Origin of the sequence: Streptomyces sp. NPDC047315, from assembly GCF_040643215.1 — a bacterium.
Lineage (GTDB): Bacteria > Actinomycetota > Actinomycetes > Streptomycetales > Streptomycetaceae > Streptomyces.
Genome location: NZ_JBEYTZ010000011.1, coordinates 1 through 57,671, shown reverse-complemented (window position 1 = coordinate 57,671; position 57,671 = coordinate 1). Strand labels below are relative to the sequence as shown.

Here is a 57,671-nt window from a genome sequence, read left to right as displayed (position 1 = left end):
GCGGCGGGCCGGTGTGGCAGGGGTCTCCTTCGACTTCGGCCTGCTCACCGAGCGTGACGAGGAGGCGATCGGTGAGTCCGTCGAGAGCGGTGTTCGACTCTTCGCGGGAGTCGTGCCGTCCACTGACACCGCATTGTCAGACCCGGCAGGTAGCGTCATGGGTGTCAGAACGTTGTGGCGCAGGTTGGGGCTGAATCCGGGGATTCTGAGCGAGTCCGTGGTCATCACCCCGACCTGTGGTCTGGCGGGCGCCTCTCCGGCGTACGCACGGGCCGCGCTCGCCCACTGCGTTCGGGCCGCGAGATCACTCGCAGAACACCCTGAGTGACGGGGTGACGGGGCAATGCCGGGGAATCGGGAGGACGAGACGGTGACTGGCGAAGAGCGGACGGAAGAGCCCTCACGGGACGTGCAGGACGAGCGGGACGTGCAGAACGGTACGGACGGCACCGACGGTACGGACCTGTCGGCGGTGCAGGGCGACGCCGACCTGCCGGCACGGGCGCGCGAGGAGCACGCCCAACTCGCCGAGCAGATCGACGAGCACCGCTTCCGGTACTACGTGAAGGACCAGCCGGTCATCAGCGACGGCGAGTTCGACACGCTGATGCGCTCCCTGGAGGCCCTGGAGGAGCGGTATCCGGCGCTGCGCACGCCCGATTCCCCGACCCAGAAGGTCGCCGGCCACTACGAGACCGAGCTGACCAAGGTCGAGCACCGCCAGCGCATGCTCTCCCTGGACAACGCCTTCGACGAGGAGGAGCTGGCCGCCTGGGCGGAGCGGGTCGCCCGCGACGTCGGTACCGCGGACTTCCACTTCCTGTGCGAGCTGAAGATCGACGGCCTCGCGGTGAACCTGACGTACGAGAAGGGCAAGCTCGTGCGGGCCGCGACCCGGGGCGACGGCCGCGTGGGCGAGGAGATCACGCCCAACATCCGCACGATCGCCGACATCCCCGACCGGCTGTCGGGCGACCGGATCCCCGAACTCGTCGAGATCCGCGGTGAGGTCTTCTTCCCGATGGACGCCTTCGAGGAGCTGAACGCGCGCCGGGTCGCCGCGGGAGAGCAGCCGTACGCCAATCCGCGCAACTCCGCCTCCGGGTCCCTGCGCCAGAAGGACCCCAAGGTCACGGCGACGCTGCCGCTGCACATGGTGGTGCACGGCATCGGAGCCCGCGACGGCTTCGACATCGACTGCCTGTCGCACGCCTACGAACTGCTGCACGAGTGGGGCCTGCCCACCTCCCGGCACTTCAAGGTGGTCGACTCCCTGGACGGCGTCCGGGAGTTCATCGCGTACTACGGCAAGAACCGCCACTCCATGGAGCACGAGATCGACGGGGTGGTCGTCAAGCTCGACGAGATCCCGCTCCAGGGGCGGTTGGGCTCCACCTCGCGGGCCCCGCGGTGGGCGATCGCCTGGAAGTACCCCCCGGAGGAGGTCAACACCAAGCTGGTCAACATCCGGGTGGGCGTCGGCCGCACCGGTCGCGTCACCCCGTACGCGCAGGTGGAGCCGGTGAAGGTGGCCGGCTCCGAGGTCGAGTTCGCCACCTTGCACAACCAGGACGTGGTCAAGGCCAAGGGCGTCCTCATCGGGGACACGGTCGTGCTGCGCAAGGCCGGTGACGTCATCCCGGAGATCCTGGGGCCGGTGGCCGACCTGCGCGACGGCAGCGAGCGGGAGTTCGTGATGCCGGCCGACTGCCCGGAGTGCGGGACGCCGCTGCGGCCCATGAAGGAGGGCGACGTCGACCTGCGCTGCCCCAACGCCCGTTCCTGCCCCGCCCAGTTGCGGGAGCGGCTGTTCTACCTCGCCGGCCGCCGGGCCTTCGACATCGACCACTTCGGCTACGTCACCGCCGCCGCGCTCACCAGACCGCTGGAGCCCGCTGAGCCGCCGCTGAGGGACGAGGGCGATCTGTTCGGCCTCAAGGTCGAGCAGCTGCTGCCGATCGTGGCGTACGTCCTCGACCAGGACAGCGGACTGCCCAAGCTGGACCCGAACGGCGAGGAGAAGAAGGCGACCGTCTTCGCCAACCAGCAGGGCGAGGCCAAGAAGAACACCCTCGCGCTGCTGGAGAGCATCGAGGCGGCCAAGGACCGCCCGCTCGCCCGGGTGTTGACCGGTCTGTCCATCCGTCACGTGGGGCCGGTGGCGGCGGAAGCGCTGGCCCGAGAGTTCCGCTCCATCGACCGCATCCAGGAGGCCACCGAGGAGGAGTTGGCGGCCACGGACGGCGTCGGCGCGATCATCGCCGCCTCCCTCAAGCAGTGGTTCGCCGAGGATTGGCACCAGGAGATCCTGCGCAAGTGGCGGGCCGCGGGCGTCCGGATGGAGGAGGAGGGCGCCGGCGAGGAGCAGGGACCCCGGCCGCTGGAGGGTCTCACCGTCGTCGTCACCGGGACCCTGATCAACTACACCAGGGATGGCGCAAAAGAAGCGCTCCAGAACCTCGGCGCGAAAGTGACCGGATCTGTGTCGAAGAAGACGGGCTTCGTCGTCGTCGGTGACAACCCGGGCTCGAAGTACGACAAGGCGATGCAGCTCAAGGTGCCGGTTTTGAACGAGGACGGCCTGGTGATCCTCCTGGAGCAGGGGCCGGACGCGGCGCGTGAGGCTGCTGTGCCCGTAGAGGAGTGACGGCGGGGGACCGAGTGCGCTCCGGTGAGTGCTGACGCGGAGTGAGGGAGCCGTAGGCAAGGCTGGGACAAGCCGGGTGACGACCTCTCACCACTGGTCGAACAGGGCGTAAGGGATGAGAACCAGACGTCCTTCCCGCCTTGGTGGCGACCGGTAACAGTCACCCGTTCGGCGCATAGCAGATGGATAAGGGTGGTCCGGTCGCATTCGGGCAAGAGCTGTAGAGCGCTGCCCGTCGGAGCCTGCCGCGGCCTACTGTTGAGACGTGCGCCTGTCGTGCACGGCTGCGTGGTGGGATTTCGGTCGTGGTGGCATGACCACGTAACCACGCGAGGCATCGGCACCACCGGCTGTGAGAGGGACGGGAATGGAACGGACTGAGAGCGCCGCCCCGGTCCCGCGGCCCCGGGGGTACGCGGCGGCCCTCGCCAGTGGGCTCGCGGGCATGTCACCGGGGCTGCCCGTCGCCGTGGCCGCCGGCGCGGCGCTCGTCATGGGCACCGGCGTCTTCACCGCGGTGCAGGAAGGCCGGGCGCTGTTCCCCGGCTCCACCGCCGGCTGGTCGCTCGCGGTGCTCACCGGCATCGTCGTCGCCCATCTGGTCGCCATGGGGCGCGACCGCTGGTGGGGCGGTACGGGTTCGGGTGCGGCGCTCACCCTCGCCGTGCTCCTGCTGTACGGCTGGGTGCCGGCCGGGTTGGTGAGCCTGGCCGTCGTCACCCTGGTCGGCTCCGCCCGGCGGCACCGGTGGCGCCACGGCGCGCTGCACGGCTCCGTCGACGTGCTCGGAGTCGGCACGGCGGCCCTCGTCCTGTCCTTCTTCGACCGCATGCCCAGCGTCGAACGGCCCTGGTCCCCACTCGACTGGGGGATCGGGGCCGCGCTGGAAGTCCTGCTCGCCGCCGTCACCTATCTCCTGGTCACCCGACTGCTGTTGTGGTACGTGCTCGCGCCGCAGAGCAGCGGGCTGCCGACGATCGCCCGCACCGCCCTGATCCGACAGGGGCTGGTGTCCGTCGCGCTCCTCGGGATCGCGCCCCTGATCTGCGTGGTCGCCGTCTCCCGGCCGTTGCTGCTGCCGCTGTTCGCGGTACCGCTGATCGCGCTGGACTCCACGCTGTGGATCGCCCGGGCCAGGGCGGAGGAGCAACTGAGGGACCCGCTCACCGGGTTGCCGAACCGGCAGTGGCTACTGGAGCGCACCTGGACGGCGTTGGAGGACGCGGAGGGCCAGGGCACGCGCGCCGCGCTCGTCCTGATCGACCTCGACCGCTTCCGTTCCGTCAACGACACGCTCGGGCACCTCGCCGGCGACCGGCTGCTGCTGCAGATAGCCCAGCGGCTGCGGCAGGCGCTGCCGCGCGGTGCGGAGGCCGCGCGGCTCGGCGGCGACGAGTTCGCCGTACTGCTGCCGACGGCGGACTCCATCACCAGCGCGCAGCGCGTCGCCCGGCAACTCGCCGCTGAGCTCTCCTCGCCGCTCGACCTCGACGGGCTCACCCTCGTGCTGGAGGCCAGTGCCGGGGTCGCCGTCTTCCCCGACCACGCGCTGGACGCCGAGGGCCTGCTGCGCCGGGCCGACGTGGCGATGTACCAGGCCAAGCGGGACCGGACGGGCGTGGAGGTGTACGAGTCCAAGCGGGACAGCAACACACCCGACCGCCTCGGGCTCCTCGGAGACCTGCGGCGGGCACTGGACGCGCACGAGGTGGAGCTGCACTACCAGCCGAAGGTCCGGTTCGACGGCCAGGTCGCCGGGCTTGAGGCGCTGGTCCGCTGGGTGCACCCGGAGCGCGGACGCGTCCCGCCCGACGAGTTCATCGCCATCGCCGAGTCCTCCGGGCTGATGCCGCACCTCACCGAGTACGTCCTGGAGACCGCGCTCGCGCAGGTGGCGAAGTGGCGGTCGCAAGGGCTGAAGGTGCCGGTGGCGGTCAACGTGTCGCCCCGGGACGTCCACACTCCCGGGTTCGCCGGCTCCGTCGCCGCGCGGCTGGCGCGGCACGGGGTGCCCGCGGGCGCGCTCCAGCTGGAGATAACGGAGCACGTGCTGCTGGAGGACCCGCAGCGGGCCGCGGACACCCTCGCGGGGCTCTGCGACCACGGCGTGCGCATGTCGCTCGACGACTTCGGCACGGGCTACTCCTCGCTCGTCCACCTCCGCCGGCTGCCGGTGAGCGAGCTGAAGATCGACCGTTCCTTCGTGGCGCGGCTGGCCGTCGACGCCCAGGACGCGGAGATCGTGCGCTGCACCGTCGACCTCGCCCACTCGCTGGGGCTGCTGGTCGTCGCGGAGGGCGTGGAGGACGACGAGACGTGGGAGCGGCTGCGGGACCTGGGGTGCGACGCGGTCCAGGGGTGGCTGGTCGCCGCGGCGATGCCGCCGCAGGAGACGACGGCGTGGCTGCGGGCGCGCGGGGAGCGGGGCTGGCACCGGCAGCGGGACGGGGTGCGGCCGGAGCAGGGGGCGGCTTCCGCGGTTGCGGCTGCGCCTGGTGCTTCGGTTGCCTCGGGTCCTTCGGCTCCGGCGGGTGCGGTGCGGCCGTCGCCGGATCTGGAGACGGGGGAGCCTTCGGGGCGTGCAGTGCGGTGACGCTCGCGCTGGCGGGTGGTGTGGGTGCGGGGGCGCGCCGTTGTGGGCTCGGACCGTAGCCCGTCCGCGGGCCGGTGGTGGGCTTGTCGCGCAGTTCCCCGCGCCCCTGACGTACGGGCACGGGGCCCCTACGTGAGCGACGGGGGGCGGCCGTTTCGTGCCGGGGTGGGGGGGACCCATAGGATTGGGCCAAACACCAACACTCACCCTGATGAGGATCTCCGCATGCCTGGCATCACGCGCGAGGAGGTCGCCCACCTCGCCCGGCTGGCACGTCTGGAGTTGTCCGGCGAGGAACTCGATCACTTCGCAGGTCAGCTCGACGACATCATCGGCGCGGTCGCCCGTGTCGCAGAGGTCGCCGACCAGGACGTACCCCCGACCTCCCACCCTCTGCCGCTGACGAACGTCATGCGTGCCGACGAGGTCCGTCCGTCGCTCACGCCCGAGCAGGCGCTCTCCGGCGCCCCGGCCCAGGAGCAGCAGCGCTTCAAGGTGCCGCAGATCCTGGGGGAGGACTGAACGTCATGACGGACATCATCAAGCTCACCGCGGCCGAGATCGCCGCGAAGATCGCCTCCGGCGAGCTGACCGCCGTCGAGGTCACCGAGGCCCACCTGGCTCGGATCGCCGCCGTCGACGAGAAGGTGCACGCCTTCCTGCACGTCGACCGGGAGGGCGCCCTCGCGCAGGCCCGCGCCGTGGACGCCAAGCGCGCCGCCGGCGAGAAGCTGGGCCCCCTCGCGGGCGTCCCGCTCGCGCTCAAGGACATCTTCACCACCGAGGGCATCCCGACGACCGTCGGCTCGAAGATCCTCGAAGGCTGGATCCCGCCGTACGACGCCACCCTCACGCGCAAGCTGAAGGAAGCGGACGTCGTCATCCTCGGCAAGACGAACATGGACGAGTTCGCCATGGGTTCGTCGACCGAGAACAGCGCGTACGGCGTCACGGGCAACCCCTGGGACCTCACCCGGATCCCCGGCGGCTCCGGCGGCGGCTCCAGCGCCGCGCTCGCCGCGTACGAGGCCCCGCTGGCGATCGGCACGGACACCGGCGGCTCGATCCGCCAGCCCGCCGCCGTCACCGGTACGGTCGGCGTCAAGCCCACGTACGGCGGAGTCTCCCGCTACGGCATGGTCGCCTTCTCGTCCTCGCTCGACCAGGGCGGGCCCTGCGCCCGCACGGTGCTGGACGCGGCGCTGCTGCACGAGGTCATCGCGGGCCACGACCCGTTGGACTCGACGTCCATCGACGCCCCGGTGCCCCCGGTCGTCGAGGCCGCCCGCAACGGCAGCGTTTCGGGCATGCGCGTCGGCGTCGTCAAGCAGTTCCGCGGCGAGGGCTACCAGGCCGGCGTCGTCCAGCGCTTCGACGAGGCCGTCACCCTGCTGAAGGAGCTCGGCGCCGAGGTCGTCGAGCTGGACTGCCCGTCCTTCGACCTCGCCCTGTCGGCGTACTACCTCATCGCGCCGTCCGAGTGCTCCTCGAACCTCGCGCGCTTCGACGCCATGCGGTACGGCCTGCGCGTCGGCGACGACGGCACGAAGTCCGCCGAGGAGGTCACCGCGCTGACCCGCGAGGCCGGCTTCGGCGACGAGGTCAAGCGTCGGATCATGCTCGGCACGTACGCCCTCAGCTCCGGCTACTACGACGCGTACTACGGCAGCGCCCAGAAGGTCCGGACCCTGATCAAGCAGGAGTTCGAGGCGGCCTTCGAGCAGGTCGACGTGATCGTCTCGCCGGCGACGCCGACGACCGCGTTCCCGATCGGGGAGCGGGCCGACGACCCGATGGCGATGTACCTCGCCGACGTGTGCACCATTCCGACCAACCTGGCGGGCAACGCCGCCATGTCGCTGCCCTGCGGCCTCGCGCCCGAGGACGGCCTCCCGGTCGGTCTGCAGATCATCGCCCCGGCCATGAAGGACGACCGGCTTTACAAGGTCGGCGCCGCCGTCGAGGCCGCGTTCGTGGAAAAGTGGGGTCACCCACTCCTGGAGGAGGCACCGTCCCTGTGAACGCACTGAGCAAGGCCAAGGGCTTCAAGAAGTCCAAGGCGGGCACGTACCTGTCCATCGGCACGACGGCGTTCGGCGCGGTCGGGGTCGCCAAGCAGGTGCAGAAGGCCCGTAGCGAGCACGACACGCTGCGGCTGGTCGACGCCGTGATCACCGGGGCCGCCATCGTCACCGGCATCGCCCTGCTGGTGCGCGAGCTCAAGCGCATCGGCGACGACGACGTCCTGCTGGGCTGAGAGGGAAAGTTTCTACTGTGACCGTCACTGAACTGGTGTCGTACGAGGCGGCGCTCGCCGAGTACGACCCCGTCATGGGCCTTGAGGTCCACGTCGAACTCGGTACGAAGACCAAGATGTTCTGCGGCTGCTCCACGGAGCTGGGCGCCGAGCCCAATGCGCAGACGTGCCCGACCTGTCTCGGGCTGCCCGGGTCGCTCCCGGTCGTCAACGCGATCGGCGTCGAGTCCGCCATCAAGATCGGCCTCGCGCTGAACTGCGAGATCGCCGAGTGGTGCCGCTTCGCCCGGAAGAACTACTTCTATCCGGACATGCCGAAGAACTTCCAGACCTCCCAGTACGACGAGCCGATCGCCTTCAACGGCTACCTCGACGTGCAGCTGGAGGACGGCGAGGTCTTCCGCGTGGAGATCGAGCGCGCCCACATGGAGGAGGACACCGGCAAGTCGACGCACGTCGGCGGTGCCACCGGCCGCATCCACGGCGCGTCCCACTCCCTGCTGGACTACAACCGCGCCGGCATCCCGCTCATCGAGATCGTCACCAAGCCGATCGTCGGAGCGGGCGAGCGCGCGCCCGAGGTCGCCCGGGCGTACGTCGCCGAGCTGCGGGAGCTGATCCGGGCGCTCGGGGTCTCCGACGCGCGCATGGAGATGGGCCAGATGCGGTGCGACGTGAACCTGTCGCTGATGCCGAAGGGCTCGTCGACGTTCGGCACCCGCTCCGAGACCAAGAACGTCAACTCGCTGCGCTCGGTCGAGCGGGCGGCGACGTACGAGATCCAGCGGCACGCCGCCGTGCTGGAGTCGGGCGGGAAGATCGTCCAGGAGACCCGGCACTTCCACGAGGACGACGGCTCCACGACGTCCGGCCGGGTGAAGGAGGAGGCCGAGGACTACCGGTACTTCCCGGAGCCCGACCTCGTACCGGTCGCCCCGGCCCGCGCGTGGGTCGAGGAGCTGCGGGCCACGCTGCCCGAGCTGCCGCGGGTGCGCCGCAACCGGCTCCGTGAGGAGTGGGGGGTCTCCGCGCACGACATGCAGTCGATCCTGAACGCCGGGGCGGTCGACCTGATCGTCGCCACGGCGGACGCCGGCGCCCCGGCCGACCAGGCGCGCAAGTGGTGGATGGGCGAGCTGGCCCGGCACGCCAACGAGTCCGGTCGCGGGCTCGACGAGCTGCCAATCACGCCGGCGCAGGTGGCCCGGGTCGCCGAGCTGGTGGCGACGGGCGACCTCAACGACAAGCTGGCCCGCCAGGTCATCGAGGGCGTGCTCGCGGGCGAGGGCGACCCGGACGCCGTCGTCGACAAGCGCGGCCTGAAGGTCGTGTCCGACGACGGTGCGCTCGGGGCGGCCGTCGACGAGGCCATCGCCCAGAACGCGGCGGTCGCGGACAAGATCCGCGGCGGCAAGGTGGCGGCGGCGGGTGCGCTCGTGGGCGCGGTCATGAAGGCCACCCGCGGACAGGCGGACGCGGCGCGCGTCAAGGAGCTGATCCTGGAGAAGCTGGGCGTCAGCGAAGGCTGAGCCGTACGGCGGCCGGGTTTCGGTACGCGCGGGATTCGGTACGCGCCGGTTTCGGTACGCGCGAGGGGCGGTCCCCACCACTGGGTGGGGGCCGCCCCTCGCGTCGTGGCCACTGCGGACCCTAGTGCCGTATGCCGAGGCCGGGGAGGAGCAGTTCGCCGCGGTCCTTGCAGCTGACGTCGCGCGCGCGGAGTTCCTTCGGGGCGCGGGTGCCGCGGGCGCGGAGTTCGGTCAGGGTGAGGCGGGCCGCTTCCGAGGTGTCCGGGCGCTCCGGGGCGGGGAACTCCGCCTGCCACCAGCCGCTGTCGCGGGACTGCCAGCCGCGGGAGCGCATCAGGGCGGAGCGCTCCGGGGTGTCCTCGCCGTCGCGGTCGTCGACGGAGACGTGGAGGCCGTCCTCCAGCGCGTACGAGACCTGGAGGCGCCGGCCGCGGTCGGCGCTGCTGGTCAGGGTGAAACCGGCCCAGTCGCAGCCGACCTGCACCGGCAGCTGCTCGACCCAGGCCGCCAACATCAACTCCAGCGCGGCCTCGAAGTGTTCCAGGCAGGAGGCCATCCGGCCGGCGGGGCGCTCGGCCGGCTGCTCGCCCGGGCCGCCGCGGTCCAGTTGCCAGACGTACGGCAGCAGGTCGAACTCGTGCGGCTCGGTCGCCGCCCAGGGGCCGCTCCAGGCGAACGAGCGGTCCTCGGCGGCCTCCAGGGACTCCGTGTGGTGGGCGGAGAGCAGGGCCCAATGGCCGGCGCAGTGGAGCAGGACTGTCCGCTCGGCGCTGCGCCAGCGGACGTTGGGGCCGTACACCGAGCCGCCGTACAGCGTCGGCTCGCCGATGCGGGCCACGATCGTGCCGTACACCTCGGCGAAGGACTCACGGCGCTCGTGCAGGGAGGCGCCGGGGGCGAAGGCGTGCACCGGGACCGGTTCGCGGCCGAGGAAACCGCCGGGGGAGTCGTGCAGCAGCCGGGCCAACTCGGCGGCGGCGTACGGATCCAGGATCGGCTGGTTGGTCCCCATCGTCTCCATGAGGCCATCGTGCCAGTCGTTACCGACAACGGTCCCGGGGTTAATCCGGCCGTGCCCTGACGAGTGGTCGATCGGGCGCTTCCTGCCCGGTCGCCCTTCGTGCAGAGTGAATTGACGTTACGTCAGGAGTAGTGCATATGCACCAAGGCGACGCCCGTTCGGCTAGTCCATTCGCACATTCCCGGGGATCATTCCCACTGCACCCACTGCACCCACCGTGCCCGCGGCATCCGCGGCCCCTCGGCGCCACGCGTGTTCACCGTGCCGTTCTGCGCGGGACGCCGCGGGGTCATCCGCCCCGCGTAACGTCGGCTGCGGCACCGGACCATGGAGGAGATCACGTGTCCACGGATCACACGGACACCCCGGACAACAACACGGGCAGTACGCGGCACCAGGCAACACCACCCGCCGAAGCGTCACGCGACGCCTCACGCGACGCCCCGCGCGACGTCTCCCGCCGTCGGCTCCTCGCCGTCAGCGGGGTCGTCGGCGCGTCCGCCGTCGCCGCCTCCACCGTCGGGTCGTTCCTGCCGCCCTCGCTGCGCACCGCGCTCGCCGCCGAGCCCCCGGCGGACCGCGGCGGCCTCGACGAGGTCCAGCACGTCGTGGTGCTGATGCAGGAGAACCGTTCCTTCGACCACTACTTCGGCACCCTCCGCGGCGTGCGGGGCTTCGGCGACCGCAACGCCGTGACGCTGCCCACCGGCGGCACCGTCTTCGAGCAGCCCGCCCCCGGCGGCGGCGCCGTGCTGCCCTTCTCCGTGCGCGAAGCCGCCGAGGCCCAGCAGCGCGACCTCCAGTACATAGGCGCGCTCGACCACTCCTTCAGCGGCGGCGCCAAGGCGTGGGGCGGCGGGTGGATGAACGGCTGGGTCGCCGCGAAGTCCGCCGCCACCATGGCGTACTACGACCGCCGCGACCTCCCCCTGCACTACGAGCTCGCGGACACCTTCACCGTCTGCGACGCGTACCACTCCTCCATCCACAGCTCCACCAGCCCCAACCGCAACCACCTGTGGAGCGGCTGGACGGGCTTCGAGGCCGGCGGCGCGCGGGCCGTCGGCAACGACGCGTACGACGAGGCCACTCACCCCGGCTACGGCTGGACCACGTACGCCGAGCGCCTGGAGCGGGCGGGGCGGAGCTGGAAGACGTACACGGAGTGGGAGAACTTCACCGACAACCAGATCGAGTTCTTCACCGCCTTCAAGGACGTCGCCCGCGCCGCCCTCGCCAAGACCGGCGGCCACACCTACATGGAGTCCTTCTACGCCGCCGTCCGCGCCGCGCCCCACGAGGCCGAGCGGGCGCGGCTGCTGGCCCTGCTGGAAGACGGCGTCGCCGACCTCGACGAGCAGCGGCGGAGCCTGTTCGAGCGGGGGCTGCGCCGGGTGCCGACGGGGACGCTGGCCGAGGAGTTCGCCCGGGACGTGGCCGACGGCGCGCTGCCGGAGGTGTCGTACCTGGTGCCGTCGGCCGTCGACTCCGAGCACCCGAGCGTCTCCTCGCCCGCCCACAGCGCCTCGATCGTCTACAAGGTGCTGGACGCGCTCGGCCGCCACCCCGAGGTGTGGCGGCGCACCGTGCTGCTGATCACCTACGACGAGAACGACGGCTTCTTCGACCACGTGCCGCCGCCCGTCGCGCCGCCCGAGGTCACGGCCGAGTGGTGGCAGGGCCGGCCCACCGGGCTCGGCGTCCGGGTGCCGATGCTCGTCGTCTCGCCCTGGTCCGTCGGCGGCTACGTCTGCTCCGAGGTCTTCGACCACACCTCCGTGGTGCGCTTCCTGGAGCGCTGGACCGGGGTGCGGGAGCCGAACATCGGCGCCTGGCGGCGCACCGTCGTCGGCGACCTGACGTCCGCGTTCGACTTCCGGCGCACCCGGCCGGGCCCCGAAGTCGAGCCGCCCGGCGCCGTGCCGCCCTTCAGCGAGCGGTGGCGGCCGAAGCCGCCGCAGGTGCAGCGGATGCCGCGGCAGGAGCCGGGCAACCGGCCGGCCCGCCCGCTGCCGTACCAGCCGGACGCCCACGGCCGGATCGCGGGCGACGCCTTCGAACTCACCGTGACCAACGCGGGGCGGTCGAGCGTGCACCTGGCGCTCCATCCGTACGCGGGGGAGTTCGCCGGGCCCCAGCACCGGGACGTGCGGGGTGCGGCGCGGTGGAAGGTGCCGCTCGCCGGCGTCACCGGGGGCGCGTACCGCTTCACCGTCACCGGGCCCAACGGCTTCCGCCGGGAGTTCTCCGGCAGCACGGCGCGCGCCCGCGGCCCGGAGGTGGCCACCGCCGTCGACCACCACGACCGCGATCTGCACCTCGTCCTGCGCAACACCGGCACCGCCTCCGTCACCTTCACCGTCCGCCCACTGGCATACGTGGACGACGCCGACCTCGCTGACTGGACGCGCACCATCAGGGTGAAGCCGGGGCGCAGCCGCACCGTCGTGCACTCGGCGGCCGACGCCCGAGGCTGGTACGACCTGGAGGTCACCGCGGATCGGGATCCGGCGTTCCGCCGCAGGCTGATGGGGCACATCGAGAACGGGCGGCCCAGCGTCTCCGGATGAGCCGCGGGGCGCGGCCCGCCCGTGCCGGGTGCGTGCCGGCGAGCGCGCACCGGTTGTGAGTAAGGCCACGAAAGAGCCCCAAAGGGACAAACGATCACGTTTGGCTGCGAGAGTGTCACCGCAGGGGCCGAGCGTTCATTGAGTTCTTTTCGGGCTGTTCCCGATCAAGATCCACGAACCACCAGGGAGCACGTCCGTTGGCAGCCATCGCCCGGTGGTGCGTCAAGCACCGACTCGCCACCGTCCTCATCTGGTTGTTCGTCTGCGCGGGCGTCGTCACTGCGGCGGGCGCGGTCGGCTCCGCCTACTCCAGCGACTACGAGGTCCCCGGCACCGAGTCCGGTCGCGCCACCGCGCTGATCGAGGAGGGCTTCCGCGGCCAGAGCGGCGAGGGCGACACCGTCGTGTGGCACACGGAGCGGGGCACCGTCCGCGCGCCCGACGTGCAGGAGCGGCTCTCCGCAATGCTCGACGAGGTCGCCGAGCTGCCGTCGGTGGCCGCCGTGAGCAGCCCGTACGCGACCGACGGCGCCAGCCGGATCAGCCCCGACGGACGTACGGCCTACGCCACCGTCACCTTCGACCAACAGCCGGACTCCGTGCCGCAGTCCCACGTCGACGCCGTGCTGAAGACCGCGAAGGCGGCGCAGACGGACGGCGTCCAGGTGGAGCTGGGCGGCCCGGCCGTCGGACTCTTCGACTCGTCCCCGGGCCACCTCGCCGAAGTCGTCGGCGTGGCCGTCGCCGCCGTCGTCCTCTTCCTGGCCTTCGGCTCCCTCGTCGCCAGCCTGCTCCCAATAGCCACCGCGGTCGTCTCGGTCGGCACGGCGTACGCCGGCACCGTCCTGCTCGGCCACCTCATGACCGTCGCCGACTTCGCCCCCATGCTCGGGATGCTGATCGGGCTGGGGGTGGGGATCGACTACGCCCTGTTCATCGTCACCCGGCACCGCAAGGGGCTGCGCGCGGGCCTCACCGTCCCGCGGGCCGCGCAGAACGCGGTGGCGACGACGGGGCGCGCCGTCGTCTTCGCCGGCGCCACCGTGTGCATCGCGCTGCTCGGAATGCTGATGCTCCGCCTCAGCTTCCTCAACGGCGTCGCGATCGCCGCCTGCCTCACGGTCGTGCTCACGGTGGCCGCTTCGGTGACGCTGCTGCCCGCGCTCCTGTCGTACATCGGGGACCGCGCGCTCGGCGGGCGCGAGCGGCGGCGGCTGCGCGAATCGGGGCCCCAGCCGGAGGTGCCGACCGGGTTCGCGGCCCGCTGGTCGGCCTTCGTGGAGCGCCGCCCGAAGCTGCTCGGCGCCGTCGCCCTGGTGGTGATGGCGGTGCTCGCGCTGCCCGCGCTCTCCCTCCACCTCGGCACCTCCGACCAGGGCAACAACCCGGCGTCCAGCACCACCCGCAAGGCGTACGACCTGCTGGCGCACGGCGGCCCCGGACAGCCCGAGGGCTCGGGCGGCGGCTTCGGCCCCGGCGTCAACGGTCCGCTCACGCTGGTCGCCCGGCTCGACGGCGCCGCCCAGCGGGTGGCCATGGACGGGCTGCCGCAGGCGCTGCGCGGCGCGGACGGCGTCGCCTCGGTCGGCCCGGTCTCGTACAACAGCAGCGGGGACACGGCGGTGCTCACGGTCGTCCCCGACTCGGCGCCGCAGGCCGAGGCCACCAGCGAACTGGTCGACCGGCTGCGCGGCGAGCTGCTCCCGAAGGCCGCCGAGGGCAGCTCGCTGAAGGTCCACGTCGGCGGGGTGACGGCCGGCTACGACGACTTCGCGGAGGTGATCGTCGGCAAGTTGCCGCTCTTCGTGGGCTCGGTGATCGCCTTCGGCTGTCTGCTGCTGTTGCTCGCCTTCCGCTCGATCGGCATCCCGCTGAAGGCCGCGGCGATGAACGTGGCCGCCGTCGCCTCGTCCTTCGGGGTCGTCGTCGCGATCTTCCAGTGGGGGTGGGGGAGCGAACTGCTCGGACTGGGCAGGGCGGGCCCGATCGAGCCGTTCCTGCCGGTCATCATGGTCTCCGTGCTCTTCGGACTCTCCATGGACTACCAGGTCTTCCTGGTCAGCCGGATGTATGAGGAGTGGCTGGAGACCCGCGACAACCGGCGGGCCGTGCGGGTGGGCCTCGCCGAGACCAGCCGGGTGATCAACTCCGCGGCCGTCATCATGATCTCGGTCTTCCTCGCCTTCGTCCTCAGCGGGGACCGGGTGATCGCGATGTTCGGCATCGCGCTCGCCGCGGCGGTCGCCCTGGACGCCTTCGTGCTCCGCACCCTCCTGGTCCCGGCCCTCATGCACATGCTCGGCGGGGCGAACTGGTGGCTGCCGGGCTGGCTGGACCGACGGCTGCCGCGGATCAGCATCGAACGGCCCGAGTGCCGGGCGCATGCGAAGATCCCAGAGCAGCACCACGAACGGCGCACCGCCGGACGGCGCTGACCTGACCCAGTGCGTGCACCACGGCACGGACTCAGCACGCGTGCACGCGTGAAGGAGCGAGGACGACGATGTTTGCGATACCCCTGACGGCGCGGGACGGCGAGACGGCGGAACTGCGACCCCTGGAGCCGTGGCGTGCGGAGGAGTTCCTCGCCCACATGGACCGCGGTCGGGACTTCGTCGGGCAGTTCATCTCCTTCGCCGACCGGGCCGCGGACCTCGCCTCCGCCCGCGCGCTCCTCCAGTCGTACGCCGACCGACAGGCCGCCGACGGCGGCAGGATCTACGGCATCTGGCTGGACGGCACCCTCGTCGGCGGCGTCCTCTTCGTCTCCCTCGACGCCGCCGGCGGCACCTGCGAGGTGGGCTGCTGGCTGGAGCCCGCCGCGGTCGGCCGCGGACTGGTCACCCAGTCGGTCACGGTCCTCGTGGACTGGGCGGTCCGGGTGCGCGGGGTGCACCGGGTCGAATGGGTCGTCGCCTCGGGGAACACCCCCAGCGTGAACGTCGCCCAGCGGCTCGGGATGCGCCGGGACGGGGTCCTGCGCGAGTCGTACGAGCACCGCGGCGTCCGGCACGACATGGAGGTCTGGTCGGTGCTGGCGCCCGAGTGGCGCGAGCTGCGCGACGGCTCGCAGAGCACCGGCTGAGAGCCCTCGCTGAGCCGGGAAAACCCGGTGGTCAGTCCGGTCGCCGGCTGATGCAATGGGCGGATGGACCACACTGAAGTGCTTGCCCAGTTCGACGCGGAACTCCGCCGCGGCTTCGTCGACGACACCCCCGGCACCCGCGTCGAACGCGTCGGTGACGTCGTGCGGGCGACCGCACCCGACTGGAACGGCGTCCTGTGGTCCGACCTCGACGAGGGCACGGCGGACGCGGCGATCGCCGCCGAGACGGCGCACTTCGACGCCCTCGGGCGGGACTTCGAGTGGAAGCTGTACTCCCACGACCGGCCCGCCGACCTCGCGGGGCGACTGCTCGCTGCGGGCTTCGTGCCCGAGCCCGAGGAGACCCTGATGGTGGCCGAGATCGCCGAACTGCCCACGGAGGCACCCCTTCCGGACGGCGTGCGGATCGACGACGTCAGCGACGCGGCGGGCGTACGGCTGATGACCCAGGTCAACGAGTTGGCGTTCGGGCGGGTCCACGCCGAGATGGAACGACAGCTCCTTCGGCAGCTCGGCAGCGACACCACGGTGATGGCCGTGGCGGTGGCCGGCGAGGTGCCGGTGTGCTCGGCCCGGATGGACCTGCACGTCGGCACCGGGTTCGCCAGCCTGTGGGGCGGCGGTACGCACCCCGAGTGGCGCGGCCGGGGCATCTACCGGGCGCTGGTCGCCCATCGCGCGAAGATCGCCGCCGAGCGGGGGTACCGCTACCTCCAGGTGGACGCGAGCGACCAGAGCCGACCGATCCTGGAACGGCTCGGGTTCCGGGTGCTCAGCACCACGACGCCGTACGTATGGACCGCCGCGGGCGGGCGTTCCGCCGGCTGAGCACCCGGCCCGGGCTCAATCGCGCGGCGCGGCAGCGGCGCAGGGCTTCCGACCGGTGGGGGTGGTCGGCGTGCTCGGGACGGTCGTGTCAGTCAAGGCGGTCGGGGTGCTTGGGACGGTGGTGTTAGTCGAGGCGGCGGGGGTGGTCGGGACGATCGGGGCACCCGGTGCGGCCGAGGTAGTGAGTACGGTCGGGTTGGTCGAGGGAGTCCGGCCGCCGCCGAGCAGTCCCACGACGAGCGCCGCTGCCGTGAGCCCCGCGGCGCTCCACAGCAGCGCCGTGATGCCGAACGCCTCCACCACGGTGCCGCCGAGGAAGGCACCGAGGGCGATGGCGGCGGTGAAGACGCCCACGTAGATCCCGGTCACCTGCTCGACGCGGTGGGGCGCCGAGCGGGTCATCCAGATCTGGCCGGCCACCGAGAGCCCGCCGTACGCCACGCCCCACAGCGCGATGCCGACGCCGGTCGGCACCGACCACCGGCCGAAGAGCGCGAGGAGCGCGATCGCCGCGCCGACGCCGACCGTCAGGGCCAGCACCGTGCCGCGGGCACGCCGCGCCGCGAGGGCGCCGGCCGCGAAGTTGCCGACCAGTCCGAAGAGCCCGTACACGAGCAGGAACGCGGCGATGGCGCCCGGCGTCAGCCCGGTCCGCTCCTCCAGGACGGGCCGTGCGTAGGTGTACGCCGCGAAGTGCGCGGAGACCAGGAACAGGATCAGGACCAGCCCGACCCGCACCGGCCGGATGCGCAGCGGGGACGCCGCGTCCGCGCCGTCGGCGGCGACGGTCGGCGCCGACGGGCGGGGCAGCCGGGGCAGCGCCAGCAGCAGCGCGGCGGCGAGCGCCACCGCGCAGACGGCGAGCGCGCCGAAGGCCGCACGCCACCCGAAGGCGTTGCTGACCAGCGTGCCCAGCGGCACGCCGACGACCGACGCCGCCGCGACCCCACCGATCGCGAGGGACACGGCCAACGCGGCGTTGCGCGGTGCCACGAGCCGGGGCGCGACCGCGGACGCGAGGCCCCACACCGCCCCCATCCCGATGCCGAGGATCACCCGGGCGACCACCAGCAGGCCGAAGTCGTCCGCCACCGCGGTCAAGGCGTTGCCCGCGGCCACCACCACCATCGCGGCGGCGAGCACCACGCGTCGATCGAGCGCGCCCAGCAGTCGGGGCACCGTGGGGGCGGCCACGGCGGCCACCAGACCGGTGACGGTCAGGCTCGAACCGGCCGCCCCCCGACTGATCCCCAGGCCGTCGGCCATCGGCGTCAGCACGCCGATCGGCAGCATCTCCGAGGTGACGACGACGAAGGTGGCGAGCGCGAGCACGGTGACCGACAGCCATTGCCACGCTGTGGTGCGCGTTGGACCGGCGTTGGCGTCGGGGAGGGATGCGGGGGATTCCATGCCTTCCAACCAAGCAGCGCCCCGGGGCGGGAACAACGCCGATCTTCTCAGGCTTCGATGAGCTGGAGTGATCGATCGGTGGAGTGCGGGGAGAACGCGATGAACCAGGTCCACGTGCAGGAGTTGGAGTGCCTCTTCGTCCTCGCCGAAGAGCTGCACTTCGGCCGTACCGCCGCCCGTCTGGGCTGCTCGCAGAGCCGGGTGAGCCAACTCGTCGGCGCCCTCGAACGCCGCGTCGGGGTCCGGCTGGTCGACCGCACCAGCCGCCGCGTCGCGCTCAGCCGGTTCGGCGCCCAGTTCGTCGACGAGGTGCGACCGGCCTACGACGCGCTGGACGCCGCGCTCACCGGTGCCCGGGAGCGGGCCCGCAGGGGCGCCCTGTGCCGGCTGCAGATCGGCTTCCACGGCAGCGTGTACGAGGAGGTCACCGAGGCGTTCCGGCGGCTGCGCGCCGAGGAGGACGTGTCGATGGAGCTGAGCGAGATCCCCTGGGGCTCGCCCTTCACCGCCGTGCTCGGCGGCCGGCTCGACGCCGTCGTCGTCGAACTGCCCGTCCACGAGCCCGCCCTGACCACCGGATTCCGCTTCCCTCCGCAGGACCGGCTGCTGGCCGTCGCGGACTCCCACCCGCTCGCCGCGGCGGACCGCGTCGACGTCGAGGAACTGGGGTCGCTGGACCTGCTGCGGCCCGTCGGGGACGCCCCCGACTACTGGATGACGGCGCAGGTGCCGCACGCCACCCCCGCCGGCACCCCCATCAGGTCCACCACCGGGATCACCACCGTCCACGAGGGCCTGGCCCGCGTCGCCACCGGCGAGCACGGCATGCTGATCTGCCGCCCGCTGAGCGAACGCACCACCCGCAGCGACGTCCGCTACCTGACGGTCGACGGGCTCGACGACCCGTCCCAACTGGGCCTGGTCTGGCGCACCGACCGCACGAACCGCCAACTGAAGGCGCTCGCCGGCCACCTCCGCGAACAGTTCACCCGCCCCCAAGGCACGCCGTAGGCAGCGCCCACGAGCTAGGGCAACGGCGCGGGTCTTCTAAGGCACCCCGCAGCCCTCCTCAGGCCGGCACGCGCGGCCCGGCCCGCCCGCGGCCCGGGCCTAAGGACCCCGCCCGCGCGAGGATGCGGCACCCTTCCGATGTGCCGGACCCGCCTGGGAACCGAGAGTGGAGGCACGGCAGAGAGCCGGAACCCACCACCACCCGAGGAGCGGGACATGTCCGCATTCGCGACGCACGGCCACTTCGACCGCGAGGCCGCCCGGGTACACCACGAGGAGCTAGTCCGGCGCGCCGAGGCGTACCGCCTGGCCCGTCGGGCACGCCTCGCCCGGCGCACAGAGCAACGCGGCGCCGAGCCGGAAGAGGACGGGGCGAACCCGGCCCGACGCTACGCCCCCGCCGCGTGAACCCGGCCCGCGCCGCGGCCCCCGCACACTCCTGGGAGCCCGGCGCCACCGACGGCCCACCCCCGACGAAGATCGTCGGGGGTGCCGTGCTGTCAGACGCCTGTGCGATGCTCAGCAGCGTGGAGACCCGATCCGTCAGTCCGGTGTTCGTCGGGCGCGCCGGTGAGCTGTCCGTGCTCACCGACGCGCTCATCCGTGCTGCCGGGGACGGCACCACCGGGTGCGGAGAGCCGCAGGCCCTCCTCGTCGGCGGCGAGGCCGGGGTCGGCAAGACCCGGCTGATCGAGGAGCTGTGGACGGAGGCCCGGCGCCGTGACGCAGTCGTCGCCGTCGGCGGCTGCGTCGAGATCGGCGCCGACGGCCTGCCCTTCGCCCCCTTCTCGACCGCCCTGCGCACCCTGCGCCGGCTGATGCCCGAGGAGATGGCGACCGCAGCCGCCGGACACGAACAGGAACTCGCCCGCCTCCTCCCCGAGCTGGGGGAGTACCCGAGGGGCGAGCGCAGCGGGGACGAGGACGGCGAGCTGGCCCGCCTCTTCGAGCTGACCACCCGCCTGCTGGAGCGCGTCGCGGCGGAGCGGACGGTCGTCCTGGTCTTGGAGGACCTGCACTGGGCCGACGCCTCCACCCGCCATCTGATCACCTACCTCACCCGCACCCTGCGCCGCGGCCGGCTCGTCTTCATCGCCACGTACCGCTCCGACGACGTCCACCGCCGCCATCCGCTGCGCCCCTTCCTCGCCGAGCTGGACCGCACCCGCACCGTCCAACGCATCGAGCTGGCCCGCTTCACCCGCGGCGAGGTGCACCGCCAACTCGTCGGCATCCTCGCCGCCGAGCCCGCCCCCGACATGGTCGACAACGTCTTCGACCGCTCCGACGGCAACGCCTTCTTCGTGGAGGAGCTGGCCCGCAGCCTCGTCGCCGACGACCCCTGCGGCCTGCCCGACTCGCTGCGCGACATCCTGCTCGTACGGGTCGAAGCCCTGCCCGAGTCCGCCCAGCGGGCCGCCCGCGTTCTCGCCGAGGGCGGCTCCACCGTGGAGTACGGCCTCCTCCTCGCCGTCACCGGCCTCCCCGAGGACCACCTCATCGAAGCCCTCCGCGCCGGCGTCGAGGCGAACATCCTCCAGCCGTCCCCGGACGGCGACGGCTACCGCTTCCGGCACTCCCTCGCCCGCGAGGCCGTCAGCGACGACCTGCTGCCCCCCGAGCGCTCCCGGCTCAACCGCAGGTACGCCCAGGCGCTGGAGGCCGACCCCGCGCTGGTACGGGACGACGAGCGGGCCATGCGGCTCGCCAGCTACTGGTACCACGCGCACGACCCGGCCAAGGCGCTGCCGGCCGTGCTCGGCGCCTCCGTCGAAGCCCGCCGCCGCCGTGCCTACTCCGAGCAGCTGCGGCTGCTGGAGCGGGCCATGGAGCTGTGGGACAACGCGCCTTCCGAGGTCCGCGCCGAACTGCGCCCGCTGGACTACGCCGAGGCGTACCCCGCGCGCGGCTGCGACCCCGAGACCCCCTTGCGCTTCCTCGACCTGATGGCGGAGGCCACCACCGCCGGCCGGCTCAGCCGGGAGCGGGAGCGCGCCCTGCAGATCGCCAAGCGCGGCCAGCGGCTGGCGCTCGCCGAACAGGACCCGCTGAGCGCTGCCTGGTTCGCCGTCCAGCGCTCCCGGCTGGTGTCGGTGCTCGGCCGCGGCGACGGCTGGGCCGAACTCGCCGAGGCCAAGGAAGTGGTGCGCGGCCTGCCGCCGTCTCCGGTGCACGCCCAGGTGCTCGCCGAGGCCGCAGCCTGGTACCGCATCCACACCCCCGGCCCCGAGAGCCTCGCCATCGCCGAACGCGCCGTGGAGTACGCGCGGATGGTCGGCGACGAGAACACCGAACTCGCCGCCCGGCTCTCCCTGGGCGGCCTCCTCGTCGAGGCCGGCCACGTCGAGCAGGGACTGGCCGAGATGTACGCCGTCAAGGAGCGGTCCCTGGCGCTCAACCTCTCCTCCCTGATCTCCAGCAGCCATGTGAACCTGCCGCACGCCCTGGAAGGCGTGGGACGCTCCCAGGAGTCCGTCGACGTCCTGCTGGAGGGCCTGGAGGTCTCCGCCAGCCACGAACTGGTCGGCACCGAGGCGTGGGTCCTCGGCAACCTCGCCGACTCGTACTTCGTCCTCGGGCGTTGGGACGACGTCAAGGAGGTCGCGGAGCGCTCCCTGACCGTCGCCCAGAGCCCCAAGCCGCGCGCCTGGGCCGCCACCGGACTCGCCCTGCTGGACCTGGGCCGCGGCGACACCGCGTCGGCCGCCCGACGGCTGCGCGAGGCGCGCGAGCACTTCGGCACGAAGGACCCCACCCCGCAGAGCACCGTCAGCCTCGACATGATCGAGGTCGCGATCGCCGCGGCCCAGGGGCGGATCGCCGACGCCCGCGCCGAGTTCACCCGGGTGACCGCCGACGGCTTCCCGACCGGCACGCAGCGGTACGCCTGGCCGCTGCTGCGCATCGCCGCGACCCTGGAGGGCGACACCCGCGGGCTGCCCGCCGCCGAGGAGGGCCGCGCCGAAGTCCTGGACCGCATCGCCGCACTGGCCCGCACCCTGCCCGCCGCCGTCCCCATGTGGGTGGCGTACGACCGCTGGGTGCGCGTGGAGTTGCGCCGCGCCCGCGGCGAGGACCGCCCCGAGGACTGGGCCGAGGCCGGCGAGGCGTTCGAGCAGGTGAACCACCCCTACGCGCTGGCGCTGGTGCGGCACCGCTGGGCCGAGTCCCTGCTGTCGACGGACCGCGCCCGCGCGGCCGAGCTGCTGCGACAGGCCCAGGAGGCCGCCGTACGCCTCGGTGCCAGACCGCTCGTCCAGGACAACGCGCTCCTCGCGCAGCGCGCCCGCATCCCACTGGAGCCGGAGCGGAACGCGGCACCGGGCGAGGCCGAGGGCTGCGCCGCGGCCGACCCCTCCCCGGGCTCCGCCTTCGGGCTGACCCCGCGCGAGAAGGACGTCCTACGGCTGGTGGCCACGGGCCGCAGCAATCGCCAGATCGCCGAGACGCTCTTCATCTCCCCGAAGACCGCGAGCGTGCACGTGTCCAACATCCTGGCCAAGCTGAACGTGTCCGGCCGGGGCGAAGCGGCGGCTGTCGCCCACCGGCTGCGGCTCTTCCCCCTGGAAGAGACCGGCGTCTAACCCCTGCGCCGCACCCCGGCCGTCCACGCGCCGCACCCGGTCGTCCCAGCGCCGCGCGCCTGTTGTCCTCGCGTCGGCCGGCGCCGCCCGTGGCCCTTGCTGGCTCAGTCAGCGCCGGCGGAGGCAGCCGGGGCGGCCTTGGCGGGGTGGCGGACGACGACCGTGCCGGACGTGAGGTCTATCGGGCCGCGCGCGGGATCCGCGTCCCCGACGTCCTCCCGGGTCAGGGCGAGTCGATTGTGCTCCTCGTCCGTGTGCTTGCGGCCCGGTGCGAAGATCTGCTCGAAGACATTGAACATCGGTGGGGCACTCCTCACTTCACCTCCAGACGGAGGATGCGGTCGTCCCCGGACTCGGGCGAGCCCCGGCCGTCGGTCTCACTGGTGATCAGCAGGACCTGGGGGCCGCTCGTGGCGACGACGGTGCGCAGTCGGCCGTACTCCGACTTCAGGAACGACTGGGGCGCGGCGGACGGTTCCCCGCCGGCGAGCGGAATGCGCCACAGGCGTTCGCCCCGCAGGCCCGCCATCCAGATGGAGCCCTCGGCGTACGCGATGCCGCTCGGGGACGCCTCGTCCGTCTTCCACTGGGCCACCGGATCCACGAAGCCGTCCTTGCCGCCCTTCCCCTCCACGTCGGGCCAGCCGTAATTCTCGCCGGGGCGGATCAGATTGAGCTCGTCCCAGGTGCTCTGGCCGAACTCGCTGGCCCACAGCCGCTTGTCGGCGTCCCAGGCGAGCCCCTGCACGTTGCGGTGGCCCAGCGAATAGACGAGGGAGTCGGGGCGGGGATTGTCCGGTGCGGGGCGCCCGTCCGGGGTCATCCGCAGGATCTTCCCGCCGAGCGACGCAGGATCCTGCGAAAGGCCCGTCTGACCGACCTCGCCCGTGCCCGCGTACAGCATCTTGTCCGGCCCGAACGCGATCCGGCCGCCGTTGTGCACGACGCCCTTCGGGATGTCCCGCAGGATCGTGTCCGGGGCGCCCAACTGCTGGCCGGCGGGGCGCTGCTCGTCATAGCGCAGCCGGGCGATGCGGTTGTCGGAGTCCGTCGTGAAGTAGGCGTACACCTGGCGGTCGGCGGCGAAGTCGGGGGAGACGGCGATGCCCAGCAGACCCCCCTCGCCGTTCGCAGCGACGCCCGGGACCGAGCCGATCTGCGTCTGCTTGCCGCTCTCGCCGTCGACCCGGGTGATCGTGGCCTCGTCCCGGGACGAGACCAGGACGTCCCCGTCGGGCAGGGCAACCGCGCCCCACGGGGACTTCAGCCCCTCGGTGACCGTGCCCGCGACCTTCACCGAGCCCTTCGCCGGCGGGCCCGTCGGCGAAGGGGAGCCCGACGCGGCACCGGTCGGACCGGAGGCGGAGGCCGTACCCCGCCCGCTCGGCGTCCGGCCGCCGTCGGACGAGCACGCGGTGGCCAGCAGCAGCACGGCGGTGGCCACAACGGCCGTCGCTCCAGGACGTCGCACGATCACGATCCCTTCGTCGAGTGGGCGGACAACTACCCTTCATACACCGCCCGGGCGCGAACGGTTCCCGAGCGCACCATCCGCGACACCGCCCTCCCGCGCCAGCGCCCACCTCCCGCGCCAGCGCCCACCTCCCGCGCCAGCGCCCACCTCCCGCGCCAGCGCCCACCTCCCGCGCCAGCGCCCACCTGCCGCGCCGCGGCAGCGCCGCTCAGTCCCAGGAGCCCAGCGCCGCCGGCAGCGCCGCGATCTCCGCCTCGTCCCGCTCCGTGAGCCGCAGCCCCACCGCCCCCGCGTTCTCCACGACCCACGCCTCGCGCTTGGCCCCGGGCACCGGCACCACGTGCCGCCCGCGCGCCAGCACCCACGCCAGGGCCACCTGCGCCGGGGTGGCGTCCGGGCCGTGCCGCCTGGCCACCCGCCGCAGCCCGGCGACCACCGGCTGGTTCGCCGCCATCATCTCCGCCGTGAAACGGGGGTGCCGGGCCCGCGGGTCGTCGGGCTCGAAGCCCTGCCCCGGCGTGAGCGTCCCGGTGAGGAAGCCGCTGCCCAGCGGCATCGCCGCCAAGAAGCCGACGCCCCTGGCCCCGCACCACGGCAACAGCAGCTCCAGCGCGTCCGGCGACCACACCGACAGCTCCGCCTGCACCGCGGCCACCGGGAACACCTGCTGCACCCGCTCCAGCAGCCGGATCGTTTTGCCGTACGGCCCCGAGTACGCCGCGGGGTACGCCGTACCGCGCCGGGGCGCCCGCGCGTCGTCGGCCCCCGTCGCGCACACCCCGAGCGCCCGCACCTTCCCCGCCGTCACCAACTCCGCCATCGCGCCCCACGTCTCCTCGACGGGGACCTCGGGGTCGGGCCGGTGCAGTTGGTACAGGTCGATCACGTCCGTCTGGAGCCGCCGCAGCGACGCGTCGCAGGCCCGCCGCACGTACCCGGGCCGGCCGTTGGCGACGACGTGCTGGTCACCCACCAGGAGCCCGACCTTCGTCGCGACGAACGCGTCCGCACGCCGCTCCTTCAAGACCCGGCCGAGCAACAGCTCGTTGGTGAAGGGTCCGTACATGTCCGCGGTGTCCAGCAGCGTGCAGCCCGCGTCCAGGGCCGCGTGCACCGTCCGCAGGGAACGGTCCCCGCGCTGCTGCGAAGTGGCGTACGCCCAGCTCATCGGCATACAGCCCAGCCCCACCGCGCCCACCCGCAGCGCCGCCGCGCCGATCGTCCTGCGCTCCACCCGCCCGTACCCTCCGCTTCCTCGTCCGTCGCCGGACGCCCACCAAACTAACCAACCCCAGCCGTTCCACCACTCCCAGCCCACCAAGATCAACACAACACGTCCTACCGTGGTGACCATGACTTCCGACGTTTGGCTGCCCATACCGGCCGACGAGATCGAGGGCCTGCCCCCGGCCGCCGACTCGGGCCTCACCTACCGGCTCTGGGACGGCGGCGAGGACTTCCCCGCCGACCCGGCCGACTGCGTCTTCTACACGGTCCCCTACATGTCCGGTGCGACGACCGCGACCCGCCCGCTGCCCTCGATGTCGTCCGTCAGGGTCGTGCAAACACTCTCCGCAGGGACCGACAACGTCGAACCGGGGCTCGGAAGCCTCCGTTCCGGCGTACGCCTCTGCAACGCCCGCGGCGTGCACGAGGCGTCCACGGCCGAACTGGCCCTCGCGCTCGTCCTCGCCTCGCTCCGCGGCCTCCCCGGCTTCGTCCGGGGCCAGGACGCCGAGGAGTGGCGCTCCGGCTTCTATCCGGCGCTCGCCGACAAGTCGGTGCTGATCATCGGATACGGGGCGATCGGGGCCGCGATCGAGGACCGGCTCGCGCCCTTTGAGTGCGCGCGCGTGGAACGCGTCGCGCGCTCCCCGCGCACCACCGAGCGCGGTGTGGTGCGCCCGTTCACCGAACTGCCCGCCCTGCTCCCCGAAGCCGATGTGGTGATCTTGTCGGTGCCCCTGACCGCCGGGACGAAGGGCCTGGTGAACGGGGAGTTCCTGGCGGCGATGAAGGACGGCGCACTCCTGGTGAACGTCGCCCGCGGCGCCGTCGTCGACACCGCGGCGCTGCTCGCCGAAGTCACGAGCGGACGCATCACCGCGGCCCTCGACGTCACCGACCCCGAGCCGCTGCCCGCCGGACACCCCCTCTGGCACGCGCCCGGAGTGCTGATCAGCCCCCATGTCGGCGGGTCCACCTCGGCCTTCATGCCGCGCGCCAAGCGGCTGCTGGCCCGGCAGCTCACCCGCTTCGCAGCCGGCGAACCGCTGGACAACCTCGTCCTCACCACCGGCTCCACGGCGTAGCGCCGGAAGATCGCCCACGGGGTCGGACCGTACGGTTCGCGCCATCCGGACCCCCGGTCCGACCCCGTCACAGCCGGAAACGCTGCGAAGCCCCCCGATCGCCCAGCGCGTCGTCCCGCTCGACCATGGTCACGGAGAGTAGAGGTGCTATGTCCCTGAGTGACCATCCTGGTGTAAAGTCCCGACTTGGGGGTTGCACCCAGCATGGGGCGGTGCGGTGGCGCAGCCTGACTGTCGATTGGATTCCGAGGGGGGCGACGGGCGATGCACGGCCAATGGACCAATGATCCAACGCGGCGGGGATGTCGTCGACGACACCCGGGGTCTCCTCGGGGAACGGCCCGGGGAGCGGGCCGGTGAGCGCCCAGGAGGCGCTGGTGGCCGGCCGGGCGGCGGCCGGTGGTGCGCAGGGGCTCCTCGCCCCCCTCCTCCTGGCCCTGCTCTGCATCGGTTACGCCGTGGGCGCCGCGGTTGGCTGGGGCTCCAGGGAACTCGCTCTGATCATGGGCGACTTCGGACTCAGCGCCGCCGCCCTGATCGCCGCCGTCTCGTGCTTCTGTTACGCGCGCCAGGTCACCCCGCGGCGGCGGCCCGCGTGGCTGCTGTTCGCCCTCTCCTCCCTGATGGCCTCCCTCGGCAACGGCGTCTGGGGGTGGTACGAGGTCGTGCTGGACCGACCGGTGCCCAGCCCGTCGACCGCGGACGTGTTCTTCCTCTGCTTCGCGCCGCCCGCCATCGTGGGCCTGCTCGTCCTCGCGAAGCGCCCGGTCACCCGGGCCGGTTGGGTCTGCCTGGCCCTGGACGCCTGGCTGATCGGCGGCTCCCTGCTGACCATCTCCTGGAGCCTCGCCCTCGCCCACACGGCGCACGTCCAAGGGGAGAGCGTGGCGCCCGCCGCGCTCTCCCTGGCGTATCCGATGCTGGACATCGTGCTGGTCAGCATGGTGCTGGCGCTGCACTTCCGCCGCTCGGCCGGCAACCGCTCCGCGGTGCACACCGCGGTCGCGGCCCTCGCGCTCACCGTGGTGTCGGACGCGCTGTTCACCTCGCCGCTGCTGCGCGAGACCTACAGCTCCGGGCAGCTCCTGGACGCCGGCTGGTTTGCCGGATCGCTCCTGCTGGCGTACGCCCCCTGGGGCGTGCCGCGACCGGTCGAGACGGTCAGACCGCCGCAGCCGCGTCCGCCCACCCGGCCGGTGGCCGGCTCCCTGGCCGCCCTCACCCCGTACCTGGCCGCCGCGGTCTGCACCCTGGGGATCCTGTACAACGTGGTCGAGGGACGCCGGGTGGACCGGGTCGTCGTCATCACCGCGTGCACCGTCGTGCTCGCCCTGGTCGTACGCCAGGGGATCATGCTCCTCGACAACATCGCGCTCACCCACGAACTGGCCCAGAAGGAGAACCACTTCCGCTCCCTGGTCCAGGGGTCCAGCGATGTGATCATGATCGCCGCGCCCTCCGGGGTGCTGCGCTACGTCAGCCCCGCGGCCAACGGCGTCTACGGACGGGACGCGGAGGAGCTGACCGGCTCCGAGCTGGCCTGCCTGGTCCATCCGCAGGACCTCGGACGGGTCGTCCACGAGGTGCGGCGGTTCCTGGCCGCGCCGGCGGCGGAGGAGCCCACCACCCGGATCGAGTGCCGCTTCCGCTCCGGCACCGGCGAATGGCTCAACGTGGAGTCCACGGTCAACCGCCACCAGGGCGGGCTGCTCTTCAACAGCCGGGACGTCACCGAACGCGTCAGACTCCAGGCCCAGCTCCAGCACAGCGCCGAGCACGACCCGCTCACCGACCTGCCCAACCGGGCGCTGTTCACCGAGCGGGTGCGTAAGGCCCTGTCCGGCCGGCGCTCAGGCGACGCCGGCACCGCCGTGCTCTTCATCGACCTCGACGGCTTCAAGGGCGTCAACGACCGGCTCGGCCACCAGGCCGGGGACCAACTGCTCATCGCGGCCTCGGGCCGGCTGGCCGAATCCCTGAGGGCCGGGGACACCGCCGCCCGCCTCGGCGGCGACGAGTTCGCCGCCCTGATCGCCGGCGACGGCACCCGCGACCGGGTCACCCGCGAGGCCCAGGTGGTCGAGATCGCCGACCGGCTGCGGCTCACACTCTCCCAGCCGTACCGGATCGACGGCCAGGACGTCAGGGTGGCCGCGTCCATCGGGGTCGCCTTCGCCGAGCCCGGCTGCGGCCCCTCCGACCTCATGCGCAACGCCGACCTCGCCATGTACCGGGCGAAGGCCGGCGGGAAGGACCGGGTCGAGCTGTACGTACCGCAGATGCAGGCCGAAGTGGTCCGCCGCACCGAGTTGGCCGCCCGGCTGCGCAGCGCCCTGCACGAGGGCGAGTTCGCGCTGCTGCACCAGCCCGTGGTGAACCTGGCCACCGGCCGCATCGACGCCGTCGCCGCGCAGGCCCGCTGGCGCTCGGCCCAGGGCATCCTGTTCACGCCCGCCGAGTTCCTACGGGTCTCCGACGACGTGGACCGCGCCGCCGAACTCGGTCGCTGGCTGCTGGAGGAGTCCGTGGCGCAGGCCGCCGAGCGCGGTCGGCACGGCCACTGCGTCCCGGTCTCGGTACGGATCTCCGCGCGTCGACTGCTGGACCGGTCGCTGCCGCTCGGCAGCATCGAGGGCCTGCTCACCCGGCACGGCCTGCCGTCCGGTTCGCTGATCGTCGAGCTGTCCGACAACGACCCCCGGATCTACCACGACCCGCGGAACTCCTTCGACGACCTGGAACAGCGCCTCGTGGCGCTGCGCCGGCTCGGGGTGCGGATCGCGCTGGACGGCTTCGGCAGCGGCTACGCGGCCATCAACGCCCTGCGCCGGCTCCCGGTGGACGTGCTCAAGCTGGACCGGGGGCTGGTCGACGGCGTCGTGGAGTCCGCCCGACTGCACAAGATCACCAGCGGGCTGCTGCGGATCGCCAACGACCTGGGGATGCAGTCCGTCGCGGAAGGGGTGGACTCCCCCGAGCAGGTGCTCGCCCTGCGGGCCATGGGGTGCACCCACGGCCAGGGCATGGCCTTCTCCGGCGCCCTCGACGAGTACCGGCTGCGGCGCGCCCTGGTCAGGGACGACTTCACGGTGCCCGGTGCGATGGCCCTGCCCGCCCTGATGGGCGGCGCGGGCGGCGGCTCCTTCGGAATGGGACGCGGTTCGCACAAACCGCGGCTCACATGATGAGACGTGCATCCCACGGGCTTGACAGTCATGGCGCGCCGGAGAGAGGGTCAGTGCCATGCGCACCCGAATTCTCGTACTTGGACAGCGCGTCGGCTGAGCGGGATCCCCACCAGGACCCCGCGGACTCCTCCCGACGCGCTCCCCTCGCTTGCCCTACGGCACGAGGGGTTTTTTGTTGCACCGGCACCGGGCGGCGTACCGGCGCCAACCACCGCAAGACCGTGCAGAACCGAGCAGACCGGTAACGCCCGGCGAGCGCCCGAGCGACGAACCGACCAGGACGACCCGACCAGACCGGCAGCACCACCCGCAGCACCCCCCAGCAAACCCTCTGCTTCGAGAAGAGAATGCCGATGACCGAGCAGGCCACCGGGGCCCACCATCCCCAGCCGCGCGCCCGTAGCGGCGGGCAGCAGACCCCCGCAGTCGAGCACGTGACAGGTGCGCAGTCCCTCATCCGCTCTCTTGAGGAAGTGGGTGCCGACACCGTCTTCGGCATCCCCGGTGGCGCCATCCTCCCCGCGTACGACCCGATGATGGACTCCACCCGGGTCCGCCACGTCCTGGTCCGCCACGAGCAGGGCGCGGGGCACGCCGCGACGGGATACGCCCAGGCCACCGGCAAGGTCGGGGTGTGCATGGCGACCTCGGGCCCCGGCGCCACCAACCTGGTCACGCCGATCGCCGACGCCCACATGGACTCCGTCCCGCTGGTCGCGATCACCGGCCAGGTCGCCTCCCACGCGATCGGCACGGACGCCTTCCAGGAGGCGGACATCGTCGGCATCACCATGCCGGTCACCAAGCACAACTTCCTGGTCACCAAGGCCGAGGACATCCCGCGCACGATCGCCGAGGCGTTCCACATCGCCTCCACCGGCCGCCCCGGGCCCGTCCTCGTCGACATCGCCAAGGACGCCCTCCAGGCCAAGACCACCTTCAGCTGGCCGCCCTCCCAGGACCTGCCCGGCTACCGCCCGGTCACCAAGCCGCACGCCAAGCAGATCCGCGAGGCCGCCAAACTGATCGTCCAGGCCAAGCGCCCGGTGCTGTACGTCGGCGGCGGCGTCCTGAAGGCCGGCGCCACCACCGAGCTGAAGATCCTCGCCGAGCTCACCGGAGCCCCCGTCACCACCACCCTGATGGCGCTGGGCGCGTTCCCCGACAGCCACCCGCTGCACGTGGGCATGCCGGGCATGCACGGTTCGGTCACCGCCGTCACCGCGCTGCAGAAGGCCGACCTGCTGGTGACGCTCGGCGCCCGCTTCGACGACCGCGTCACCGGCAAGCTGGACAGCTTCGCCCCGTACGCCAAGGTCGTCCACGCCGACATCGACCCCGCCGAGATCGGCAAGAACCGCGCCGCGGACGTCCCGATCGTCGGCGACGCCCGCGAGGTCATCGCCGACCTCGTCCAGGCGGTCCAGGCCGAGCACAGCGAGGGCCACACCGGCGACTACACCGCCTGGTGGAAGGACCTCAACCGCTGGCGCGAGACCTACCCCCTCGGCTACGACCAGCCCGAGGACGGCAGCCTCTCGCCCCAGCAGGTCATCCAGCGCATCGGCGAGCTGGCGCCGCCGGACACCATCTACGCGGCCGGCGTCGGCCAGCACCAGATGTGGGCGGCCCACTTCATCAACTACGAGCAGCCCGCCACCTGGCTGAACTCCGGCGGCGCGGGCACGATGGGCTACGCGGTCCCGGCCGCCATGGGCGCCAAGGCCGGCGCCCCCGACCGCACCGTCTGGGCCATCGACGGCGACGGCTGCTTCCAGATGACCAACCAGGAACTGACCACCTGCGCGCTCAACAACATCCCGATCAAGGTCGCCATCATCAACAACGGCGCGCTCGGGATGGTCCGCCAGTGGCAGACCCTCTTCTACAACCAGCGCTACTCCAACACCGTGCTGCACTCCGGCCCCGGAGCCACCGGCAAGGAGCCCAGCGCCGGCACCCGCGTCCCGGACTTCGTCAAGCTCTCGGAGGCCATGGGCTGCTACGCCCTGCGCTGTGAGTCGCCGGACGAGCTGGACAAGGTCATCGCCGAGGCGAACGCGATCAACGACCGCCCCGTCGTGATCGACTTCATCGTCCACGAGGACGCCATGGTCTGGCCGATGGTCGCCGCCGGCACCTCGAACGACGAGGTCATGGCCGCCCGCGGGGTCCGCCCCGACTTCGGCGACAACGAAGACGACTGAGCGAGCAGAGAGACGGAAGACCCAAGTCATGTCAACCAAGCACACGCTCTCCGTCCTGGTGGAGAACACCCCGGGCATCCTCGCCCGGATCGCCGCCCTCTTCTCCCGCCGCGGCTTCAACATCGACTCGCTCGCCGTCGGCGTCACCGAGCACCCCGACATCTCCCGCATCACCATCGTGGTCAATGTCGAGGGCCTTCCCCTGGAACAGGTCACCAAGCAGCTCAACAAGCTGGTCAACGTCCTGAAGATCGTCGAACTTGAGCCCAGCGCTGCGATCCAGCGCGAGCTCGTGCTGGTCAAGGTCCGGGCGGACAACGAGACCCGGTCCCAGATCGTCGAGATCGTCCAGCTCTTCCGCGCCAAGACCGTGGACGTCTCGCCCGAGGCCGTCACGATCGAGGCCACCGGCTCCAGCGACAAGCTGGAGGCGATGCTCCGGATGCTGGAGCCGTTCGGCATCAAGGAGCTCGTCCAGTCCGGCACGATCGCCATAGGGCGCGGCGCCCGGTCCATCACCGACCGGTCCCTGCGCGCCCTGGACCGCACGGCCTGAGCCGTCGTACGGCACGGCCCCGCGGCCGTACCACGTGCATCCCCGCCCGGATCGCGAGACCCCCGGGCGCCCCGCCCCCTCCCCGCCGTACGGTGGGACGCACCATCTGCACCCCAAGGAGATATCCCAGTGGCCGAGCTGTTCTACGACGCCGACGCCGACCTGTCCATCATCCAGAACCGCAAGGTCGCGGTGATCGGCTACGGCAGCCAGGGCCACGCCCACGCGCTGTCGCTGCGTGACTCCGGCGTCGACGTCCGCGTCGGTCTGCACGAGGGCTCCAAGTCCAAGACCAAGGCCGAGGAGCAGGGCCTGCGCGTGGTCACGCCCGCCGAGGCCGCCGCCGAGGCCGACGTCATCATGATCCTGGTCCCGGACCCGATCCAGGCCCAGGTGTACGAGGAGTCCATCGCCGCCCACCTCAAGGACGGCGACGCCCTGTTCTTCGGGCACGGACTGAACATCCGCTTCGGCTTCATCAAGCCCCCGGCCGGCGTGGACGTCGCCATGGTCGCCCCGAAGGGCCCGGGCCACCTGGTCCGCCGCCAGTACGAGGAGGGCCGCGGCGTCCCGTGCATCGCGGCGGTCGAGCAGGACGCCACCGGCAAGGCGTTCGAGCTGGCGCTGTCGTACGCCAAGGGCATCGGCGGCACCCGCGCCGGCGTCATCAAGACCACGTTCACCGAGGAGACCGAGACCGACCTCTTCGGCGAGCAGGCCGTGCTCTGCGGCGGCACCGCCGCCCTGGTCAAGGCGGGCTTCGAGACCCTGGTCGAGGCCGGCTACCAGCCGGAGATCGCGTACTTCGAGTGCCTCCACGAGCTGAAGCTGATCGTGGACCTGATGTACGAGGGCGGCCTGGAGAAGATGCGCTGGTCGGTCTCCGAGACCGCCGAGTGGGGCGACTACGTCACCGGCCCGCGGATCATCACCGACCAGACCAAGGCCGAGATGAAGAAGGTCCTCGCCGAGATCCAGGACGGCACCTTCGCCAAGAACTGGATGGACGAGTACCACGGCGGCCTGAAGAAGTACAACGAGTACAAGACGCAGGACGAGAACCACCTGCTGGAGACCACCGGCAAGGAGCTGCGCAAGCTCATGAGCTGGGTCGACGACGAGGCGTGAGCCCGTTGCGAAGGGCCGTGGCACCCCGGGGAACGGGGGCGCGACGGCCCTTCGCCGTCGTTGACCACTTCGTCCACCCACGGACGGGTGATCCTGCCGAGAAGGCGCAAGACCGAGCCCCGGACACCACTACACTTCTGAACAACACGCGTCAGGCCCACAGTGTCGTGCGTCTTCCACGCGGCTAGCCCCTCCACCGCCTGCGGCCGTCGGGACGGCCGACTCCCGCCGTGGCTTTGCGAGCCCGTGCGGCATCTTTGGACTTGTGAGGACTCACGTGAGCGCTGAGCTTGCTCGTAAACCCGTCGTACTGATCGCCGAAGAGCTGTCGCCCGCCACCGTGGACGCGCTCGGTCCGGACTTCGAGATCCGGCACTGCAGCGGCGCCGACCGTGCGCAGCTGCTCCCCGCGATCGCCGACGTCGACGCGATTCTCATCCGTTCCGCCACGAAGGTCGACGCCGAGGCGATCGCCGCAGCGAAGAAGCTCAGGGTCGTCGCGCGCGCCGGCGTCGGTCTGGACAACGTCGACGTCTCCGCCGCCACCAAGGCCGGTGTGATGGTGGTGAACGCCCCGACGTCGAACATCGTCACCGCCGCCGAGCTCGCCTGCGGCCTGCTGATCGCCACCGCCCGCAACATCCCGCAGGCCAACACCGCGCTGAAGAACGGCGAGTGGAAGCGCTCCAAGTACACCGGCGTCGAGCTGGCCGAGAAGACCCTCGGCGTGGTGGGCCTCGGCCGCATCGGCGTGCTGGTCGCCCAGCGGATGTCCGCGTTCGGGATGAAGGTCGTCGCGTACGACCCGTACGTGCAGCCGGCGCGCGCGGCCCAGATGGGCGTCAAGCTGCTCTCGCTCGACGAACTGCTGGAGACCGCCGACTTCATCACGGTCCACCTGCCCAAGACGCCGGAGACCGTGGGGCTCATCGGCGACGAGGCGCTGCACAAGGTCAAGCCGACCGTGCGCATCGTGAACGCCGCGCGCGGCGGGATCGTCGACGAGGAGGCGCTGGCCTCGGCGCTGAAGGAGGGCCGGGTCGCCGGCGCTGGCCTGGACGTGTACGCGAAGGAGCCCTGCACGGACTCCCCGCTGTTCCAGTTCGACCAGGTCGTGTGCACTCCGCACCTCGGTGCGTCCACGGACGAGGCGCAGGAGAAGGCCGGCATCGCGGTGGCCCGTTCGGTGCGCCTCGCGCTCGCCGGCGAGCTGGTGCCGGACGCGGTGAACGTCCAGGGCGGCGTGATCGCCGAGGACGTCAAGCCCGGGCTGCCGCTGGCCGAGCGGCTGGGCCGGATCTTCACCGCGCTCGCGGGCGAGGTCGCGGTCCGGCTCGACGTCGAGGTGTACGGCGAGATCACCCAGCACGACGTCAAGGTGCTCGAACTCTCCGCGCTCAAGGGCGTGTTCGAGGACGTCGTGGCCGAGACCGTGTCGTATGTGAACGCGCCGCTGTTCGCCCAGGAGCGCGGGGTCGAGGTGCGGCTGACCACCAGCTCCGAGTCGCCGGACCACCGCAACGTGGTCACCGTGCGCGGCACGCTCTCGGGCGGAGAGGAAGTCTCCGTCTCCGGCACGCTGGCCGGCCCGAAGAACGTCCAGAAGATCGTCGCCATCGGCGAGCACGACGTGGACCTGGCGCTCGCCGAGCACATGCTCGTGCTCCGCTACGACGACCGTCCCGGTGTCGTCGGCACCGTCGGCCGCATCCTCGGCGAGGCCGGTCTGAACATCGCGGGCATGCAGGTCTCGCGGGCGGAGGAAGGCGGGGAGGCGCTGGTGGTGCTGACCGTCGACGACACCGTGCCGCAGCCGGTGGTGGCGGAGATCGCGGCGGAGATCGGTGCGGCGTCGGCGCGTTCGGTGAACCTGGTCGGCTGACGCGCGGCCCGTATGCGCGTCTGATGCGTGCCCGGGGCCCGGTCCACCGTCGCGGTGGGCCGGGCCCCGGTGTCGTTCGGGCTGACGAGGCGTGCGGTGTGGCTCGTGCGCCGCCCGACGTACCCGCCGTAACTCCGTAGGAGCGTTGGTCTCTGCGGCCCGGTGGTGGGCTTGTCGCGCAGTTCCTCCCCCTGTGCCCTGCGGGAGCGGGGGGACCCCCACCTCGGCCCCAGAGGGCCTGGGGGACCCCCAGCGGCCCTAAGACCTCCACCTGCAGCCCGCAACAAATGACGGGCCGCAGACGCCGTCACCGCGCACCCATTGCGGTGCTGCCGCGCCCGCCCCGGACACCTCGCTCTACAGGCGCGCCGCCTTCAGAGCCATGTGCAGCAGCAGGCGGTCCTCGCCGGTCGCGAGGTCCAGGCCGGTGAGTTGTTCGACGCGGGAGAGGCGGTAGTAGAGGGTCTGCCGGTGGATGCCGAGCGCGGACGCCGTACGGCCCGCCTGCCCCGCACAGTCCAGGAACACCTCCGCGGTGCGGGCCAGCTCGCGGTGGGCGGGGGCGAAGAGGGGGCGTACGGCCGGGTCGTCGGCCGCGGGGCCGTCGGCCAGCGAGGTCAGCATGCGGTACGGGCCGATGGCGCCCCACTCCGCCACCTGCGGCGACCCGGGTTCCGCGTGCGCGGCGCGGGCCGCGGACGCCGCCTCGTGCCAGGCGGCGTTCAGCTCGGCCAGCCCGGGGCGGGGCGCGGCGATCCCGGCGGTCAGGCCCTGGGCGGCGCCGATCAGCTGGTCCGCCAGGGTCAGCGCGGGACCGGTGGTGTCCACGGCCCGCAGCCGCACCAGGACCCCGAGCACCCGGGAGGACGCGGACCCGGCCTGCCGCGGTGCCCACGGCACGGTCACCGTGCACAGCGCCGCCACCCCCGGCAGCGACCGCGCCGACGGCGCGTCCGCCGCCGGCCAGGGCGCCACGCACACCACCGCGTGCGGGCCGTTCGCCCCGACCGCGGCCCCTCCCAACGCGGTCCGCAGCGCCGCCACGGCCATGTCGTACTGCCAGCCGCGCTCCGCGGTGAGCACCGCGCGCAACTCGCGCGCGAGGTCGGCGTCGGCGCGCTCCTCGTCGGCCAGCAGCACGCCGATGCGGGAGGCCACCTCCATGGCCCCGGCGAGCTGCGCTTCGCTGGGGCCCGGGGTGGTGTCGAGCAGCCAGACGTACCCGAGGACGACACTCCGATGGCGTACGGGCAGACACAGCCGGTCGCGCAGGACGCCCGCGTCCGGGGCCGCCGGGATCCGCACCGGGCCGGTCGCCCGGGCGATGCCGAAGCCCTCGAACCAGGCGCGGACCGCCGGCGTGGAGGTGCGGGTGAGGATCGAGCGGGTGCGCACCGGATCCAGCGCACCCTCGTCCAGACCGCTGTCGTGGACGCCGAACGCGATCAGCCCGAAGTCGCGGTTCTCCAGCGTCGCCGGGGCCCCCAACAGGGCCGAGATCTCGTCGACGAGGTCCTGGTAATCGCCCTTCACCCGGACATTCTGGCACGCCCACCCGCCGCCTTCAGACAGGTGTCTGAGATCTCGGCCACGGATGCGTGACAGCTGTCGATGGCTGACCATCGGAGCGATCCTTAGATTTCACGGTGGTTCTTCGTGCCGTTCCGGATCGTCTTCCCCGCGGTCCGGGTCGGCCTGCTCGTACACCTTCGTGGAGGTCCCCGTGTTGGGTCCCGTGATCCTCGCCGCGTCGCGCAGCGACCGGATGCGTCGCATCATCTCGGCAGCGCCGCTCACCAAGCCCGTGGTGAATCGCTTCATCGCCGGTGAGTCGGTCGAGGAGACCGTGCCCGTCGTCGTGGACAGCGCCAGCCGCGGCCTGGAGGTGACCCTCGACGTCCTCGGCGAGGACGTCACCGACCCGGCCGAGGCGCTGCGCGCCCGCGACGCCTACCTGGAGCTGGTCGAGGCGCTGCGCCCGCTCGGCCTGGGGGAGCGCGTCGAGATGTCGGTGAAGCTGTCGTCGTTCGGCCAGGCCCTGCCCGGCGGCCACGACCTGGCGCTGAAGAACGTCACCCCGGTCGTCGAGGCCGCCGCCGAGATCGGCACCACGGTCACCCTCGACATGGAGGACCACACCACCGTCGACTCGACGCTGGCGATCCACGCCGACCTGCGCCAGCGCTTCCCGCGCACCGGCGCCGTCGTCCAGTCGTACCTCTTCCGGACCGAGGACGACTGCCGGATGCTCGCCGAGGCCGGTTCGCGCGTACGGTTGGTGAAGGGCGCCTACAAGGAGCCGGCGTCCGTCGCGTACCAGGACAAAGCCGAGGTCGACAAGGCGTACGTGCGCTGCCTGCGGATCCTGATGGACGGCGAGGGGTACCCGATGATCGGGTCCCACGACCCGCGTCTCATCTCCATCAGCCAGGAGCTGGCCCACCGTGCCGGCCGCAAGCTGGAGGACTACGAGTTCCAGATGCTGTACGGCATCAGGGAGGCCGAGCAGCACCGGCTGGCCGCCGAGGGCCACCGGATGCGGGTGTACATCGCGTACGGCACCGACTGGTACGGCTACTTCATGCGCCGGCTCGCCGAGCGCCCCGCCAACCTGGCCTTCTTCCTGCGCTCGCTCGCCAGCCGCGGCTGAACCCCTCCCCAACCGATCCACGAACGAAGGAGTTGTCGGCAACCATGGACGCCGTAACCCAGGTCCCCGCGCCGGTCAACGAGCCGGTCCACTCCTACGCGCCCGGCAGCCCGGAGCGAGCCCGCCTGGAGGCGAAGCTCAAGGAGCTGGCCGAGAACCCGATCGAGCTGCCGATGACCATCGGCGGCGTGCGTCGGATGGGCGGCGGCGAGCGGGTCGACGTCGTCCAGCCGCACAACCACAAGGCCGTGATCGGCACCTTCGCCGGCGCCACCGAGCAGGACGCCCGGGACGCGGTGGACGCCGCGCTCGCCGCCGCCCCGGCCTGGCGCGCGATGTCCTTCGACGACCGCGCCGCGATCATCCTGCGCGCCGCCGAGCTGCTGGCCGGCCCCTGGCGCGAGACGCTGGCCGCCTCCACCATGCTGGGCCAGTCGAAGACCGCCCAGCAGGCCGAGATCGACACCCCGTGCGAGCTGGTCGACTTCTGGCGCTTCAACGTCGCCTACGCCCGCCAGCTGCTCGCCGAGCAGCCGCCGGCGAACTCCCCGGGCGTGTGGAACCGGCTGGACCACCGTCCGCTGGAGGGCTTCGTCTACGCGATCACGCCCTTCAACTTCACCGCCATCGCGGGCAACCTGCCGACCGCCCCCGCCCTGATGGGCAACGTCGTGGTGTGGAAGCCGTCCCCGACGCAGACCCACGCCGCCGTGCTGCTGATGCAGCTGCTGGAGGAGGCGGGCCTGCCCAAGGGCGTCATCAACCTGGTGACCGGCGACGGCATCGCCGTCTCCGAGGTGGCGCTGAACCACCCCGACCTCGCGGGCATCCACTTCACCGGCTCCACCCGCACCTTCCAGCACCTGTGGAAGACGGTCGGCAACAACATCGAGAAGTACCGCTCCTACCCGCGGATCGTCGGCGAGACGGGCGGCAAGGACTTCGTCGTCGCGCACCCGAGCGCGGACCGCGCGGTGCTGAAGACCGCGCTGACCCGAGGCTCCTTCGAGTACCAGGGCCAGAAGTGCTCGGCGTCCTCCCGGGCGTACGTCCCCGCCTCGATCTGGAACTCCGGCTTCAAGGAGGAGTTCGCGGCCGAGGTCGACGGGATCAAGATGGGCGACGTCACCGACCTGTCGAACTTCATCGGCGCCGTCATCGACGACCGGTCCTTCGCCAAGAACAAGGCCGCGATCGACCGCGCCGCGGCCGACCCGAGCTGCGAGATCGTCGCGGGCGGCAGCTACGACGACTCGGAGGGCTACTTCGTCCGCCCGACCGTCATCGTCTGCACGGACCCGGAGAACGAGGTCTTCACGACCGAGTACTTCGGCCCGATCCTCGCGGTGCACGTGTACGAGGACGAGTCGCCCGAGGGCTACGACGCGATGCTGGACCAGATGGAGTCCGTCTCCGCGTACGCCCTGACCGGCTCGGTCATCGCGAACGACCGCGCCGCCGCCGCGCACACGATGGAGAAGCTGCGCTACGCCGCGGGCAACTTCTACATCAACGACAAGTCGACCGGTGCCGTCGTCGGCCAGCAGCCCTTCGGCGGCGGCCGGGCCTCGGGCACCAACGACAAGGCGGGTGCGCCGCAGAACCTGATGCGCTGGACGCTGACCCGCGCGATCAAGGAGACGCTGGTGGCGCCGACCGAGTACGGCTACCCGCACATGGGCTGACCCCGCGGGCTCGAAGGAGCCCCGGGAGCCCTCCCCAGACACCGCCCCCGTTCCGGCCCCCACGCCGGTTCGGGGGCGGTATCCATTTTTGGGCTCGTGCGCCGCGCCGGAGCGTGGGCCGGGTCATGCGCCCGGGCCAGGTCCTGCGCCGGGCGGGCTCACGCGCCGGGCGCGGTCACGCCTCGGGCGGGGTCTCCGCCAGCCGCTTGATCGCGTTGAGTCGCGAATCCCAGTCGGAGGCCACCCGCGCCATCCAGCGGGCCGCCGCGTTCAGCCGCGCGGGCAGGACGGTGAACTGCGCCTCGCGCCCCGAGCGCCGGCCCGCCACCAGCCCCGCGCGGCTGAGCACCGCGAGGTGCTTGACGATCGCCTGCCGGCTGACGGGCAACTCCGTGGCGAGGACGGTGGCGGTCGCGCTGCCGTGGGTGGCGAGTGCGTCGAGTATGCGCCGCCGGGTGGGGTCGGCGAGCGCCGACAGCACCTCGGACATGGCGTCCGCCGTGTCGAGCGGGGCGGCTGCCGCCGCCGGCTCGCCCGTGCCTGTGGTCATGGCTCGATTCTCGCCCCTACGATCCGGCGCCCTCGCAGTCACCCCCCGTCACCCCATCGGTCCGACCCGTCTCCGCGTAGTTCTTGATGTTGACGACCTGCTCGGTCCAACCGCCCTCGTGGCTCTCGTACGAGGCGTTCTGCATGCTCTCCGCCGGGATGGCGAGGGCGGCGAAGCCGGTCTCGACGACGGTGAGGTGGGTGCCGTCGCCGTCCGGGACGAGGGTGAACTCCACCAGGGTGGAGTTCCCGTCGACGGCCTGCTCGCCGGGGTGGGCGGAGGCCCACCGGTAGGCGAACCGGTGCGGCGGGTCCACCTCGACGATGGTGGTCGGGAACGTCCCGTACTCGCCGTGGTCGAAGAGCATCGTGCCGCCGGGCCGCAGGTCCACCGGGGTGGGCTCGCCCTGCCCGAACCAGTTCCCCACGTGCTTCGGCTCGGTGAGCACCGCCCAGACGCGCTCGGGCGATGCGGCGATGGTGATCTCCTTCTCGATGCGGTCCCGCTGGGGGTCAGCGGCGCCGGCGGGGTCCGCGGCGTCGGGGGTCCTGGCGTGCTGGGTCTCACTCATGGTCGTGCCTCCTGCCGTACTCCTGCGACTAACGTGCTACCTCATGGTTGCACTTCAGGGGGTGGCGTGCAACCCATTGGTTGCGCATCCCTGGTGGGGGTGGTCCGGGAGCGCGGCAGCAGGCGTCGGGGTCAGGGCGTCACGGGGACGTTCGTCAGGCCCTTGCCGCCGACGACCGTGTTGCTCGCGTACACCGTCGTACGGCAGTCCGCGCCGCGGCTGAAGACGTTCACGGCGAGCTGGCCCGAGCCCTCCGCGCCGCGCAGGTCCGCGCGGTTGCCCTGGAAGACCGTGCCGCAGCCCCAGCCGGTGCGCTGGGTGTGGGTCTCGAAGCCGTTGTTGGTGGTGCGGGTGCCGGTGTTGTTCTCCACGAGGACGTCGTTGCCCTTCACGTCCACCCAGGAGTCGTCGTAGTTCGCGCCCGTCAGACCGCTGCCGTCGAAGGTGTTGCCGACGATCCGGGCGCCGGTGGTGCCCTCCTTGATGTCGATGTTCTCGCCGCCGACGTCGGGGCCGATGGTGTTGCCCGTGATGAGCGCGTTGTCGCTGCGGTCGGAGAGGGTGTTGGCGCTGCCGACGTACACGCCCTCGCCCATGCCGCGGCCGTCGTTGCCGGTGTCGTAGATGCGGGAGTCCCTGATGACCGCGTTCCGGCTCGACGAGCGGAAGTGGACCGCCTCCATGTCCAGGTCGTGGACGGTGACCTTCTCGATGACGACGCCGTCCGCGCCGTCGGTGACGATGCCCTTCTGGCCGCCGGTGACGGTGACGCCCCGGACCGTCCAGTACGAGGCGCCGTTCAGGTGCAGCCCGTAGCCCCCGCCCGCGGTGAGGACGGCCTTCGCCGAGCCGGTGAGGGTGATCCGGGCCTCGGCGGTGCCATCCGCGGTGGCCTTGAAGTTCCCGGTGTAGGTGCCGTCGGCGAGTTGGATCGTGTCGCCGGGGGTCGCGGCGGTCAGTGCGGCCTTCAGTTGGCTGGAGTTGGTCACGGGGATGACGTCTGCGGTGGTGGCGGTGGCCGTGCTGTTCGACAGGGCGACGCTGCTACCGACGAGTGCGCAGGTCAGTAGGGCGGAGAGGGTGGCTCGGGTGCGCAAGGGGGATCGCCTCCCGGTGGGGGGATGTTTACGTATATGAACTTCAGGCTCATTTGTGAATGAGTCTGGTGGGGGGAAGGTAGGGACGCCCGCGTGGGGTGTCAAGGGCGGCCCCGGGAAAAACCCTTCGTCCGTACGGTGGTTGACTTGTGGGGTGTTCGTACTCCTGCCGGGAACCGGACTGGTGTTGCCGCACCGAGCGGGCACCCTGCGGTTCGGCATGAGTGGGTACGCGGCCCAGTGGGCGGTCTCGATGCTCTGCGAGATCCACGTCCTGAAGGGCGTCGGCGCCGACTGGACCTTCACCGGGGACTACCTGGGCCTGGTCCTCACGGTGTGCGGCGGACGCGACCCGCGCGGCGCCGCGCACGGCGGAGGGCTCGATTACGTGGAGGTGGCGCGGGAGCCCGCGGACGCCGCCGGCTCGGAGCCGACCGGGCCCGCGCTGGTGCCGGTGGTGCACCGCGGCGTGGACCTCTTCGGGCGCCCGCGGGCCGAGGTGGTGGCGCATCTGCCGCGGCAGGCGCGGGTGGACCACGGCATCGGCCGCCCCGGCGGCTACCTCCAGGCGATCGGGCTGCACGGCCCGCGCGAGCGGCGCCGTACGGGCGACGCGCCCGGCTGAGGAAGCGCGCGGGCGGTCGGTCACCTCCACCGGACACGGTCACCGCCAGCCGGAGACGATCAGCGCCAGCCGGACACGATCAGGGACAGGCCGACGGCGAAACTGCCGACCAGCAGGGCCAGATACGCCGGGTAGAAGCGCCGGTAGCGCCGCAGCAGCACCCCGAGCGCCGCGAAGGCGAGGCCCACGGTCAGGGTGCGCGAGCCACGGGCGGCTGCGGAGGCCGCCAGCCAGTCGCCGGCGGGGACGTCCGCGCGGCCCGCCTCGACCGCGTACACCTTGAACGGGACGCCGTTCCACGGCTGCCCCGCCACCGCGTCCGCGCCCCGGACGGAGACCGAGTGCCGGACCTCGGCGCGCATCCGGTCCGTCGTCAGCGGCGCCGGCAGGGCGAAGCCGGTGCCCGCCAGTTCGAGCGCCAGCAGCGAGCCGGCGAGGCTGCCCGCCAGCGCGGTCGCCGACAGCCGCAGCGCTGCGGCGGGCGCCGCGAAACAGGCCGCGCCCAGCAGGAGTTCCGGCATCAGCGGCCAACTCAGGGCCTCCGCGAAGGCCCACAGGAAGGCGATCAGCAGCCCCCAGCGGCCGGCGGCGACGGCCGCCACGCGCCGCCGGGCGGTCGAGTCCCGCAGCGCCTCCGCGCTGGTGCGGCGGTGCAGCCGGGCGACCGCGTCGCGCGCGACCTCCGGCGTGACCGACGGGGGCAGCGGCGCACCGATGCGCACCCGTACCAGCGAAGCGCGCAACCGACCGTGCTTGGGCAGCAGCCGGTCCGTACCCGCGATGCCGACGGGCACCACCGGGACGCCCGCTTCGGCGGCCAGCACCAGGGCGCCGCGGTGGAACGAGCCGAGCGCACCGTCCGCGCCGCGCGTCCCCTCCGGGAACAGCACGACCGCGCGCCCCGCCCGCAGGTCGTCCGCCATGGCCAGCAGATCGCCCAGGCCGCCGCCGGTGCGGCGGACCGGGAAGCCGGCGGCGAGCCGGCGACAGATCCGGCTGCGCCACGGCGAGGCGAACCAGTAGTCGGCTGCGGCGCCGATCGCGGGCGCGTGCCGGGCGTCGAGCGCGGCGAGGAGGGCGGCGGTGTCGGCGTGCGAGGAGTGGTTGGCGACGACGACGCAGCCGCCGCGCGGCAGCCGACCTCGGCGCTCCACACCACCGGTGAGGGTCAACACGCACCACCACAGGGCGCGTCGGAGCGCGGAGGCGACCCGGGAGCGGGGCGGAGCCCACGCCCGTACGTCGGCAGTCGCAGTCGCAGTCGCAGTCGCAGTGGTGGTGGTGGTGGCGGTGGTGGCGGTCGGGTCGTTCGTACGCCCCGACGCGTTCTCCGCCCCGTACGTCCCGGGTCTCATCCGGTCACCACCGCCGCCAACAGCAGCGCGGGCAGCAGGGAGTCGATCCGGTCCAGCAGGCCGCCGAACCCCGGCAGCCAACTGCCCGCGTCCTTGACGCCCGCCTCCCGCTTGACCATGGACTCCAGCAGATCGCCGAGGACGCACCCGGCGAGCACCGCCGCCCACAGGGCGGGGGAGAAGGCGCCGACCGCGAGCAGCACCAGGCCCGTTGCGACGGCCGCGCCCACGACGCCGGCCCACGTCTTGTTCGGCGACAGCGGGGACAGCGGACGGGCCAACGGCCCCTTGCGCCCCAGCGCCGTACCCCCGCACCAGGCGCCCACGTCGCCCAGCGCCACCGCCAGGCCCACCGCCACCGCGGTCTGGCCGAGCGTCACCAGACCGGTGAGCGGCAGCGGGATCCACAGCAGCCCGAACGCGGTGCGCGCGGCCCGGGTGAACCCCGAAGCGCCGTCCCCCGACAGCACCGGCGCCACCGCCGCGGCCAGCAGCAACAGCCCCGCCGCCCGCGGATCCAGCGCCTCCGGCGCCAGCCACGCCAGCGCCGGCAGCCCGACCGCCGCGGCCAGCAGCACCGCCCGGTCCGCCGGCGCGAGGCCCGCCAGCCGCACGTACTCGCCCACCGCCACCACCCCGAGCAGCGCCGCCAGCGCGAACGCCCCGCCCGCGCCCAGGAAGAGCGCCCCCAAGAACACCGGCGCCGCCAGCGCCCAGGTGCGCCAGCGCCGGCGCAACTCGGCCCGCATCCGGATCCGCGCGGGCAGCGCGGCGACCGCGAGGCCCCCGGCCCCCAGCGCCCCCGCCACCAGCGGCAGCGCCCGTCCCACCGCCTCGCCCGCTACCACCGCCGACCCGCTCATGCGGCCAACCCCCGCCACAGCCGGCCCAGTCGCACCAGCGCGGTCAGCGCGGAGCCGACCGCCAGCACGATCAGCACCGGCACCGCCCACCCCGTCGCCGCGGCCACCACCGCCAGCAGACAGCGCTCCGTCTTGCCGACCGGTCCGCCGTTCAGCCGGGGCGCGCCGGCGGCGGCGCCCGCCAGGGACACCCAGGACGGCAGGGTCGCCGTCAACGCGGCCACGCCCACCAGCCACAGCGGCGCGATCGCGAGGAAGCCCGCCAGCACCACCAGGTCCGCCGCCCGGTCGCCGACTTCGTTCAGCAGCGCACCGCGCCGCGTGGTGCGCCCGGTGTCCCGGGCCAGGGCGCCGTCGAGGTTGGCGAAGGCGAGCCGGGCCGCGAGGAGGGCGGCGACCGGGAGCGCGGCGAGCGGCGCCGGCAGCCAGGCGAGGGCCGCGGCGGCGCCCGCGGCGGATGCGACGCCCGCGGCGGTGAGCGCGTCGGGCGACACCCCGCGCCGGGCGAGCGCCCCGCGGACCCCGGCGAGCCGGGCCGCGTACCAGGGCTTGAGAGCGTAGAGGCCGTTCATGCCGACCACTCTTCTCCGGTGGCCGCACGGTCACCACGGATCGGGTACTCAGTTGGAAAATGAGTACGTACCCGACGGATCGCCTGAAAGGCTGGGGCCATGCCCATGCCCCACACCTCCAGCACCGCCGCGGGCGCCGCTGCCGGCTCCCTCGCCGACGTCGAACCGCGCGTCCTGCACACCTTCCAGCTCACCCCGGCCGAACTGACCGAGATCCGCGCCCTGATGGACGAGGCGTTCGAAGGGGACTTCTCCGACGAGGACTTCGACCACGGCCTCGGCGGCGTGCACGTACTGATCCACCGGCCGGACGGCCGGCTGGTGGCCCACGGCTCGGTGGTCATGCGCCGGGTCACCCACGGCGGCCGTTGGTACCGCGTGGGGTACGTCGAGGCCCTCGGCGTGACGCCCGACCTCCAGCGCCGAGGGCTCGGCGGGCGGGTCATGGCCGTCCTGGAGCAGGTCATCGAGCGCGCGTACGCCTTCGGCGCGCTGTCGGCCTCCCCGGAGGGCGCGGGGCTTTACCGCTCGCGCGGCTGGTGGTCGTGGCCCGGCCGCGTCGAGGGCATCGGCCCCGAAGGCGTCGTGCGCTTCTCCGACGAGGAGGGCTCCACCTACGTGTGGGGCGCGGTCCCCGCCCGCGAGGGCGCGCTCGGCTTCGACTGGCGCGACGGCGACGTGCTCTGAGGCGAACGGACGCGGGCGCGCCCAAGCCTCAAGGCGCCCCCAAGCCTCAGGGCGCGCCCGCGCCCGCGCCCACGCAGCCCAGCGGCGTTCGGTCGTCGCCGCTCGCCCCGGGGTTCCCATCGGCATGGCCAAACCTCCAATCGGGTGAGTTGATCAGCGCCCGGTCGACCTCCCCTGACCTGCGGGTTCCATGATCTCCGTCTCAGATAGTAGGAAGTCCGACTACTTGTAGAGACAGCGACGCTTCACTGCCCTAGCTTTGTAGGAGCCGAACGCCTCGCTCGATCCAGCGAACGGCGGTCCGCGCCCGTGCCACGGCCAGGTCACCCCTGGGGCAGGCGCGCCGCCCCGCCCGGCGCCTCGAAATCCCCGCGATCTCAAGGAGTCGATCCACCATGTCCGCACCGAGCGTCCGTCGCGTCCGCGTCCGTCACGTCCGCACCACCGAGTCCGACCGGAAGAACGCCGCCGCCGCGCTCCAGCGCGCGCTGGACCGTCGCGACAACGGCGGTTCCCCGAGCCTGTGAAGCCCGCCGCGGCGGCCGTGCTGTCCAAAAGCTGGACAGCTCGTGTCATGGGGTGGGACACCCAGTAGGGTTCCCCCATGCCCCGCAGCCTCAACATCGCAGTGATCCCCGGTGACGGCATCGGCCGAGAGGTCGTCGCCCAGGGCCTCAAGGTCCTGACCTCCGTCCTCCCGCAGGACGTGAAGCTGGAGACCAAGGAGTACGACCTCGGCGCCCAGCGCTGGCACCGCACCGGTGAGACCCTTCCCGATGCGGAGCTCGCGGCCCTCAAGGAGCACGACGCGATCCTGCTCGGGGCCATCGGCGACCCCTCCGTGCCCTCCGGCGTCCTGGAGCGGGGACTGCTCCTGAAGCTGCGGTTCGCCTTCGACCACTTCGTGAACCTGCGCCCCTCGAAGCTCTTCCCGAACACGGCGACCCCGCTCGCCGGCCGGCCCGAGATCGACTTCGTCGTCGTGCGCGAGGGCACCGAAGGCCCGTACACGGGCAACGGCGGCTCGCTGCGCACCGGCACGCCCGCCGAGGTCGCCACCGAGGTCAGCCTGAACACCGCGTACGGCGTGGAGCGCGTCGTCCGCGACGCGTACGAGCGGGCCAACTCCCGCCCCCGCAAGAAGCTGACGCTGGTCCACAAGAACAACGTGCTCGTGTACGCCGGCCACCTGTGGAAGAACATCTTCGACCGGGTCGGCCAGGAGTACCCCGAGGTCACCACCGACTACCTGCACGTCGACGCCGCGACGATCTTCTTCGTCACCCAGCCGGAGCGCTTCGACGTCATCGTCACCGACAACCTCTTCGGCGATATCCTCACCGACCTGGCCGCAGCCGTCACCGGTGGCATCGGCCTGGCGGCCTCCGGCAACATCAACCCGACGGGCGCCTTCCCGTCGATGTTCGAGCCCGTCCACGGCTCCGCGCCCGACATCGCGGGCACGGGCAAGGCCGACCCGACGGCCACGATCCTCTCCGTCGCCCTCCTCCTGCGCCACCTCGGCTTCGACGCCGAGGCCGGCCGCATCGAGGAGGCCGTCTCCGCCGACCTGGCACAGCGCGACGGAACCTTCCGCACGACGGACGAGATCGGCGACGCGCTCGCGGTACGCGTAGCGACCTGACCCGACGCTCCACCACGAAGCCGCCGGGTCGCCAAGCGCCCGGCGGTTTCCTCCTGTGCGGCCCCGGGTGCACTGATCGGCCAGTCAGCACTCCGGACCGCACATTCCCCCCGTACCACCCGTTTCGAGCACGCCCCCAGGGGGCGATAATCGAACCGGGCCGTGGCCTACGGGATTGCTCGGACGTCCTAGCACCACGAGCGGGTGTAGCGCGGTCCGCCAAAACAACGGTGAAGGACATAGCACTCATGACGACGACGCCCACGATCGAGCTGAAGCCCTCCTCGAACCCGCTCTCCGACGCCGAGCGCGAGGCGATCCTGGCCGACCCCGGATTCGGCCGCCACTTCACCGACCACATGGTGACGATCAAGTGGAGCGAGGGGCTGGGCTGGCACGACGCCCAGCTCACGCCGTACGCGCCGCTCTCGCTCGACCCGGCGAACATGACCCTGCACTACGCGCAGGAGATCTTCGAGGGGCTGAAGGCGTACCGCCGTCCCGACGGCTCGGTCGCCACCTTCCGCCCGCAGGCCAACGCCGAGCGCTTCCGCACCTCCGCGCGCCGGCTCGCGATGCCGGAGCTACCGGTCGAGACCTTCGTCGCCGCCTGCGACGCCCTCGTCCAGGCGGACAAGGCGTGGGTGCCGGCGCACGGCGGCGAGGAGTCCCTCTACCTGCGCCCGTTCATGATCGCCGCCGAGGTCGGCCTGGGCGTGCGGCCGGCGAAGGAGTACCTCTTCGTCGTCATCGCCTGCCCGGCCGGCGCCTACTTCTCCGGCGGCGTCAAGCCGGTCTCCGTCTGGCTCGCGGAGGACCAGGTGCGCGCCGTCCCCGGCGGCATCGGCTTCGCCAAGACCGGCGGCAACTACGCCGCCTCCCTGCTCGCCCAGGCCCAGGCCGCCGAGAAGGGCTGCGACCAGGTCGTCTGGCTGGACGCCCTGGAGCGCAAGTGGGTCGAGGAGCTGAGCGGCATGAACCTGTACTTCGTGTACGGGAACAAGATCGTCACGCCGCAGCTCACCGACTCGCTGCTCGCCGGCATCACCCGTGACTCGCTGCTCGCCCTCGCCGCGGACTTCGGATACGAGGCCGAAGAGGGCCGGGTCTCCACCGAGCAGTGGGCGCGGGACGCCGCGAACGGCACGCTCACCGAGGTCTTCGCCTGCGGCACCGCCGCGGTGATCACCCCCGTCGGCCGGGTCAAGTCCGAGAGCGCCGAGTGGGTCCAGGGCGACGGCACGCCCGGCGAGGTCACCCTGAAGCTCCGCCAGGGCCTGCTGGACATCCAGCGGGGCATCGCCGAGGACCGCCACGGCTGGATGCACGAGCTGGGCTGATCCCGCTCCGCACCGGGCCCGCGTCATGCCCCCGCCCCCGCCCGGCGAGGATGGGGGCATGACTGCGTCGGCACGACCAACGGGACCACGGCGGACAGCGCGGGACACCGCGCTGACCGAGGCGATACGGCTGCGGGAGCGGGGCGACGGCGCCTCGCGCGAGGAGGCCCGACAGCGCCTCCTCGCCCTGTCCCGGCAGTGGCCGGACGACGCCGAGGTGGCGTACCAGACCGCCTGGGCGCACGACGTCCTGGAACGGGAGGCCGAGGCGGTGCCCCACTACCGCCGCGCCCTGGCCGGCGACGGGCTCGCCGACGCCGACCGCCGCGAGGCGCTGCTCGGACTCGGCAGCACCCTGCGGGTGCTCGGCCGGTACGAGGAGGCGGAGGCCACGCTGCGGGAAGCCGTAGCCGCGTTCCCGGACCACGGCGGGTTGCGGACGTTCTGGGCCATGGCCCTCTACAACACGGGGCGGTACGAGGAGTCCGTACGCCTCCTCCTCGAACTCGTCGCGACCACCAGCGAGGACCCCACCGTGCGGGAGTTCGGCCGGGCGATCACGTACTACGCCGCCGACCTCGGCCGCACCGTCGACTGACCCCGCCCATTTTTGAGCGCTGCTCGAAAACTTGCCCGTCGATCCTTCTCTTCGGCGCTTCCACCTCTTAGAGTGGCGCTCTAAAAGGAGGTGTGTGGCGGGATGCGACTGACCCCCACGGAGCGGGACCGGCTGCTGCTCTTCAGCGCCGCGGAACTGGCCAGGGCGCGCCGTGCGCGCGGACTGCGGCTCAACGTGCCCGAGGCCACCGCGCTGATCGCGGACACGGTGTGCGAGGCCGCCCGGGACGGCCGGCGGCTGGCCGAGGCCATCGACGCGGCCCGGTCGGTGCTCGGCCCGGACGACGTGCTGCCCGGGGTCGCGGACGTGGTGACCGAGGTGCACGTGGAGGCCGTCTTCGACGACGGGTCCCGGCTCGCCGTGGTCTCCGGCCCCATCGCGGGCGGCGGTCTCGGCGCCGCCGCACCCGGCGCGATCCTGCCCGGCCCCGCCGCGCCCGTGCCGGCGCCCGCCGTGGTGCTCACCGTGCGCAACACCGCCGCCGTGCCCGTCAGCGTCACCTCGCACTTCCACTTCTTCGAGGCCAATCCGCGGCTCGACTTCGACCGCTCGGCGGCGTACGGCATGCGGCTGTGCGTACCGGCCGGCTCCTCCGTGCGCTTCGACGCCGGAGGGCACGGCGAGGTCGGGCTCGTCCCGATCGGCGGGGACCGGGTGGCGATCGGCTTCGCCGGTCTGGTGGACGGCCCGCTGGACGCGCCGGGCGCCAAGGAGGAGGCCCTGCGGAAGGCGGCGGCCTGCGGCTATCTGGGAGCGGACCGATGAGCGGACCGATGGGCGAGCGCCACGACCACCACCGGCACGACCATCACGGTCACGACCACCGCGCGGCGGGCGACCGCGGGGCCGGCCGCGGGATCGACCCGTACGAGTACGCCTCCGTGCACGGCCCGCGCGCAGGCGACCGGGTCGTCCTCGGTGACACCGGACTCGTCGTGCGCGTCGAGTCCGACTCCCAGCACCCCGGTGACGAGTTCCTCGCCGGCTTCGGCAAGACCGCCCGGGACGGGCTGCACCTCAAGGCCGCCGCCGTCCGGGAGACGTGTGACGTCGTCATCAGCAACGTCCTGGTCATCGACGCCGTCCAGGGCATCCGCAAGGTGTCCATCGGCATCCGGGAGGGCCGGATCGCGGGCATCGGGCGGGCGGGGAACCCGGACACCCTGCACGGCGTGGACGTCGTCACCGGCACCGGCACCACGATCGTCTCCGGCGAAGGGCTGATCGCCACCGCCGGCGCCGTGGACACCCACGTCCACCTGCTGTCCCCGCGCATCATGGAGGCGTCCCTGGCGTCCGGGGTGACCACGGTCATCGGCCAGGAGTTCGGCCCGGTGTGGGGCGTGGGCGTCAACTCGCCCTGGGCGCTGCGGCACGCCTTCGGCGCCTTCGACGCCTGGCCGGTGAACATCGGCTTCCTCGCCCGCGGCTCCTCATCCCACCCCGCGCCCCTCGTCGAGGCCCTCGCGGAGGGCGGTGCGTCGGGCTTCAAGGTCCACGAGGACATGGGCGCCCACACCCGCGCCCTGGACACCGCGCTGCGGGTCGCCGACGAACACGACGTCCAGGTCGCGCTGCACAGCGACGGGCTGAACGAGTGCCTGTCGGTGGAGGACACCCTGCGGGTCCTGGAGGGCCGTACGATCCACGCCTTCCACATCGAGGGCTGCGGCGGCGGACACGTGCCGAACGTGCTGAAGATGGCCGGGGTGCCGAACGTGATCGGCTCCTCCACCAACCCCACCCTCCCCTTCGGCCGGGACGCCGTCGCCGAGCACTACGGCATGATCGTCTCGGTCCACGACCTCAAGACCGACCTGCCGGGCGACGCCGCCATGGCGCGCGACCGCATCCGCGCCGGCACCATGGGCGCCGAGGACGTCCTGCACGACCTGGGCGCGATCGGCATCACCTCCTCCGACGCCCAGGGCATGGGCCGGGCGGGCGAGACCGTGCGCCGCACCTTCGCGATGGCGGGCAAGATGAAGGCCGAACTCGGCCCGCTGGAGGGCGACGGCCCCCACGACGACAACGCGCGGGTGCTGCGCTACCTGGCCAAACTCACCGTCAACCCGGCCATCGCGCACGGCCTCGCCCACGAGGTCGGCTCCATCGAGACCGGGAAGCTCGCCGACATCGTGCTGTGGCACCCGCGCTACTTCGGCGCGAAGCCGCAACTCGTGCTGAAGGCCGGCTTCCCGGCGTACGGGGTGACGGGCGATCCGAACGCGGCCACCGACACCTGCGAACCTCTCGTCCTCGGGCCGCAGTTCGGCGCGCACGGCGCCACCCCGGCCGAGTTGTCCGTGGCGTTCGTCGCCCAGGCCGCGATCGACCTCGGCGGCGACCGGATGCCCACCCGCCGCCGTCGGGTCGCGGTCCGTGGCACCCGCGGCATCGGCCCCGCCGACCTGCTGCTGAACTCCCGCACCGGGGACGTCGGGGTGGACGGCCGCACCGGTCTGGTGACCCTGGACGGCGCCCCGATCCGCTCCGAGCCCGCCGAATCGATCTCCCTGAACCGTCTCTACTTCCTCTGATTTCCCTTGGCCTCTCCGATCCCTCTCTGACACCCCCGCTGCCCCCTTTGGAGTTACGCCGTGTTCCGCATGCCGCCCGAGTGGGCCCCGCACGAGCGCACCTGGATGGCCTGGCCCGTCCCCAACGACACCTTCACCGGGGACGACCTGGAGGAGTCCCGGCGCGCCTGGGCCGCCGTCGCCCGCGCCGTACGCCGCCACGAGCCGGTGACGGTCGTCGTCGGCCCCGGCCAGAGCGCCCAGGCCCGCACTCTCCTCGGCCCCGACGTGGACCTCGTCGAACGCGAACTCGACGATGCCTGGATGCGGGACATCGGCCCGACGTTCGTCACCGACGGCACCCGGCTGGCCGCCGTGGACTGGGTGTTCAACGGCTGGGGCGCCCAGTCGTGGGCCCGCTGGGGGCACGACGCGAAGATCGCCCGCGCGGTCGCCGACCTCGTCGGCGCGCCCGTGCACGGCTCCCCGCTGGTCAACGAAGGCGGCGGCATCCACGTCGACGGCGAGGGCACCGTCCTGCTCACCGAAACCGTCCAACTCGGCCCCGAGCGCAACCCCGGCTGGACGAAGGAGCAGGTCGAAGCCGAAGTCCACGCCAAGCTCGGCACCACCAAGGCGATCTGGCTGCGCCGCGGGCTGACCGCCGACTACCCGCCGTACGAGTACGGCACCCTCGGCCACGTCGACATCGTCGCCGCCTTCGCGGGGCCCGGGGTGGTCGTCGTCCACACCCAGCCCGACCCGGCCCACCCCGACCACGGCCCGTGCGCCGAGAACGCGGCCTTCCTGCGCACCCAGACCGACGCCAAGGGCCGGCCGATCGAGGTCGTCGAGGTCCCGGCGCCCACCGTCCTGCGCGACGAGGACGGCGGCTGGGCCGACTACTCGTACATCAACCACTACGTGTGCAACGGGGGAGTGGTGCTCTGCGCCTTCGACGACCCCCGCGACGAGCAGGCCGCCCGGACCTTCCGACGGCTCTACCCCGACCGCGAGGTCACCCTCGTCGACGCCCGGAAGATCTTCGCCGGCGGGGGCGGGATCCACTGCATCACCCAGCAGCAGCCCGCGATCGCCGGGAGTGCGGAGAGTTCGGGGAGTGCGGAGAGTTCGGGGGGTTCGGACGGTTCGGACGGTTCGGGGAGCTAGGGGGTTCGGGGACAATCGAGGGACGGACGTCCCCGCCGGGGTGATGCGGGTCGTCCTCCCGGAGGTGAAGAGAGCTTGTCCCCGACCGCAGACGACGCCCGACGCGAGGCCGGCACCACACCGGCCGCCGACTTCGAGACGGACACCCGGTCCTTGCGCGCGCAGTACTGGACGACCGAACCGGCCGAACTCCTCGGGGCGGTGACCGAACACGCCGCCGAGGGCGGAGGGCTGCTGGCGAAGGCCGAGGGCGGGCCGCGGCGCGCGCTGGCCGCCGCGCTCGCCGAGACGCGGCTGCTCGCCGGCCGCGTCCAGCACCACGGCCTCAAGGACCGGGAGGGCGCCGAACGCAGCTTCCGGCAGGCCCGCGAAGCGGCCGACGAGGCCGGTGACCCCCGACTGGGCGCCGCGGCCCTCGGTCAACTGGCGCTCCTCGCCGACCCGTCCGGGGAGGCTGGCGCCGGGATGCTGGCCGAGGCCCGGGCGCTCGCCGACCGCGGCGCTCCGGACGGCCGCGTCACCGCCTGGCTCGCCGCGGTCGACGCGGAACGGGCCGCCGGCGCCGGGGAGAACGAGCGCGCCCTACGGCTGGTCGCCGACGCCGAGACCGCCCTGACCGGGGCCGCGGACGACGAGGCCGCGGCCGGTTGGCTCGACTGGTGCACCCCCACCGGGCTCGGCGTCCTCAAAGGCCGCGTCCAACTCCAGGCCGGACTGACCGGGCAGGCACGCCGTACCCTGCTGTACTCGATGACCACGCTCGCCCCCGACGAACACGCCCAACGCTCCCTGGTCTACCTGGGCTTGGCCGCCATCGAGGCGGCCGAGGGCGAGGAGTACGAGGCGTGCGGCTACGCCTGCCGCTCCCTGGAGCACATCGAGGCGTGCGGCGACGTGCTGGGCGTGCGCGCCGCGCTCCACGCGTATCTGCACGAGTCCTGCGTGGCGGACCTGTACGAGAACCTGTTCCCTTCCGCATAGGTACGCTCCGCGGATCCGGTAGAACGTACGGGTGAATCGGCGCCGGCCCCCCGGCACCACCGGACGTCGCCAGAAAGGCCGAGGCCGCCGTATGACCCCACCCGCTCGGCGGCGCAATGTCGCGCCGCCCCGCGAGGCCGTGCTCCGCGCCGCCATGGACACCATCGCCGAGCGCGGCCTCGACGCCCTGACCATGGCGGGGCTCGGCCGGGACGTCGGCATGAGCAGCGGCCACCTCCTCTACTACTTCGGCACCAAGGACGAGTTGCTGCTGCGGACCCTGGAGTGGAGCGAGGGCCGGCTCGGCGTGGAGCGCGGCGCGCTGCTGTCCCGGCCCGCCCCGGCCGCAGCGCGGCTCGACTCCTACGTACGGCTCTATCTGCCCGACGCGCCGCGCGACCCGCACTGGACGCTGTGGCTGGAGGTGTGGAACCGCTCGGCGTACGCCGACGACGCGGCCCGCGCCCGGCAGGCGGCGATCGAGGGCGCCTGGCACCGCGACCTGGTCGCCCTGCTCGTGGAGGGCATCGCCCAGGGCGAGTTCCGCGCGGTGCGGCCGGACCGCTTCGCCACCCGGCTGCGGGCGCTGCTGGACGGTCTGAGCGTGCACGTGGCCGTGGGGCTGCCGGGCACGGACCGCGAACGCGCACTCGCGCACGTGGCCGACTTCCTGGCCGACTCGCTGCTGCCCGTCGACGACGCGGCCTGAGGCGCGGGTCGCGAGCGGTCGGGAACGCAACGCACGCAAGTACTCCCGATCGTTGCCGATGCAACCCTTGTCGCTGTCGACGGGCCTCCGGCACGGTTTTCGCCCATGGGACGAGAGCACTGGAAGAAGATCTGGGTCGGCTCGGCCGGCAACATGGTCGAGTGGTTCGACTGGTTCGTGTACGCCAGCTTCGCCACGTACTTCGCGGGCGCGTTCTTCCCCGACGGGAACGAGACCGCCAAGCTCATGAACACCGCCGGCATCTTCGCCGTCGGCTTCTTCATGCGGCCGGTCGGCGGCTGGCTGCTCGGCCGGGTCGGCGACCGCAAGGGCCGCAAGTCGGCGCTGACCCTCACGGTCACGCTGATGTCCGCGTCCGCCGTGCTCATCGCCGTCGCCCCGACGTACTCGGTCGCCGGATACGGCGGCGCGGCGGTCCTGCTGATCGCCCGTCTCCTCCAGGGGCTCTCCGTCGGCGGCGAGTACGCGGCCAGCGCGACCTACCTCACCGAGGCGTCCGCCCCCGGCCGTCGGGGCCTCGCCTCCAGCTTCCAGTACGTCTCCATGACGGTCGGCCAGATCCTGGGCCTCGGCCTCCAGATCGTCCTCCAGCGCACCATGTCCGACGACGCGCTGCACAGTTGGGGCTGGCGCATTCCCTTCATCATCGGCGCGCTGGGCGCCGCGGTCGTCTTCTACCTGCGGCGCAACATGCTGGAGACGGAGGTGTACGAGGAGGACGACGAAGCCACCCCCGCGGGGGAGCGGGGCACCATCAAGGCGCTGCTCGCGCACAAGCGGGAGGCGGTCCTGGTGATCGCGCTGACGATGGGCGGCACGGTCGCGTACTACACGTACACCACCTATCTGACGAAGTACCTCTCCAACTCCGCGGGCCTGTCGAAGCAGACGGCGACGCTGGTCTCCTTCTTCGCGCTGATCGTCTTCGCCTGCCTCCAGCCGCTCGCGGGCGCGCTGTCGGACCGGGTGGGCCGTCGTCCGCTGCTGATCACCTTCGCGCTGGGCTCCACGTTCCTCACCGTCCCGATCATGACGCTGCTCCAGCACGCCGGCTCGTTCTGGCCGGCGTTCGGCCTCTCCCTGCTGGCGCTGGTGGTGATCACCGGCTACACCTCCATCAACGCGTGCGTGAAGGCGGAGCTGTTCCCGACGGGGGTGCGGGCGCTGGGCGTGGCGCTGCCGTACGCGATCGCCAACGCGCTGTTCGGCGGGACGGCGGAGTACGTGGCGCTGTGGTTCAAGGACGCGGGGGTCGAGTCGGGGTACTACTGGTACGTGGCGGGGTGTGCGGGGGTGTCGTTGGTGGTGTACCTGACGATGCGCGAGACCCGCGACATCGACCTGAAGTCCGTGGGCCGTGCGTCCCCCGTGGCGACCTCCGCCCCGAAAGCCCCCAGCGCCACGTGAACCCCGCGTCCATCTGCGGCCCGCGGTGAGCTGTTCGCGCAGTTCCGCCCCCTACGCCCCAGAGAGCGCGGGGCGACCCCCAGCGCCCCTGAAAACCGTTGTTCGTCCGCGGGCCGTGCTGGGTTGTTCGCGCAGTTCCCCGTGCCCCTAAAGGCTGCCCCCGGGCTTCGCCCGGAGGGCGTACCGATCGAGCGGGCCGACGCCACGGGCAACCAGGGGCGCTGGGGGTCCCCCACGCCCTCTGGGGCGTAGGGGGCGGAACTGCGCGACAAGCCCACCACGGTCCGCAGAGACTTATGGCTCCCGCAGGGAAAGCGGCGGCGGTGTCTGGTGGTGACCACAGGCCGCGAAGGCTCAGCGCTCCCGCAGGGGAAACGGCGGTGGCGTCGGGTGGCCGCGACCCGCACGGGCTCAGCGCCCCGCAGGGGGAACGGCGGGGGTGGCCCCGGGCGCGGGGCGCGAGATCGGCGTCCCGGATGGTGAGACCCTGCCGCCCGCGCCGGAGGCGTGTGGCAGGATGCGACCGTGCCTACCCTCGCCATGATTATCGGCAGGCGCGCCGGTCCGCCGTGACACCCCGTACGTCACCACCCGTACGCCGTGCATCACCGTGCCCCAGACCCGCGCGCAGACCTCTCGCACCCGCGAGGGGTTTTTTCTTTTCCGCAGCGTCCCGCGCCCCCGGCCCCACCCCCGCCGGCGGCGCCCCGCGCGAGAGGATAGGGGCAAGTGGATCCAGTCATTCCGGGACCCGCCCATCCGACAGGAGCAGCACAAGCCATGAACACCGAGCCGAAGCCGAAGCCGAAGCCACAGCCGCAACCGACGCGGCCGACGAACGACGGTTTCCACGTCTTTGACACCACCTTGCGTGATGGTGCCCAGCGTGAGGGCATCAACCTGACCGTTGCGGACAAGCTGGCCATCGCCCGGCATCTGGACGACTTCGGCGTGGGGTTCATCGAGGGGGGATGGCCGGGGGCGAATCCGCGGGACACGGAGTTCTTCGCCCGGGCCCAGCAGGAGATCACCTTTAAGAACGCGCAGCTCGTCGCCTTCGGTGCGACCCGTCGCGCCGGCGCCACCGCTGCCGGGGACCCCCAGGTCCAGGCGTTGCTCGCGTCGGGCGCGCCCGTGATCACGCTGGTTGCCAAATCGCACGACCGGCATGTGGAACTGGCGCTGCGCACCACCTTGGAGGAGAACCTGGAGATGGTCCGGGACACCGTCTCCCACCTGCGCGAGCAGGGCCGACGGGTGTTCCTGGACTGCGAGCACTTCTTCGACGGCTACCGGGCCAAC

46 protein-coding genes and 1 pseudogene (1 of these 47 running past the window's edge) are annotated in these 57,671 nt (G+C 72.5%); 35 read left to right on the top strand and 12 right to left on the bottom strand.

Annotation, left to right across the window (positions count from 1 at the left end):
* The 7 genes from ABZ842_RS15060 to gatB all read left to right on the top strand — a co-directional run.
* On the top strand, positions 1–328 hold the end of the coding sequence (locus tag ABZ842_RS15060) for a methionine synthase (protein ID WP_361537015.1). It extends 671 nt beyond the left edge of the window; the window shows 328 of its 999 coding nt (coding positions 672–999); its start codon lies off the left edge, out of view; the stop codon is at positions 326–328.
* Between the two features lie 15 nt (positions 329–343).
* Positions 344–2,647 carry an NAD-dependent DNA ligase LigA gene (gene ligA, locus ABZ842_RS15055; RefSeq protein WP_361537013.1) on the top strand — a complete coding sequence of 768 codons (2,304 nt, stop codon included), beginning with the start codon at positions 344–346 and terminating at the stop codon, positions 2,645–2,647.
* Positions 2,648–3,092: 445 nt separating this feature from the next.
* Positions 3,093–5,240, top strand: a complete 2,148-nt coding sequence (locus ABZ842_RS15050) for a bifunctional diguanylate cyclase/phosphodiesterase (RefSeq protein ID WP_361537236.1) — start codon at positions 3,093–3,095, stop codon at positions 5,238–5,240.
* Between the two features lie 225 nt (positions 5,241–5,465).
* Complete coding sequence (gene gatC / locus ABZ842_RS15045) at positions 5,466–5,762, top strand: Asp-tRNA(Asn)/Glu-tRNA(Gln) amidotransferase subunit GatC (protein ID WP_018845281.1); 297 nt, start codon at positions 5,466–5,468, stop codon at positions 5,760–5,762.
* Positions 5,763–5,767: 5 nt separating this feature from the next.
* On the top strand, positions 5,768–7,261 hold the full coding sequence (gene gatA, locus ABZ842_RS15040; protein WP_361537011.1) for an Asp-tRNA(Asn)/Glu-tRNA(Gln) amidotransferase subunit GatA: 1,494 nt from the start codon (positions 5,768–5,770) through the stop codon (positions 7,259–7,261).
* On the top strand, positions 7,258–7,497 hold the full coding sequence (locus ABZ842_RS15035) for a hypothetical protein (protein ID WP_361537009.1): 240 nt from the start codon (positions 7,258–7,260) through the stop codon (positions 7,495–7,497). The genes gatA and ABZ842_RS15035 overlap by 4 nt, the downstream gene beginning before the upstream one ends.
* Before the next feature lie 17 nt (positions 7,498–7,514).
* Positions 7,515–9,026, top strand: a complete 1,512-nt coding sequence (gatB, locus tag ABZ842_RS15030; RefSeq protein ID WP_361537007.1) for an Asp-tRNA(Asn)/Glu-tRNA(Gln) amidotransferase subunit GatB — start codon at positions 7,515–7,517, stop codon at positions 9,024–9,026.
* Between the two features lie 121 nt (positions 9,027–9,147).
* Here the strand turns inward: gatB and ABZ842_RS15025 are convergent, their stop codons facing one another.
* Positions 9,148–10,047 (bottom strand): hypothetical protein, encoded by a 900-nt coding sequence (locus tag ABZ842_RS15025; protein ID WP_361537005.1) that lies wholly within the window; start codon positions 10,045–10,047, stop codon positions 9,148–9,150.
* Positions 10,048–10,388: 341 nt separating this feature from the next.
* On the opposite strand from ABZ842_RS15025, the gene ABZ842_RS15020 reads away from it, so the two are divergent.
* The 4 genes from ABZ842_RS15020 (at position 10,389) to ABZ842_RS15005 (ending at position 16,551) form a co-directional block, all read left to right on the top strand.
* Positions 10,389–12,617: a phosphocholine-specific phospholipase C gene (locus ABZ842_RS15020; RefSeq protein ID WP_361537003.1), complete on the top strand. Its 2,229-nt coding sequence runs from the start codon at positions 10,389–10,391 to the stop codon at positions 12,615–12,617.
* Positions 12,618–12,814: 197 nt separating this feature from the next.
* On the top strand, positions 12,815–15,052 hold the full coding sequence (locus tag ABZ842_RS15015; RefSeq protein ID WP_361537001.1) for an MMPL family transporter: 2,238 nt from the start codon (positions 12,815–12,817) through the stop codon (positions 15,050–15,052).
* Positions 15,053–15,120: 68 nt separating this feature from the next.
* The gene (locus ABZ842_RS15010) at positions 15,121–15,702 is read left to right on the top strand and encodes a GNAT family protein (protein WP_361536999.1); all 582 of its coding nucleotides are present in this window, start codon (positions 15,121–15,123) and stop codon (positions 15,700–15,702) included.
* Positions 15,703–15,765: 63 nt separating this feature from the next.
* Complete coding sequence (locus ABZ842_RS15005) at positions 15,766–16,551, top strand: GNAT family N-acetyltransferase (RefSeq protein WP_361536997.1); 786 nt, start codon at positions 15,766–15,768, stop codon at positions 16,549–16,551.
* A gap of 15 nt (positions 16,552–16,566) precedes the next feature.
* Here the strand turns inward: ABZ842_RS15005 and ABZ842_RS15000 are convergent, their stop codons facing one another.
* Positions 16,567–17,961 (bottom strand): MFS transporter, encoded by a 1,395-nt coding sequence (locus ABZ842_RS15000; RefSeq protein WP_361536995.1) that lies wholly within the window; start codon positions 17,959–17,961, stop codon positions 16,567–16,569.
* A 99-nt stretch (positions 17,962–18,060) separates the two neighbouring features.
* Between ABZ842_RS15000 and ABZ842_RS14995 the strand changes: the two genes are divergently transcribed.
* From ABZ842_RS14995 to ABZ842_RS14985, 3 genes are all read left to right on the top strand, one after another.
* Positions 18,061–18,972, top strand: coding sequence for a LysR family transcriptional regulator (locus tag ABZ842_RS14995; RefSeq protein ID WP_361536993.1), 912 nt, complete (start codon positions 18,061–18,063; stop codon positions 18,970–18,972).
* Between the two features lie 216 nt (positions 18,973–19,188).
* Complete coding sequence (locus ABZ842_RS14990) at positions 19,189–19,380, top strand: hypothetical protein (RefSeq protein ID WP_361536991.1); 192 nt, start codon at positions 19,189–19,191, stop codon at positions 19,378–19,380.
* A 107-nt stretch (positions 19,381–19,487) separates the two neighbouring features.
* Entirely contained in the window at positions 19,488–22,556 is a 3,069-nt protein-coding gene (locus ABZ842_RS14985; protein ID WP_361537235.1) for an AAA family ATPase, read from the top strand.
* A gap of 104 nt (positions 22,557–22,660) precedes the next feature.
* Here the strand turns inward: ABZ842_RS14985 and ABZ842_RS14980 are convergent, their stop codons facing one another.
* The 3 genes from ABZ842_RS14980 to ABZ842_RS14970 form a co-directional block, all read right to left on the bottom strand.
* On the bottom strand, positions 22,661–22,855 hold the full coding sequence (locus ABZ842_RS14980; protein WP_361536989.1) for a DUF6191 domain-containing protein: 195 nt from the start codon (positions 22,853–22,855) through the stop codon (positions 22,661–22,663).
* 14 nt (positions 22,856–22,869) lie between these two features.
* The gene (locus tag ABZ842_RS14975; RefSeq protein ID WP_361536987.1) at positions 22,870–24,027 is read right to left on the bottom strand and encodes a PQQ-dependent sugar dehydrogenase; all 1,158 of its coding nucleotides are present in this window, start codon (positions 24,025–24,027) and stop codon (positions 22,870–22,872) included.
* 211 nt (positions 24,028–24,238) lie between these two features.
* On the bottom strand, positions 24,239–25,264 hold the full coding sequence (locus ABZ842_RS14970) for an aldo/keto reductase (protein WP_361536985.1): 1,026 nt from the start codon (positions 25,262–25,264) through the stop codon (positions 24,239–24,241).
* 118 nt (positions 25,265–25,382) lie between these two features.
* On the opposite strand from ABZ842_RS14970, the gene ABZ842_RS14965 reads away from it, so the two are divergent.
* The 6 genes from ABZ842_RS14965 to serA all read left to right on the top strand — a co-directional run bounded on the left by ABZ842_RS14965 (position 25,383) and on the right by serA (position 35,303).
* Positions 25,383–26,342: a 2-hydroxyacid dehydrogenase gene (locus tag ABZ842_RS14965; protein WP_361536983.1), complete on the top strand. Its 960-nt coding sequence runs from the start codon at positions 25,383–25,385 to the stop codon at positions 26,340–26,342.
* Positions 26,343–26,698: 356 nt separating this feature from the next.
* Entirely contained in the window at positions 26,699–29,527 is a 2,829-nt protein-coding gene (locus tag ABZ842_RS14960) for an EAL domain-containing protein (RefSeq protein WP_361536981.1), read from the top strand.
* 350 nt (positions 29,528–29,877) lie between these two features.
* The gene (locus tag ABZ842_RS14955) at positions 29,878–31,737 is read left to right on the top strand and encodes an acetolactate synthase large subunit (protein WP_361536979.1); all 1,860 of its coding nucleotides are present in this window, start codon (positions 29,878–29,880) and stop codon (positions 31,735–31,737) included.
* Positions 31,738–31,765: 28 nt separating this feature from the next.
* On the top strand, positions 31,766–32,293 hold the full coding sequence (gene ilvN / locus ABZ842_RS14950) for an acetolactate synthase small subunit (protein WP_361536977.1): 528 nt from the start codon (positions 31,766–31,768) through the stop codon (positions 32,291–32,293).
* Positions 32,294–32,422: 129 nt separating this feature from the next.
* Positions 32,423–33,421, top strand: coding sequence for a ketol-acid reductoisomerase (gene ilvC / locus ABZ842_RS14945; RefSeq protein ID WP_361536975.1), 999 nt, complete (start codon positions 32,423–32,425; stop codon positions 33,419–33,421).
* Between the two features lie 277 nt (positions 33,422–33,698).
* A complete protein-coding gene (gene serA / locus ABZ842_RS14940) occupies positions 33,699–35,303 on the top strand; it encodes a phosphoglycerate dehydrogenase (RefSeq protein WP_361536973.1) in 1,605 nt (534 codons plus the stop codon).
* Positions 35,304–35,660: 357 nt separating this feature from the next.
* Here serA and ABZ842_RS14935 read toward each other — a convergent pair whose 3' ends face one another.
* Positions 35,661–36,836, bottom strand: a complete 1,176-nt coding sequence (locus tag ABZ842_RS14935; RefSeq protein WP_361536971.1) for a helix-turn-helix domain-containing protein — start codon at positions 36,834–36,836, stop codon at positions 35,661–35,663.
* Positions 36,837–37,026: 190 nt separating this feature from the next.
* On the opposite strand from ABZ842_RS14935, the gene ABZ842_RS14930 reads away from it, so the two are divergent.
* Together ABZ842_RS14930 and pruA are read left to right on the top strand one after the other, a co-directional pair.
* A complete protein-coding gene (locus tag ABZ842_RS14930) occupies positions 37,027–37,953 on the top strand; it encodes a proline dehydrogenase family protein (protein ID WP_361536969.1) in 927 nt (308 codons plus the stop codon).
* Between the two features lie 44 nt (positions 37,954–37,997).
* Positions 37,998–39,638, top strand: a complete 1,641-nt coding sequence (gene pruA, locus ABZ842_RS14925) for an L-glutamate gamma-semialdehyde dehydrogenase (protein ID WP_361536967.1) — start codon at positions 37,998–38,000, stop codon at positions 39,636–39,638.
* Between the two features lie 175 nt (positions 39,639–39,813).
* On the opposite strand, the gene ABZ842_RS14920 is transcribed toward pruA, so the two are convergent.
* The 3 genes from ABZ842_RS14920 to ABZ842_RS14910 all read right to left on the bottom strand — a co-directional run bounded on the left by ABZ842_RS14920 (position 39,814) and on the right by ABZ842_RS14910 (position 41,856).
* Positions 39,814–40,128: a metalloregulator ArsR/SmtB family transcription factor gene (locus ABZ842_RS14920; protein ID WP_361537234.1), complete on the bottom strand. Its 315-nt coding sequence runs from the start codon at positions 40,126–40,128 to the stop codon at positions 39,814–39,816.
* A gap of 76 nt (positions 40,129–40,204) precedes the next feature.
* On the bottom strand, positions 40,205–40,759 hold the full coding sequence (locus ABZ842_RS14915; protein ID WP_361536965.1) for an SRPBCC family protein: 555 nt from the start codon (positions 40,757–40,759) through the stop codon (positions 40,205–40,207).
* Between the two features lie 131 nt (positions 40,760–40,890).
* Positions 40,891–41,856 carry a right-handed parallel beta-helix repeat-containing protein gene (locus ABZ842_RS14910; RefSeq protein WP_361536963.1) on the bottom strand — a complete coding sequence of 322 codons (966 nt, stop codon included), beginning with the start codon at positions 41,854–41,856 and terminating at the stop codon, positions 40,891–40,893.
* A 154-nt stretch (positions 41,857–42,010) separates the two neighbouring features.
* On the opposite strand from ABZ842_RS14910, the gene ABZ842_RS14905 reads away from it, so the two are divergent.
* Positions 42,011–42,481, top strand: coding sequence for a hypothetical protein (locus ABZ842_RS14905; RefSeq protein ID WP_361536961.1), 471 nt, complete (start codon positions 42,011–42,013; stop codon positions 42,479–42,481).
* 59 nt (positions 42,482–42,540) lie between these two features.
* On the opposite strand, the gene ABZ842_RS14900 is transcribed toward ABZ842_RS14905, so the two are convergent.
* Genes ABZ842_RS14900 through ABZ842_RS14890 form a run of 3 tightly spaced genes read right to left on the bottom strand, consistent with a single transcriptional unit; the run spans position 42,541 to position 45,271 of the window.
* Entirely contained in the window at positions 42,541–43,836 is a 1,296-nt protein-coding gene (locus ABZ842_RS14900) for a lysophospholipid acyltransferase family protein (protein WP_361536959.1), read from the bottom strand.
* Positions 43,833–44,699: a phosphatidate cytidylyltransferase gene (locus tag ABZ842_RS14895; RefSeq protein ID WP_361536957.1), complete on the bottom strand. Its 867-nt coding sequence runs from the start codon at positions 44,697–44,699 to the stop codon at positions 43,833–43,835. The genes ABZ842_RS14900 and ABZ842_RS14895 overlap by 4 nt, the downstream gene beginning before the upstream one ends.
* The gene (locus tag ABZ842_RS14890; RefSeq protein ID WP_361536955.1) at positions 44,696–45,271 is read right to left on the bottom strand and encodes a CDP-alcohol phosphatidyltransferase family protein; all 576 of its coding nucleotides are present in this window, start codon (positions 45,269–45,271) and stop codon (positions 44,696–44,698) included. Before ABZ842_RS14890 ends, ABZ842_RS14895 begins: the two co-directional genes overlap by 4 nt.
* A gap of 105 nt (positions 45,272–45,376) precedes the next feature.
* On the opposite strand from ABZ842_RS14890, the gene ABZ842_RS14885 reads away from it, so the two are divergent.
* The 12 genes and pseudogenes from ABZ842_RS14885 to ABZ842_RS14830 form a co-directional block, all read left to right on the top strand.
* Positions 45,377–45,958 carry a GNAT family N-acetyltransferase gene (locus ABZ842_RS14885; protein ID WP_361537233.1) on the top strand — a complete coding sequence of 194 codons (582 nt, stop codon included), beginning with the start codon at positions 45,377–45,379 and terminating at the stop codon, positions 45,956–45,958.
* Between the two features lie 395 nt (positions 45,959–46,353).
* Positions 46,354–46,485: a hypothetical protein gene (locus ABZ842_RS14880; RefSeq protein ID WP_361536953.1), complete on the top strand. Its 132-nt coding sequence runs from the start codon at positions 46,354–46,356 to the stop codon at positions 46,483–46,485.
* A gap of 77 nt (positions 46,486–46,562) precedes the next feature.
* Positions 46,563–47,603, top strand: a complete 1,041-nt coding sequence (locus ABZ842_RS14875; protein WP_361536951.1) for a 3-isopropylmalate dehydrogenase — start codon at positions 46,563–46,565, stop codon at positions 47,601–47,603.
* 248 nt (positions 47,604–47,851) lie between these two features.
* On the top strand, positions 47,852–48,943 hold the full coding sequence (locus ABZ842_RS14870) for a branched-chain amino acid aminotransferase (RefSeq protein WP_361536949.1): 1,092 nt from the start codon (positions 47,852–47,854) through the stop codon (positions 48,941–48,943).
* A gap of 58 nt (positions 48,944–49,001) precedes the next feature.
* On the top strand, positions 49,002–49,541 hold the full coding sequence (locus tag ABZ842_RS14865) for a tetratricopeptide repeat protein (protein ID WP_361536947.1): 540 nt from the start codon (positions 49,002–49,004) through the stop codon (positions 49,539–49,541).
* 102 nt (positions 49,542–49,643) lie between these two features.
* Positions 49,644–50,327, top strand: a complete 684-nt coding sequence (ureA, locus tag ABZ842_RS14860) for an urease subunit gamma (RefSeq protein WP_361536945.1) — start codon at positions 49,644–49,646, stop codon at positions 50,325–50,327.
* Positions 50,324–52,102: an urease subunit alpha gene (locus ABZ842_RS14855; RefSeq protein WP_361536943.1), complete on the top strand. Its 1,779-nt coding sequence runs from the start codon at positions 50,324–50,326 to the stop codon at positions 52,100–52,102. The genes ureA and ABZ842_RS14855 overlap by 4 nt, the downstream gene beginning before the upstream one ends.
* 69 nt (positions 52,103–52,171) lie before the next feature.
* On the top strand, positions 52,172–53,251 hold the full coding sequence (locus ABZ842_RS14850) for an agmatine deiminase family protein (protein WP_361537232.1): 1,080 nt from the start codon (positions 52,172–52,174) through the stop codon (positions 53,249–53,251).
* A 75-nt stretch (positions 53,252–53,326) separates the two neighbouring features.
* Entirely contained in the window at positions 53,327–54,232 is a 906-nt protein-coding gene (locus ABZ842_RS14845) for a hypothetical protein (RefSeq protein WP_361536941.1), read from the top strand.
* Positions 54,233–54,323: 91 nt separating this feature from the next.
* Entirely contained in the window at positions 54,324–54,941 is a 618-nt protein-coding gene (locus ABZ842_RS14840; protein WP_361536939.1) for a TetR/AcrR family transcriptional regulator, read from the top strand.
* Positions 54,942–55,046: 105 nt separating this feature from the next.
* Positions 55,047–56,369 (top strand): MFS transporter, encoded by a 1,323-nt coding sequence (locus ABZ842_RS14835; protein WP_361536937.1) that lies wholly within the window; start codon positions 55,047–55,049, stop codon positions 56,367–56,369.
* Positions 56,370–57,149: 780 nt separating this feature from the next.
* A pseudogene (locus tag ABZ842_RS14830) lies at positions 57,150–57,671 on the top strand (citramalate synthase); the annotation flags it as partial.

Bases quoted from the DNA above. Each gene is read 5' to 3' on its own strand.
- ABZ842_RS15025 (WP_361537005.1), bottom strand. From the start codon at position 10,047: ATGGAGACGATGGGGACCAACCAGCCGATCCTGGATCCGTACGCCGCC.
- ABZ842_RS14885 (WP_361537233.1), top strand. From the start codon at position 45,377: ATGCCCCACACCTCCAGCACCGCCGCGGGCGCCGCTGCCGGCTCCCTC.
- ABZ842_RS14865 (WP_361536947.1), top strand. From the start codon at position 49,002: ATGACTGCGTCGGCACGACCAACGGGACCACGGCGGACAGCGCGGGAC.
- ABZ842_RS14985 (WP_361537235.1), top strand. From the start codon at position 19,488: ATGCTCAGCAGCGTGGAGACCCGATCCGTCAGTCCGGTGTTCGTCGGG.
- ABZ842_RS15050 (WP_361537236.1), top strand. From the start codon at position 3,093: ATGTCACCGGGGCTGCCCGTCGCCGTGGCCGCCGGCGCGGCGCTCGTC.
- ureA (WP_361536945.1), top strand. From the start codon at position 49,644: ATGCGACTGACCCCCACGGAGCGGGACCGGCTGCTGCTCTTCAGCGCC.
- ABZ842_RS15010 (WP_361536999.1), top strand. From the start codon at position 15,121: ATGTTTGCGATACCCCTGACGGCGCGGGACGGCGAGACGGCGGAACTG.
- ABZ842_RS14990 (WP_361536991.1), top strand. From the start codon at position 19,189: ATGTCCGCATTCGCGACGCACGGCCACTTCGACCGCGAGGCCGCCCGG.
- ABZ842_RS14955 (WP_361536979.1), top strand. From the start codon at position 29,878: ATGCCGATGACCGAGCAGGCCACCGGGGCCCACCATCCCCAGCCGCGC.
- ABZ842_RS14965 (WP_361536983.1), top strand. From the start codon at position 25,383: ATGACTTCCGACGTTTGGCTGCCCATACCGGCCGACGAGATCGAGGGC.
- ligA (WP_361537013.1), top strand. From the start codon at position 344: ATGCCGGGGAATCGGGAGGACGAGACGGTGACTGGCGAAGAGCGGACG.
- ABZ842_RS14920 (WP_361537234.1), bottom strand. From the start codon at position 40,128: ATGTCCGAGGTGCTGTCGGCGCTCGCCGACCCCACCCGGCGGCGCATA.
- ABZ842_RS14890 (WP_361536955.1), bottom strand. From the start codon at position 45,271: ATGAACGGCCTCTACGCTCTCAAGCCCTGGTACGCGGCCCGGCTCGCC.
- ilvN (WP_361536977.1), top strand. From the start codon at position 31,766: ATGTCAACCAAGCACACGCTCTCCGTCCTGGTGGAGAACACCCCGGGC.
- ABZ842_RS14870 (WP_361536949.1), top strand. From the start codon at position 47,852: ATGACGACGACGCCCACGATCGAGCTGAAGCCCTCCTCGAACCCGCTC.
- gatC (WP_018845281.1), top strand. From the start codon at position 5,466: ATGCCTGGCATCACGCGCGAGGAGGTCGCCCACCTCGCCCGGCTGGCA.
- ABZ842_RS14855 (WP_361536943.1), top strand. From the start codon at position 50,324: ATGAGCGGACCGATGGGCGAGCGCCACGACCACCACCGGCACGACCAT.
- ABZ842_RS14895 (WP_361536957.1), bottom strand. From the start codon at position 44,699: ATGAGCGGGTCGGCGGTGGTAGCGGGCGAGGCGGTGGGACGGGCGCTG.
- ABZ842_RS14980 (WP_361536989.1), bottom strand. From the start codon at position 22,855: ATGTTCAATGTCTTCGAGCAGATCTTCGCACCGGGCCGCAAGCACACG.
- ABZ842_RS14840 (WP_361536939.1), top strand. From the start codon at position 54,324: ATGACCCCACCCGCTCGGCGGCGCAATGTCGCGCCGCCCCGCGAGGCC.
- ABZ842_RS14835 (WP_361536937.1), top strand. From the start codon at position 55,047: ATGGGACGAGAGCACTGGAAGAAGATCTGGGTCGGCTCGGCCGGCAAC.
- ABZ842_RS15005 (WP_361536997.1), top strand. From the start codon at position 15,766: ATGGACCACACTGAAGTGCTTGCCCAGTTCGACGCGGAACTCCGCCGC.
- ABZ842_RS14875 (WP_361536951.1), top strand. From the start codon at position 46,563: ATGCCCCGCAGCCTCAACATCGCAGTGATCCCCGGTGACGGCATCGGC.
- gatA (WP_361537011.1), top strand. From the start codon at position 5,768: ATGACGGACATCATCAAGCTCACCGCGGCCGAGATCGCCGCGAAGATC.
- ABZ842_RS15000 (WP_361536995.1), bottom strand. From the start codon at position 17,961: ATGGAATCCCCCGCATCCCTCCCCGACGCCAACGCCGGTCCAACGCGC.
- ABZ842_RS14900 (WP_361536959.1), bottom strand. From the start codon at position 43,836: ATGAGACCCGGGACGTACGGGGCGGAGAACGCGTCGGGGCGTACGAAC.
- ABZ842_RS14995 (WP_361536993.1), top strand. From the start codon at position 18,061: ATGAACCAGGTCCACGTGCAGGAGTTGGAGTGCCTCTTCGTCCTCGCC.
- ABZ842_RS14880 (WP_361536953.1), top strand. From the start codon at position 46,354: ATGTCCGCACCGAGCGTCCGTCGCGTCCGCGTCCGTCACGTCCGCACC.
- ABZ842_RS14915 (WP_361536965.1), bottom strand. From the start codon at position 40,759: ATGAGTGAGACCCAGCACGCCAGGACCCCCGACGCCGCGGACCCCGCC.
- ABZ842_RS14850 (WP_361537232.1), top strand. From the start codon at position 52,172: ATGCCGCCCGAGTGGGCCCCGCACGAGCGCACCTGGATGGCCTGGCCC.
- pruA (WP_361536967.1), top strand. From the start codon at position 37,998: ATGGACGCCGTAACCCAGGTCCCCGCGCCGGTCAACGAGCCGGTCCAC.